Source organism: Bacteroides sp. MSK.20.12 (genome assembly GCF_019052435.1).
Lineage (GTDB): Bacteria > Bacteroidota > Bacteroidia > Bacteroidales > Bacteroidaceae > Bacteroides > Bacteroides xylanisolvens.
The window spans coordinates 57,672-115,342 of record NZ_JAHQVH010000006.1 but is presented as its reverse complement, the minus strand read 5'-3'; the positions used below and the strand labels follow the sequence as shown (position 1 = coordinate 115,342).

Sequence of the window (57,671 nt, the reverse complement as noted above, 5' to 3'; positions counted from 1 at the left end):
ATGGACACGAATGACCCCAGACGTGCAATTCAGCTACCGGCCAGTGTCATTACAGCAGGTATGCAACCAAATCCAAGAAATGACTAAATAACTTTAGGAGGAAAAAAATATGAAGAAATACATCATATACAGTTTAATCATGACATTGACCTGTGGACTGGGTGCTTGCAACAATGACGAAGACGTAGACAAAGCAAACAGCATTTTCTCCACAGAAGAAGTAAATCGTAACCCATTCGACAAGTGGATATTAGGCAATTATACCCATCCATACAACATTGCATTAAAATATCGCATGGAAGATAACGAGAGCGACATGACACACATATTAGCACCTGCCGAATACAAAAAGTCTGTGGTACTGGCTAAAATTATCAAACATGTGTGGCTGGAAGCATACGATGAAGCAACAGGTAATCCGAACTTCTTACGCCAATATATTCCTAAGACAATCCACTTTATCGGTTCCCCCGCCTATGAAGACAATGGAACTATGGTATTAGGAACAGCTGAAGGCGGCATGAAAATTACATTATACAATGTAAATGACATCAATCCCGACCAAATAGATATTAACCTGTTAAACGACTACTATTTCCAGACAATGCACCATGAGTTCGCACATATTCTGCATCAAACTAAAAACTATGATCCGGCCTTTGACCGTATTACGGAAAATGCCTACATCGGTAGCGACTGGTATATGGTGGGAGCCGACCGCAATGCATGGCAACAAGGATTTGTCACTCCTTATGCAATGAGTGAATCACGTGAAGATTTTGTGGAGAACATCGCAGTGTATGTCACAAATACCAAAGACTACTGGAATAACATGCTGCAAAATGCCGGTGAAAACGGTCGTACACTCATAAAGCAGAAATTCGAAATAGTCTATAGTTATATGGAACAAACCTGGGGAATCAATCTGGACGAATTACGCGAGATTGTTCTACGACGCCAAGATGACATAGCAAACGGCTATGTAGACTTAAGTATTATTGAATAAAATATGAAAATTATGAAGAAATATCTATCCATATACACACTTCTGGCATTGGCCTGCATTGTTTTGCAATCTTGTCTTTTCTCCGAAGAAGAAATATTCGACGAATCATCTGCCAATAGAGCCACAGCCGATGTAATCAAATGCCAGGAGATTCTTAAAGATGTGCCGAACGGCTGGAAACTGGAATATTACATAGGAAGCAACTATTCTGCAGGTGCAATCACTTTACTAATGAAATTTGACGGGAAGCAAGTAGAAATGGCTTCGGAAACAGGTGCAGAAAGCTACAAACCGGGAACTATAACAACCTCCCTTTATCAAGTAAAATCGGAACAAAGCACAATGCTCACTTTCGATTCGTACAACCCACTGATCCATATGTTTTCAGGTCCTCTAGGCCTGAACATGAACCTAGGAGGGGATTACGAGTTTATTATAATGAGCGCAACTCCCGACAAGGTAATTCTGCAAGGAAAAAAATACAAAAACATAATGGAGATGACGCCTATGCCCAAAGATATACCATGGCGTATTCAGATTGAAGATATTATTAACATTGAGAAAGATGCTTTTCTAAATACATACCGCATGGAGAAAGGCGGACAAGTACTGAATTACTTTATACGCAACAATGGCACAATGGCTACATTCTCCGCTTACAGCGCCGATTATAGTAGTGCAAGAAGTTTACCCTATATCTACACAGAAAAAGGATTAAAGTTACAATCCCCGTACAATGTCAACGGACTTGAAGTCCAAAACTTCAAATGGGATAGAAAGTCCAGACTATTTGTTTGTACCGACGCAGGAGCAACTGACATCGTACTTAAAGAATATTATCCCGAAAACTATCTACAATATGAAGACTATATCGGTACCTACACTGCAACGATTGACGATTATGACGAAGGGCCAACTTCGCAATCTGTAACCATCTCTCCTAAAGTCAGAGGAGAAAGTTATACACTGAAAAGTATTGGCGGATTCAACTTCACCCTCCAGTATGACAAAGCCAGCGGAAAACTAGTTTTAGATTCACAAAGTATAAGTTCGACTTCTTCATCGTCTTATTACTTTGCGTGCGCGGCAGGTGTGGAAGGCTATGCCCACACAGAATTAAGTCTGCCATCACGCCTACGCAACGGATTGATAAATGTGACGACAAACAGCAACCCTTTCACTTTTTACTTTGCGGATAAAGCAAGCCAGGAAATTACATCATTAATAATCTGGGCTTATTCATCTGATGAATATTCAACCTCCGGACTAATGGGTTACTGGAGCTGGTATAACTCAATCTTAATGGTAAAAGAAAACGAAAGTAATTAATACAATTATGAGAAAGTTTTTTAATATATTCTTATTTGTACTTTGCACCATAGCAATAGCGGGATGCAATGATACGGAAAGCAGCGAATCCAGGTTAGAGATCAAAGCTGTAAATACTAATTTCCAAGCGACTGGAGGAAAAGGCTATATACAACTTCAGGCAACAGGCAATATAACAGCAGATGTTAATGCCGACTGGTGTGTGCTGAAAGAAGTAAACCCCAATGAAGTAGTATTCGAAGTAAAAGAAAATACCGGGTACTCCGGTAGAAATGCTTTATTGACAATCAGTAACGGAGTAGAGACAGAAGCATTCAACATCAATCAATCCGGAGCTGTTTTCATCTTCGGCAAAGACGAATGGATGCTCCGTACCGACAATAAAGCAGCTACTCTGCCAATAAAACTACAAAGTTCTTTCGATTATACAATAGACATACCCGCAGAAGCTCAAGAATGGTTGTCATTTGAACAGAATGCGAAGGGAATAAATTTCAAGGTAAAAGAAAATACCTCCGGAAAAATGAGAGGAGCTATTGTCAATGTGGCAGCAAAAGACAGATCGGCTTCTTATCAGGTAATACAATATGATGTTGACGAGCTTACCGGAACATGGCAAGGTATGTTTTCAGACGGGCAAATGAATTACGGTTTGAAAGATGTCACCATTGAGAAACAGGAAGACGGAACATATCTGCTTTCAAACATTCTAACCGGATTGCCTTACAAACTGAAAGCAAAAGCCATAGACAATTGCCTGGCTTTTGGGGCCGGTCAAAACCTAGGAGTCTTCGAGGACAATTTATATCTCTCATTCGAAATTCTTAGCTCTGACCTATATTATGTAAAAGATCCTTCTGTAACAATCTCATTAGGCCCCGTAATGTTAACAGACGGAACATTCGTTTTCGCTTTTTCCGGAATAAAAGAAAGTGATCCTTTCGGTTTTGTTTTCCGGGTATATGAAGATGCAAAACTACAGAAAGTTATAGACAATCTGTCCATTTTTATTAATTGTATTCTATTTAAAGAAGACATAATCCAATAACATATGAAAAAGATACTATTAACTAGCTTTATCGTGGCATTAGGATTACTTGGTGCAAGCTGTAAAGATGACAACAGCACCGCAAGCGGAGGAGGAGAAATACTTCCGGACCAACAGGTAAGCTGTGAGATATTTATGCCGACTAACGGAGAAACCGTTATAATATCAGACAAACTGATTATCAGAGGAGAAGGAACGACTAACTATGGTAAAATTATCTCCGCTGAACTTAAAGTAGGAGGAGAAGTTATTACCGACATAAGTTCGGTTCCATTCTACTATGAATACACTTTCCCCAAGGAAGCTGAACCAGGAGAGTTGAAAATTGAATTAGCAGTCAAAGGAGATCATGAAGGCAGTGCTTTGGCAACTATTACTGTCACAACAGAACTCGGTGACAGACCTGCACCACCTCAAATCGGAGAAGACCTCACAGATACACGTGATGGAAATGTATACAAGACGGTACAACTTGCAGACCAGTTATGGATGGCAGAAAATTTACGCTATTTACCGGAACAGAATTTTGATATATCTTCAACAGCGCCCAAATATTATGTCATGTTCGACAGTGATATCAAAACAGACTTGGGAAAAGCTTATTTAAAAGCTTATGGAGCCTACTATAACTTACCTGCAGCACTTCAAGGTGAAACAGCATTAGGAGAAGATGAAACACGAAATATAAAAGGTGTTTGTCCTGACGGATGGCATATTCCGTCGCAAAAAGAATGGCAGACATTATCTAAATATGTTTTAGACTCCGGCATGGCCGCTATCATGAGTGATGGTCAAGTAGACGAAACAGCCATAGCAAAAGCTTTAGCTTCAACAACAATGTGGATGCTGCCAGAATATACAGAAATAGAACCTCAACCAACTTGGGTTGGCGTAGAAATGGAAAAGAATAATGCAACCTTGTTCAACGGTTTACCCATCGGATTCCGTGCATGTGCAGGTGACGAAGATTGGATGCATACCTGCTACAGTGCCGGCTGGTGGAGTTCGACAGCCGGAGTACAAATGGGACCTGAATTCGGTATCACCGTACGTTTATGGTCAGACCTCCACACATTTGTAACCAATGCAGAATTCAATCCGGGAGTAGGTCTTCCTGTCCGTTGTATCAAAGACTAACGATTATATTATTACTCACTAAATATAAATACATTTATGAAAAAATTTGGATTCTTTTTATTCGCAGTCTTAGGACTAATTGCTTGTGGTGACGACAACAACGACCCTACTCCCGAGCAACATGTAACATGCTCCATATCTGCACCTGCTGAAGGAGCTACGGTAAACATTGCAGAAAAAATGACAATCAAAGGAGAAGCAACGATTGACTTTGGTGAAATCTCAAACGTCACATTAAAAGTAGGAGACAAAGCTATATCAGAAGTTACTGCTGTGCCTTTTAGCTATGATTATACATTTGAAGCTAACCAAGCCGAAGGAGCATTAAAAATTGAATTAACCGTCAAAGGTGATCAAGGCACTACGGCAACAAGTGAAGTTAATGTCACATTACAAAAAACAAAACCAACTCCTGAACCGGAAGAAGGAAAAATGATTGACCCACGAGACAATCATGAATACAAAATTGTTACGATTGGTGAACAAATATGGATGGCAGAGAACTTGGCCTATTTACCATCAGTTAGCAAACCGGAAGCTGCCGCTACTAGTGATGGAGATCCACTCTATTTTGTTTTCAACTATGATGGCGAAGATGTAAATGCAGCTAAAGCCACGAAAGAATATAAAACATACGGAGTCTTGTATAATTGGTATGCCGCTATGAACCAAAAGAATGCAACAGGTGGAGATGCAGAAGCCATACCAAGTGGTATCCAAGGAATCTGTCCTAGCGGATGGCACCTGCCAAGTAAAGCAGAATGGAAAAAGCTAGAAAGTTTTGTTGTTAGTGAATTAGCACCAGTTGAAGGTAACGTATGGACAGATGAGGATGGAAATAAGTACTCTGATAAAGATTGTAAAAACGTCTGGTCAGCATTAACAGGAAAACTTGATACTGACGGTTGGGGAGAATCTGGCATGATAGATGAAAATCCTGACCTTGCTAATGGCCCGCGTGATACCTATGGCTTTAATGTTATACCTGCTGGACAATGCTATCATAGTGGAGGTTTTGAAACACCTAAGTCAAAGAGTAGAACAGATTTTTGGAGTACAGACCAAGCTACTTATGGAGCAGGAACTGTATATTTCAGTAATATGAGCTATGGATTAGGTTATTCTTCTGATAAAGGAGGAATACAAGAAAAACGCGGTCTTTCGGTACGTTGCGTAAAAAATTAGTTATAAACAAGTATTCATCAATTAGTTCATTACAGAATTAATAAATTCTCTCTTAAAGATAAGGGAAGCGTGTCAAGAGATATACTTCCCTTTTTATGTGCCTCTCTACACAGGAAATAGTGAAAATGCAATATGTAATTATGACCATAACGAAGGTATTCTAATTTTATTCTCTCTCTCTTTATAAACCCGACCAGCCTCCTTTTCCGAATTGATTCAGAAAAGGAGGCTTTCTGTTTCAAAATCTATGAAATATCAAGTAACACAAAAAGTTTTGTCCTCATTCAGAACTATCAAGTCCAAAAATTTGTTTACTTTGTAGATTGAACTACTAATAAATTCCATATAATATGGCAAAAAAGAAAGAAAAGAAAGAGAAAAAGGCCGGCAAAAGAATGAGTAAGAAAGAGCTGGCAGCATTATTAATAGACTTTTTCCATGCCAAATCCAGCGAGACCTTGAGTATGAAATATATATTTTCAGAACTGCGTCTCACCACCCATCCGCAGAAAATGCTATGCGTCGATATATTACATGACCTTTTAGCTGACGATTATATTTCCGAAATAGAAAAAGGAAAATTCCGTCTCAACAATCATGGAACGGAGATGACAGGCACTTTCCAACGGAAAAGCAATGGTAAGAATTCATTTATTCCTGAAGGAGGAGGCGAACCGATATTTGTGGCCGAACGCAATTCGGCACATGCCATGAACAATGACAAAGTAAAAATTGCTTTTTATGCCAAACGGAAGAACAGAGAAGCAGAAGGAGAAGTAATAGAAATACTGGAACGTGCAAACGATACTTTCGTCGGCACACTGGAAGTAGCCAAGTCATACGCATTCCTGGTGACAGAGAACCGTACACTTGCCAATGATATTTTCATTCCGAAAGATAAGCTGAAAGGCGGTAAAACCGGAGATAAAGCCATTGTGAAAGTAACCGAATGGCCGGACAAGGCTAAGAATCCTATCGGACAAATAATAGATATATTAGGTCAGGCTGGTGACAATACCACAGAGATGCACGCTATTCTTGCGGAATTCGGTCTGCCGTATGTATATCCGAAAGCAGTAGAAACAGCAGCAGACAAGATTCCTGCCGAGATTTCAGCAGAAGAGATTGCCAAACGCGAAGATTTCCGTAAGGTAACAACTTTCACCATCGACCCGAAAGATGCCAAAGACTTTGACGACGCACTTTCCATCCGCAAACTGAAAGACGGATTATGGGAAGTGGGTGTACACATTGCCGACGTGACACATTACGTAAAAGAAGGAGGAATCATCGACAAGGAAGCAGAAAAACGAGCAACCTCCGTTTACCTGGTAGACCGTACCATTCCGATGCTTCCCGAACGGCTGTGTAACTTCATTTGTTCACTCCGCCCGAACGAAGAAAAACTAGCTTTCTCCGTTATCTTCGATATTACGGAAAAAGGAGAAATTAAAGACTCACGCATCGTACATACGGTTATCAACTCCGACCGTCGCTTCACCTATGAAGAGGCACAACAAATCATAGAAACAAAAGAAGGAGACTTCAAAGAAGAAGTGCTCACATTAGATACCATTGCCAAAGCACTGCGCGAAAAACGTTTCTCTGCAGGAGCCATCAACTTCGACCGCTACGAAGTGAAGTTCGAGATTGACGAAAAAGGAAAACCAATCAGCGTTTACTTCAAGGAGTCAAAAGATGCTAATAAACTGGTGGAAGAATTCATGTTGCTCGCTAACAGAACAGTGGCAGAGTTTGTAGGTAAAGTGCCCAAAAATAAAAAGCCCAAAGTGCTTCCCTACCGTATTCACGACCTGCCCGATCCGGAGAAGTTGGAGAACTTGTCACAGTTCATTGCCCGCTTCGGCTACAAAGTGCGCACAAGCGGAACGAAGACGGATATCTCCAAATCCATCAACCACTTATTGGATGACATTCATGGAAAGAAAGAAGAGAACCTGATTGAAACGGTATCTATCCGCGCCATGCAAAAAGCACGTTATTCAACTCATAACATCGGCCACTACGGACTGGCCTTCGAATATTACACTCACTTTACTTCTCCCATCCGCCGTTTCCCGGACATGATGGTACATCGTTTGGTGACAAAATATATGGACGGAGGGCGCAGCGTATCCGAAGCCAAGTACGAGGACCTCTGCGACCACAGCTCCAACATGGAACAAATCGCAGCCAATGCCGAGCGTGCTTCCATCAAATATAAACAGGTGGAATTTATGAGCGAACGTCTGGGACAGATTTACGACGGTGTAATCTCCGGCGTAACCGAGTGGGGACTTTATGTAGAACTGAACGAAAACAAATGTGAAGGTCTGGTTCCTGTTCGTGACTTGGATGATGACTATTACGAATTCGACGAGAAGAACTATTGTCTTCGCGGACGCCGCAAAAACAAAATATACAGTTTGGGAGACGCTATTACTGTTCGGGTAGCCCGTGCCAATTTGGAGAAGAAACAATTGGACTTCGAATTAATAGAAAAGTAAAAGTTTGAATATTCAAGCAAACTGAAAAGCTCATTCAACCCCTGATAACATTAGTACGGGAATACGATTGATTAGATAAATCTGTGAAAACAACGAGAAAAAAGTTTGCATAGATTTGTGTAATCAGTCGTAAGTCTGTACTTTAGCGTATCATTTTGATTATTCTTACTATTATAACATTCATATATCCATGAAGACTGTCATTATCGAAGACAAACAACGAATCGAGTCCATTATCCTGCATTGCGATGCCTGTTTTGTGGGCATTACAGATTTAGAAGGTAATCCCTATGTAGTTCCCATGAACTTCGGTTATGAAAATGGCACCATATATCTGCATTCAGGTCCCGAAGGCAGCAAGTTAGAGATGTTGGAACATAATAATAATGTATGTATCACTTTCAGCCTCGGACATAAACTTGTCTACCAACACGAAAAGGTAGCCTGCAGTTACAGTATGCGTTCCGAAAGCGCGATGTGTCGGGGGCAAGTGGAATTCATCGAAGAGATAGACGATAAACGCCGTGCACTGGATATCATCATGCGACATTATACAGACAACGCATTCAGCTATTCCGATCCTGCCGTACGTAACGTAAAAGTGTGGAAAGTAGCCGTCCGGCAGATGACAGGAAAAGTCTTCGGTCTGCGAGCCAACGAAAAGCCATAAAACAGTTTCCGGCTTTCGGCTAATGAATTTAACTTCATGCTCCACACCCGTTTAAGAAACGAATTCAGCATTCAAGAAACATGACGGAGCATCTCCAAGCAAATTTCTCCAAACAAAAGTTCAGGGCACTTTTACCCTCACACCCTCACCCTCTGCCTGTATCTCTTTATCCATCGGCATCACAGGTGTGAGGGTAAAGGTGATGGTAAGTGAGGGTAGGCTGTTACCCTCACCCTGTCTCATTGTAAGCGTCGTCCTGCTTCCCCGCATTACATAAGAAATGCAACCGGTATACATCTGTTATCCCTTCATTATCCATCCGTTAAACCACCGATATAGTTAATTCCCCACGGCCGTGGGGAGATCTTCCCACAGCCGTGGTAACTTCTCGTCACAGCCGTGGAGAGAATTCGTCACGGCCGTGGTAAACTAACCATATCGGTAGTCTGATGCAAGAAGAGCGGTAACTTAATACAATAATAAAGGGGAGATAAGGTATTCTTCCCTGCTTCATAATATCATTCTCCCTATACACCAGTACCAAGACAGCCGTTTATAACATGATTATAAAGACTATTCTATCCGCTCATTTCAAATTCTTTTTGTATACTTGCAGCATAAATAGATAAGTACTCTTACAAATAAATAAATTATGAAGAAATTACTATGTCTCGCCCTGTTAATATCTGCCGGAAGTATCTACACCGGCAATATCTCGGCAAGCAACAAACCTACCGGTAACAAATCCGGCAACAACTCAAAGGACATATACAAAAAGACTTGGATCGACTTCAATAAAAACGGTATAAAGGATGTATACGAGGATCCCTCCGCTCCTATCGAAGCCCGCATCGCGGATTTGCTTTCGCAAATGACACTGGAAGAGAAAACCTGTCAGATGGCTACTCTCTACGGTTCGGGACGGGTATTGAAAGATGCGTGTCCTACTGCCGGATGGTTAGCGGAAATTTGGAAGGACGGTATCGGAAACATTGATGAGCAGGCGAACGGACTGGGTAAGTTCGGTTCTGAGATCTCCTATCCGTATGCCAACAGCGTCAAGAACCGGCACAGCATTCAACGCTGGTTTGTAGAACAGACACGACTGGGCATTCCGGTGGACTTCACCAATGAAGGAATACGCGGATTATGTCACGACCGGGCTACCATGTTTCCCGCTCAATGCGGGCAAGGTGCCACGTGGAACAAGAAACTGATCCGGGAAATTGCGAAAGTCACTGCAAATGAGGCAAAAGCATTGGGATATACCAATATTTATTCTCCTATTCTGGATATTGCACAAGATCCTCGCTGGGGACGTGTGGTAGAAAGTTACGGAGAAGATCCGTATCTGGCGGGCGAATTGGGAAAACAGATGATCCTCGGTCTGCAAAGCGAAGGTATTGTTGCTACTCCCAAGCATTTCGCCGTGTATAGCATCCCGGTCGGTGGACGCGACGGAGGTACGCGTACTGATCCGCACGTGGCCCCGCGTGAGATGAAGACTCTTTATTTGGAACCTTTCCGCAAAGGTATTCAGGAAGCGGGTGCTCTAGGAGTGATGAGTTCGTATAATGATTATGACGGGGAGCCAGTTTCCGGAAGTTATCATTTCCTCACGGAGATTCTGCGTCAGCAATGGGGATTCAAAGGATATGTAGTATCGGATAGTGAGGCGGTAGAGTTTCTGCACACCAAACATCGTATCACCCCGACTGAAGAAGAGATGGCGGCACAAGTGGTCAATGCAGGATTGAATATCCGTACCAACTTTACTCCGCCACAAGATTTCATCCTCCCGTTGCGTCGTGCTATCGACGAAGGTAAAGTCTCTTTGCATACGCTCGATCAACGCGTCAGTGAGATTCTGCGTGTCAAGTTTATGATGGGGCTTTTTGATAATCCGTATCCCGGTGATGAGCGTCGTCCGGAGACAGTCGTACACAATGACGCTCATAAAGCAGTATCTATGGAAGCCGCTTTGGAGTCCGTCGTTCTTTTGAAGAATGAGAATCAGATGCTTCCGTTATCCAAGAACTTCAAAAAAATAGCTGTGATTGGTCCGAATGCGGAAGAAGTGAAGGAGCTGACTTGCAGATATGGTCCTGCCAATGCGTCTATTAAGACTGTATATCAGGGAATCAAAGAATATCTGCCTAACTCGGAAGTTCGCTATGCTAAAGGCTGTGATATTATTGATAAATATTTCCCGGAGAGCGAACTGTACAATGTTCCATTAGATACACAAGAGCAGGCGATGATTCAGGAAGCGGTAGAATTAGCAAAGGCTTCGGATGTCGCTATCCTTGTACTGGGTGGAAATGAGAAAACGGTTCGGGAAGAGTTTTCACGTACCAATCTTGACCTCTGCGGACGGCAGCAACAATTATTGGAAGCAGTTTATGCAACAGGTAAACCTGTCGTTCTAGTGATGGTGGACGGAAGGGCAGCAACCATCAACTGGGCAAACAAATACATTCCTGCCATTATTCATGCCTGGTTCCCCGGAGAATTTATGGGGGATGCCATCGCTAAAGTACTTTTCGGAGACTATAATCCGGGAGGACGTCTGGCTGTCACTTTCCCGAAATCTGTGGGACAGATTCCTTTTGCATTCCCATTCAAGCCGGGTTCTGACTCTAAAGGGAAAGTTCGTGTAGACGGTGTACTTTATCCTTTCGGATATGGTTTAAGCTATACGACCTTCGGATATTCAGACTTGAAAATATCTAAACCGGTGATCGGTCCGCAGGAAAATATCACTCTTTCATGTACTGTGAAGAATACAGGAAAGAAAGCAGGGGATGAAGTAGTCCAGCTTTATATCCGGGATGATTTCAGCAGCGTTACCACCTACGATAAAGTATTGCGTGGTTTTGAACGTATTCATTTGCAACCGGGTGAAGAACAAACCGTCAGCTTTACCCTTACTCCTCAAGACTTGGGATTATGGGACAAGAATAATCAGTTTACGGTAGAGCCGGGAAGTTTCTCGGTTATGGTGGGAGCTTCTTCACAGGATATACGGTTGAAAGGGAGTTTTGAAGTGCAATAAATAAATCCAAGACAGTCACTAAAAGCAATGTGAGGCAGCCTCTTACTATTTAGGCCACCTCACATTCTTTTTATTTCTCTTTCGTCAACTAGGATAGAGTTATAAGTTATGCTTAATAAAACTGACATATCTGTTTTGTATATCAACTATAACTATAAAAAGATGAAACTTATCAATAGCCCTATTTATACAGAGCGTATTCGGCGGTTCACTGTAAAAAGGGAAGGATGTCAGCTAAAGACATTGCGCAGTTCACCAATCTCACTATTCGTGGGGTAGAAACAGCCCGTTACCGAATAAGAAAGAAACTTGCCATTCCCGGAAATATTAATCTTGTTGATTTTCTAATTGACTTTACATAGGAACATTTACTGAATATTCCTTCTAATTTCACACCCCTATTCTGTTGGGATTTTCTAAAGAAACTTTATCTTTGTAATGTCAACAATTAAAAGAATATGGTTCGTTTTAATCTTGTTATCACCTTACTACTAATGATAAATATGGCTGTCAAAGCCGAACTGACCAACCGGATGTTCGATGTCAGGCATGTAGGCTATGCAGAAGGCCTTAGTAGTCAACGTGTTTTTTCGATTGTCGAGGATGGAGACGGTGCGATGTGGATTGCTACAAAAACCGGAATAGACAGATACAACGGTCATACGGTAAAGAACTATGATTTACCGGGCAGTTTCTATTATGGCGATCTTGCCGGACGCAGGCTTTACTTATTGTACGACGCACAACAAGGACTGTTCGCCTACGACCACACCGGACGAATCTACCGATATTCCACCATCCTGGATCATTTTGAACAAGTCCTCCACCTGGGACAATTGATTCAGGAAGAAGTCATCTTGAACAAACTCTGTTTGGATAGTGACGGAACCTGGTGGATGGGGGCGGATAAAGGACTATACAAGCAAGAAGCGGACCATCGTATAGTTGCCGTGTTGAAAGGACAATATGTCAACGACATCGCATTTGCCGGCGAGTCGCTTTTTGTGGGTACTTCTAACGGAGTCTGGCAACTGTCACACGCCCTGCCGGATAAGAAACGCCAGCTGCTGGAAGGGTGGAATGTACAAACATTGTTCTGCGACAAACCGAAAAAAGAACTCTGGATAGGCACATTTGGCAGCGGTTTGTCTGTGATGAACCTCGACACTTCCAAAGTGCTTGCGCTGGAGGGACAAGGGAGCACGTTCCTTCATCCGATACGGGCAATTACAGACTATGATGTACATACCATACTCATAGGCGTGGACGGTGGTGGCGTGTATGCGATAGACAAGGACACCAAGAAAGCCCGTTTACTGATGAATACCAGAGATGACACAGATACTTATCTGCGCGGAAACGGCGTATATGCCGTAACCAGAGACGACCAGGGCAACATCTGGATAGGTAGTTATACGGGAGGCGTATCCGTGGCTATCCTGCTGAAACATCCCATTTCGATATTAACACACGAAAAGGGAAATACCCATTCTCTCATCAGCAACAACGTGAATGATATCGAAGAAAACCCGGATGGCAACCAATGGTTCGCTACTGATGATGGAATCAGCATCCGAAACACCCTGTCAGGCACTTGGAAACACGTGCTGAAAGAAATCGTAACCATTTCTCTTTGCACATCCGGAAATGGGAACGTATGGGTAGGAACATACGGAGACGGAGTGTATCTACTGGATAACAACGGACGCGTGTTACGCCATCTCACCAAGCAACAAGGGCAATTGACCACCAATTATATTTTCTCCGTCAGACAAGACATGGAGGGAGACTTATGGATAGGAGGGCTGGACGGATGCCTGATCATGTTTGAAAAAGAAAAAGGCAGCAAACGGTCTTTCGACGTGAATTGGGTACAGTCCATTGAACCTATCGACCGAAACCGGGTAGCGGTGGCTACCGTCAACGGTTTCTTCCTGGTGGACAAACATACAGGGAATATACAGCACTATGCCAATTCCCAGGAATTTCACAATCAGAATGTCAGTGCTTATATCATCTCTATGCTATTCAATGACGACGAAACCGTGTGGCTGGGAACCGAAGGGGGAGGATTGAATCTATATGACATGAAAAACCGGACGGTAAAGACTTTCACTGTTCAAGAGGGATTGCCGTCCAATGATATATATAGTTTGCAGCAAGACGACAAGAAACGCTTGTGGGTCAGCACCGGAAAAGGAATTGCCTTGATAGACAGCCTGCGCGTGTCGAACCTCAACTATGCAGGCAATATAGACAAGGAATATAACAAATCCTCATTTGCCCGGTTGATGAACGGCGAGTTTGTGTATGGCAGCACGGATGGCGCTGTCTTTATCATGCCACTCGACATCTCAACCGTAGACTACTGGACGCTCCTGCGTTTCACGGGGCTGACGGTTGATTATCAAAACGTCCAGGAAGAAGAATCGTTGAGACCCGCCATCCATGATATGCTTGCCGACCGTGCGGTACGGCTCGGCTATAAATACAACTCGTTTACCGTTTCTTTTGAATCTATCAACTATCGTTTCCAGCGCGATATTGTCTATCAGCATATTTTAGAGGGGTATGACAATGACTGGAGCAAACCGTCTGCCGAGGGCAAGGCATCCTACACCAAGGTATCGCCGGGCACTTATCTTTTTAAGGTGCGCAGCCTGCGGCGCAGCGACGGAAAGACTATCTCCGAAAGCACCTTAGAAGTGAAAGTGAGCCAGCCATGGTGGAACTCGTGGTGGGCTTGGACTATTTACCTATTTATAATAGGCTTCGTTTTCTATTTCATCCTGCGCTATAAGAGCAACCAGCTCCAAAAGAAATACGACGAAGACAAAATACGTTTCTTCATCGACACGGCGCACGACATTCGCACGCCGGTAACGCTTATCATGGCACCTCTGGAGGATTTGAACCGGGAACAGGATCTCTCGGACAAAGCCCGTTATTACCTGAATCTGGCTCATGAAAGTACCCGAAAACTCCATTCGCTCATCACACAGTTGCTCGAATTTGAAAAGGTAGACGCCCACAAGCCATCCTCTTCATCGGTTCCGCTTTGTCTGAATGAAGTTTTGCTGAAAGAAGTCTCTGTCTTCCGGTCTTTTTGCGAGAAGAAGCAGTTGACACTGAATCTGACCCAACCCGACGAAGCCATTTTCGTTTCGGCCGACAAACACCTGATAGAGATGTTACTCGACAATCTTCTTTCCAATGCCTGCAAATACACCATGCCCCAGGGAGAAATCAGCCTGGATTTGAAAGCCACGAAACGCAAAGCCATCCTTTCGTTGAAAGATAACGGAATAGGCATACCGAAGAAAGCGAAAAAGCATATCTTCTCCGATATTTACAGAGCCGAAAATGCCCGGCAGTCACAGGAAGAAGGAACCGGATTCGGACTGTTGCAGGTGCAGCGCATTGTAAAGATGCTGCATGGAAAAATCACTTTCTGTTCCGAGGAGGGCAAGGGAACTACTTTCATCGTAACATTGCCGCGAACCACCACCGTAGCCGAACCCGTGTCGCACGAATCATCCCTCGAACACCTTGCCGGCACATCGGATAATAACAGCCCCGAAACGGATAAAATGAAAGATCCGGACGACCGGAATACATTGCTCATTGTAGAAGACCACGAAACTCTCCGTCACTACCTCCGCCAGACCTTTGAACACCTCTATCGGGTGATTGATGTTGCCGACGGACACGAAGCTATCGCCTGTCTCGCCAATGAATATCCGGATATCATCCTCTCCGACGTCATGATGCCCGGCATACGGGGTGACGAGCTTTGCAGAATGGTCAAGGAAAATCCTGACACATCAGGTATTCCGGTCGTTCTGCTGACGGCAAAGGCTAACCACGAAGCAATAGTGGAAGGATTGAAGAAAGGCGCGGATGATTATATCCCCAAACCATTCAGTACAGAGATACTGAAATTGAAAGTACAAGGATTGATTGACAATCGAAACAGGCAACGGCAGTTTTTCATGCGGCAAGCCATCGCTCAAGTAGAGGCGGGCGGCAAACGTGACGACAATGAAAGCAATGAAAACAATGAAAGTATCGACAACAAAAACGTAACGACAGCAAGCGAAACAATGGCCGAGGGTGACCGCCGGTTTATCATGCAAGCTACCCGGTTTGTTCTTGAACATTTGGATGAACCCGATTTCAACATCAATCTCTTGTGCCATGAAATGGCAATGAGCCGGACACTATTCTACAGTCGCCTTAAATCACTGACGGGAAAAGGGCCGCAAGAGTTTATCCGTATCATCCGGCTACAAAAAGCTGCCGAACTGCTGAAAGAAGGTAAAAGCGTAACCGATGTCGCCGCCGAAACCGGATTTGTCAACACGAAGTATTTCAGTTCATTGTTCAAGAAACAATTCGGGATGCAGCCAAGTAAATATAGTGGGAAGTAGACAAGCATTCATGTTCGGTTTTGAATTAGAATTAGCTCGTTTCCGGTACAGTAATGAACTGTTTCAGCCTATTCTGACAAGGGTATATTCTCACTGCAATGAGAAAAAGTTCTCATTATAATGAGTATTTCTTCTCATACCTATGAGTATTTTTTCTCATAGTGATAAGTATACTTGAGAATGTTTACGGAAGTTTTTTTGAATTATAATTGTATGAGTTTACCTCATTTCCGTACCGTTCTTAATTAAATGGGAATTTAGCGGTTAAATGAGAATTTAATACAGACAGAAGAACATAAGAACAAAAAATAAAATAGCAGTTCAATAAGCAACAGAAATAAGTTTCAAAGCGCAGCATTTATGTTCTTTTGTTCTTATGTCTAAAAATAAATGATCATTTAGTTCATTTCAGTACAGTTCTTAATTAAATGGAAATTTAGTGGTTAAATGAGAATTTATCGGTTAGGCTGAAAGCCTTACAATTATATATTTATTGGGGTGCCCTGAAAGGGCTTAATTATATAGCGTAGGGCAACGCCCTACGAAAAAAGCACACCAGCCACAAGCCCTGAAAGGGCGGAACCGTATACAATTATGCCCTTTCAGGGCGCAAATTCAGATTGTCGCTTTTACGTAGGGCGTTGCCCTACGCTATATAATTAAGCCCTTTCAGGGCACTCCGCAAAATTATCATTTACCTCATTCTTGTACAGCAACAATCTTCGAAAAAGAATGGGTAAGATAACGTCCGTTCGATAAAAATCAGCAGATTTGTCAGCAATCAAACCTAATATGTCAGCAATCTGACCATCGTTTCAGCCGGATATTAGCATCTTTGCACCAAGCTTTACAAGTATAAAGCACATATTACGTTTAACCTTTAAAATGCTAAAACGATGAAAAAAGTAGCACTATTCCTATTTTTATCCGTTTGCTTCGCGCAACAATCCTGTTCGTCGGATTCTGTTGGAACGGAACCGGAGGAAAATCCACAAGACATTCTTTTTAAAGACGATTTCAACTTTTTCGATGAAAAAGTATGGACGAAAGAAACTCATGAACCCGGTTGGACCAATCAAGAGCTACAGGCATACGATGCCGCTCATGTGTCCGTTGGAAAGGACGGGGATAAATCGGTTCTGATTCTTACCGCCGAACGCAAAGGGAATAAAATCTATTCAGGCAGGATCAATTCAAAAGGAAAAAAGAGTTTCAAGTATCGCAAGATAGAAGCAAGTATCAAGCTTCCCAAGACTAACGGCGGACTGTGGCCTGCGTTCTGGATGATGGGAGATAACGACAAAGAATGGCCGGCATGCGGGGAGATCGACATTATGGAAATGGGAGAACAGAGCGGAATGGCTGCGGGCGATTCGGAAAAACAAGTGAACACCGCCATTCACTATGGCCCTAGCGCAGCGGCTCACGAACAGCAATACTACAAAGCCAATGTTGCCAACAGCCTGCAAGACGGCAATTATCACACCTACTCTCTGGATTGGGATGAAAACAACCTGACAATATCCATCGACAACGTCAAGTTTCATACGTTCGACATTAGCTCGAACACCTACTTTCATGACAACTTCTACATCCTGTTCAACCTCGCCGTGGGAGGTGCGTTTACAGGGATTACCGACATTAATAAACTGACGGGCCTGAAAGACGGTCAGAAAGTGAAGATGTACATCGACTGGGTGAAAATATTATAGGAATCTTAAATATACATGCTATGAATATGGAAAAATGTAAGTATCTACTGTTTTGCGGAACACTCGCTCTTTGGATGGCGGGAGGTTTCCAGCAAGTGTATGCAGCAACGGAACCAAGTTCCCAGGCTATTCAACAACAAAGTAACAAGGTAACCGGAAAAGTGAGCGATGCCACAGGTCCTATCATTGGGGCTTCCGTAGTGGAGAAAGGAACTGCCAACGGAACGATTACCGATCTGGATGGAAATTTCAGTTTGAATGTAAAAGCGGGAGCTACGCTCGTTGTCAGCTACGTGGGTTATAAATCCGAAGAAGTAAAAGCGGGAAGAGGTCCTTTGAACATCACCTTGAAAGAGGATGCCAAAGCATTGGATGAAGTGGTAGTTACCGCTCTTGGCATCAAGAGAGAGCGCAAAGCGTTGGGCTATGGCATTGATGAAGTGAAAGGTGAAGCCTTGACCAAAGCGAAAGAAACGAATCTTATCAACTCCATGGCAGGACGTGTGCCGGGCTTGGTAGTCAGCCAGACCGCCGGTGGTCCTTCCGGTTCTACGCGCGTTATTCTACGAGGCAGTACCGAAATGACCGGCAATAACCAGCCTCTTTATGTAGTGGACGGTGTACCTTTGGACAACACTAATTTCGGCAGTGCCGGCACAAACGGAGGCTTCGACTTGGGCGACGGTATTTCGAGCATCAATGCCGATGACGTAGAAAATATGTCGGTATTGAAAGGCCCTGCGGCATCCGCACTTTATGGTAGCCGTGCCAGCCACGGTGTTATCTTGATTACAACCAAGCGAGCCAACAAGGATAAAATCAGCGTGGAATATAACGGAACGCTGACTTTCGACACCCAACTTGCCAAATGGGACGAAGTGCAACAGATATATGGTATGGGAAGCAACGGTACTTATAGCTATGATGCCATATCCAACACAAACAAAAGTTGGGGTCCCAAAGCGGACGGTTCAAACATGCTGAAGTATTTCGACGGCGTGGAACGCCCTTTCCTCATTGTCCCCGACAATACGTCCAACTTCTTCCGCACGGGTATCACCGCCACCAACTCCGCCATCATAGGGGTGAACAGCGGAAAAACCGGAATTCGCTTTACCTATACGGATATGCGCAATAAAGACATTGTTCCCCAGACACACATGAGCCGTGACATTTTCAACCTGCGCGCCAATACGTCTGCAGGAAAGGTAGACCTGGATTTCAGCGTCAACTATACACGGGAAGATGTGAAGAACCGTCCGGCACTGGGCGACAGCAAGTCCAATATCGGTAAAAACCTGATGACCCTTGCCACCACCTACGATCAGGAATGGTTGCAAACCTATCAGACTGCCGACGGCGAATATTCCAACTGGAACGGTATGGATCCCTACAACGTGAATCCGTATTGGGATATCTATAAGAACTTCAATAAATCCAAGAAAGACTTGTTCCGCATGAACGGCAAGGCCGTATGGAACATCGACCCACATCTGAAACTTCAAGCAACATTGGGCGCCGAACTCAACTGGTTCACGTTCGATGATTACAAAGCGCCTACCACTCCCGGATTCGAAGCCGGAAGACTTCAAAACAGTGCTTTCCGCAACCGCATGTACAACTTTGAAGTGTTGGCTCTCTACAACAACCATTGGGGTGATTTCGATTTCAACGCTACGTTAGGCGGCAATGTATATAAGGTGAACAACCAGACCACCGTTACCACCGCTCAAGACATGAAGATACGCGATGTCCCTTCATTGACGAGCTTCAACGAGATCAGTGTAGTGCCCGGCAGTTACCGCAAGCAGATTAATTCGGTTTACGGAGCAGTGAACGTGGGATGGAAACACATGCTTTACCTCGATGCTACGTTGCGTGGCGACCAATCGTCTACCCTACCCACTGGCAACAACATGTATATGTATCCTTCTTTCTCCGGTAGCTTTGTATTCTCCGAGCTGACAAAACTGGGCGACCTCCTGCCTTACGGAAAGGTGCGTATGTCATGGGCGCAAGTAGGTAGCGATACCGATCCTTATCAATTGGGACTCGTCTATACGAAATCCAAATATGCTTATCCCGGATATACCATCGGATATATCGATAACGGAACCATCCCCAACAAAGACTTGAAACCAACCAAAACAAACTCCGTGGAAATGGGATTGGAATTGAAATTCCTGAAGAACCGTATCGGACTGGATTTCACCTACTATTCTCAAATCAGTAAAAACCAGATTATGGGAATGGCAAGTTCCTGGACAACCGGTTACAACTATCGCTTGATTAATGCCGGCAAGATAGAAAACAAAGGTATTGAGATTGCCCTTAGCACACGACCGATTCAAACACGCGATTTTTCCTGGGACATTAATCTGAACTTCTCCAAAAACAGCAACAAGGTAAAAGAACTGGATGGCGAATCGGATATGTTTGAACTGGAAAAAGCATCTTGGCTCGACGTTCAGGTGGCCGCTAAGGTAGGCGAGAACTTTGGTTCTATTGTAGGCCCGGACTTCCAACGGAACGAAAAGGGAGATATTCTGATTGACCCGCAAACCGGTCTGCCGCAATATGACAAGAGCAACCACGTATTGGGTAATGCCTCTTGGGACTGGACAGGTGGATTGCTCACCAACTTTACCTACAAAAATCTTTCGCTGGTAGCGGTATTTGATGTGAAAGTAGGCGCCGACCTCTATTCTATGTCTGCCCGTGCTGCTTACGAATCGGGTAAAAGTCCGGAGACATTGGCAGGACGCGACGCCTGGTATCGCTCGGAAGAAGAAAGATTGGCAGCCGGCATTGCGAAAGGAGCCGATAACTGGAAGCCGACAGGCGGATTCGTTGCTCCAGGTGTCATCGACAACGGTGATGGAACGTATCGCCCCAACGACATCTACATCAATCCGGAAGACTACTGGATGAGCGTTTGCCGTAATGCACCTTCTATGTTTATTTACGACAACTCATACGTAAAATGCCGTGAGCTGACGTTGAGTTATAATGTACCCAAATCCTGGCTGAAGAATGTAGTAAGCGGACTGACCGTTTCGTTCGTTGCCCGCAATCCGTTCATCGTATGGAAGAATATCCCGAATATCGACCCGGATTCCAACTACAACAATACCACCGGTATGGGACTTGAATACGGTTCGTTGCCTTCACGCAGAAGCTATGGTTTTAATGTAAATGTGAAATTCTAAAAAGATATATCATGAGACAATCTAAATACATCACAATCATCACGATGGCATGTGCCCTGTTTTTCGCTTCTTGCAGCGATGAATACATGGAAAACATGAATACCGACCCTTCCAAGGCCGCTACCATCGACCCGAATGCGCAGCTCACCACTGCCCAACTGCAAACGTACGGAGACCTTAGTATGATGGAAATCTACCGTAACTACCATTATGCATTCACCCAACAACTGATGGGATGTTGGAACACCACCAACTACGGCGGACGCCATACGCTAGACAATAATGAAATGAGCCGTATCTGGACATCGTTCTACACTCAATCCCTGAAGAATATCATTGATGCTCAATATCGCACAGCCGAAGATGCAGAGAAAGTGAACATCAACTCTGTGCTCCGCATTTATCGGGTTTATCTTATGTCTATCATCACCGACACTTACGGAGACGCTCCTTTCAGTGAAGCCGGCCTGGGATTCCTCGAAGGAAAGTTCAATCCGAAGTATGACAAACAGGAAGATATTTACAACGCTTTCTTTCTGGAGCTGGAAGATGCCGTCAATAAAATCGATCCGACCAAAGATAAAGTGACAGGTGACCTCATCTATGCCGGTGACGTAACTAAATGGCAACAACTGGCAAACTCGCTTCGCCTACGTTTTGCCATGCGAATCTCCAATGTCAATCCTACAAAGGCACAAACGGAATTTGAAAATGCTTTGGTTGCCAATGGGGGTGTGATAACGGACGCCTCAAGCGATGCGCTCATCAAATACATGACAATCGCATTTAGTTTCGGACAAGAAGCTTACTCTGATTATCGCGGAAATTCATTGTCACAGTTATTGTTCGGCAACGACCCCGCTAATAATCCAAGTTACCTCTGCTCCACTTTCTTTAATCAGCTACGCCAATCCGGTGACCCTCGTACATTCAAAATTTCCCGTTGTTATTATGACGGGCTGATGAGTGCCACCAGTCCCGACAATCGTGTCGACATCACCCAGGAGATGATTGAAAAAGGGATTGATTTCAGTCCGCGCAACCCGGGTGCCTACTCGTGGGAGCCATGGCCTACAGGATACGACAGCGATATTTGTAAGGAATTAGCCGTTAACAACCCTTCTGTTACAGCAACCATGGCTCGTGAAGTGGAACCCAAACTTGCCAATAATTTCCTAAAAAGCGACAATCCGGGCGTAGTGATGACCTCTGCAGAAGTGAAGTTCCTGATGGCAGAAGCTACTGTGAAAAAATGGAATGTCGGCAGTGTGTCAGCAGAAGATCTTTACAAGCAAGGAGTGCGTGCAGCTATGGATTTCCTGACAGACAACTACGGTTGCACGGCTACTACTGATGCAGAGTTTGATGCATTCATTCAAGGTAGAGGGACGTTCGGACATACGGACAATCAGAAACTTGAAGCTATCAATACACAGGCCTGGATTCTTCACTTCACCAATCCTGCCGAATGTTGGGCAAACGTGCGTCGTTCCGGTTATCCGAAGTTGAAATCACCGGCAGAATATGGGTTCGGACAATATCTCACCGGTGGAACGGAAATTCCGGTACGTCTCTGCTATCCTGTATTGGAATCTTCCTATAATAAGAAAAGCTACAATGAAGCCATCGAGCGCATGGGAGGAACAGATAATTGGCACAGCCTTCTGTGGTGGGATACTGAAAACTAACTATTAAACAATCATCCATTATGAAAAAGATATATATTGCACTATTTGCCCTACTCGCTGTAGGCTCCACATTTACTGCATGCACCGAGGAAGAGCCGTTCGCTACGGTGACGGAAAATGATGATCCGCATATCCTTGCCCCGGTATTCCCTGACAGAACGAACGGCCAATTGGCTACATTCGCCAACATCAGCCGGGATGCGAACTTATCCATCGCGCTGACCGTGACTCCGAAAGATTACACCACAGTAACCTGGTTCATTGATGGGCAGGAAGTGGAATCGGGTACCGACTCCGACAAAGAAATCAACCGTAGTCTGAAAGCCGGTACGTATAATTTGAAAATAGAAGTAGAAACTGTGAAAGGGAAGAAGACTTCCCGTGAAGGATTAGTGGTGGTCAATCCGTTGGCTGATGACCCTCAATCTAAAGAAGTAGCCTTTGAGAGAATTGTATCTCCCGGTAAGACTGCCCGTTTATATGGCAGTAATTTACAGAACGTAACAGCCATCCTCTTGGGAGGAAACACAATCACCGATCCTACTTATGTTGAATCGGAAGACGAGAACTATCTGGAATACATCGTTCCGACAGGCGTAAGCGAAGGCGATTACCGTATCGTTCTGCAAGATGCCACCGGCAATGAATATGGAGCCGACATGGTGAAAGTGACCAATGCTTCCCTTGTCATTTCAGGTGCTAACCGGGCTACTGCCAACGTGGACTGGACCATTTCCGGTATCAATCTTGAAAACATCGCTTCTCTAACTATCGGCGGACAGACGGTGTCTCAATTCAGCAATCAATCTTCTACGGAAGTTACGCTGACTTGTCCGGATTTGTCTGATGGAAGCTATACGCTGACAGGCAAAACCCGTAGCGGAGAGGCTGTGCAGTTCTTAAACGATAATGCTACGACTACCGAACAGACTGTGACCGTATCTACCGAAATAACGCTTTGGTCAGGACACCATTACGTTTCGTGGGATAAGCCGGACGGTGACCCCAACAAGAGTTTCGGTCTGATTCCAAAAGATGTGTTTGCCGGTATCACAGCCGGATCAACACTGAAAGTAGTCTACTCCATAGAACCAACTGCCGAATATCATCAGATGCAACTTGCCACAGGTTGGTGGACTGGCCTGGCAGATAAGATAGAATTTACGGAAAACGGTGAATACACACTGGTACTGACACAAGAGATACTGAATAAGATTCAAACTGAAGACGGATTCTTATGTACGGGTCATGGCTATTATGTAGACCTGGTAACCGTGAAATAATGTTCCTAAGTAAGTTTAAAAATCATTCATACCATAAGTATCTGTCATTCTTCGGGTTAAATCCCTCTGAATGACAGATTACATAAACGATGCTACTTAAAAACAAATCATAATGAAACTAAGAAATATTATATTAATGACCGCATCTATCGCAATGACTGCCTGTTCCAAACAGGCAGTTCCCACTGCCATTCCTGAAGACGCAAAAATAGAACAACAAGTGGAAGAGCTTCTATCAAAGATGGACCTTGACGCCAAGATAGGGCAAATGACCGAGCTTGCTATTGATGTATTAGGAGAGACGATAAATGGAGAATTCCAATTGGACGAGGCAAAACTCCATAAAGCGATTGCTGAATATAAGGTAGGTTCGTTCCTCAATGCCCCCGGCCCGGTAGCACAAAGCCCTGAAAAGTGGAACGAGATTATCAGTCGAATACAAGAACTGTCGATGACGGAGATTGGTATTCCATGTATCTACGGCCTGGATCAGAATCATGGTACTACCTATACATTGGGCGGCACGCTCTTCCCTCAAAATATCAATATGGGTGCTGCCTTCAATCCGGATTTGACCTACGAAGCAGCACGTGTAACGGCTTATGAAACAAGGGCTAGCAATTGTCCCTGGACATACTCCCCCACCGTCGATATGGCACGTGATCCCCGTTGGCCGCGTGTATGGGAGAATTATGGAGAAGACTGTTTAGTCAATGCCATTATGGGCAGCACTGCCGTCCGAGGCTTCCAAGGAGATGATCCTAACCATATTCCCGCCGACCGAATCGCCACCTCCGTGAAACATTACATGGGATACAGCATGCCACGTACCGGTAAAGACCGCACACCGGCTTATATATCGGTTTCCGAACTGCGTGAGAAATGTTTTGCACCGTTCAAGGCTTGTGTGGAAGCTGGTGCACTGACTATAATGGTCAACAGTGGTTCCATCAACGGAAAGCCTGTGCACGCCGACCGCGAACTCCTTACACAATGGCTGAAAGAAGACTTGGGATGGGACGGAATGTTAATCACCGACTGGGCGGACATCAACAATCTTTATACCCGCGAACATGTGGCGGCAAACAAAAAAGAAGCCATCGAAATGGCAATCAATGCAGGTATAGACATGGCTATGGAACCGTATGATCTCAATTATTGTACACTACTAAAAGAGTTAGTGCAAGAGAAGAAAATACCCATGAGCCGTATTGACGATGCCGTCCGCCGGGTGCTTAGACTTAAATTCCGTTTGGGTCTGTTCGATCATCCGAACACTTTATTGAAAGATTATCCTCTCTTCGGCAGCAAGGAGCATGCACTTATCGCACTTCATGCAGCCGAAGAATCGGAAGTATTGCTAAAAAATAAAGATAATATTCTTCCGCTTCCTCAAGGGAAAAAGCTACTGGTAACCGGTCCGAACGCCAACTCTATGCGTTGCTTGAACGGCGGTTGGAGCTATTCGTGGCAAGGACATCTGACCGATAGATTTGCCGACAAATATAACACCATTTACGAAGCAATCTGCAACAAATTCGGAGCCGATCATGTCCGTCTGGAACAGGGCGTAACCTACAAACCCGAAGGTGCTTACATGGAAGAAAATGAACCGGAGATTGAGAAAGCTGTGGCCGCCGCCCGCAACGTGGATATCATTATCGCCTGCATCGGTGAAAATTCATATTGCGAAACACCCGGTAATCTTTCCGAGCTTACCATCTCTGCCAACCAAAGCAAACTGGTAAAGGCACTTGCCACGACAGGAAAACCGATCATCCTGATACTCAATGAGGGTCGTCCCCGCATTATCAACGACCTGGAGCCATTGGCTGATGCTGTTATTGACATTCTATTACCCGGAAACTATGGTGGCGATGCATTAGCGAACATTCTGGCAGGAGACGTGAACCCCAGTGCCAAGATGCCTTACACATATCCGCGACACGAAGCAGCACTGACTACCTACGATTATCGGGTGAGTGAAGAGATGGACAAAATGGAAGGAGCTTACGACTACAATGCAGTAGTCTCCGTTCAATGGCCTTTCGGATACGGATTGAGCTACACCACTTTCGAATACAGCAACTTCCAAACGGACAAATCTTCGTTTACCGCAGGAGATGATTTGCACTTTTCCATAGACGTAACCAATACCGGTAAATATGCCGGAAAAGAAGTTGTCATGCTATTCAGCAGTGATCTTGTGGCTTCGCTTACTCCCGAAAACCGTCGGTTACGAGCCTTCAAAAAGGTGGAACTACAACCGGGCGAAACCCAAACTGTCACTCTATCCATCAAAGGCAGCGACTTGGCTTTTGTCAATTCTGACGGGCAATGGGTACTGGAACAAGGGGATTTCCGTATGCAATGCGGAAATCAAGTAGTGACTATTACTTATAAGTAGGCATTTATAAGTAGGTATTTATAAGTAAATGTGCATTATTAATGTATACACTCCCGACAATAACTCTATGAGACACTGCGTTACTTTGTGGTGAACTCAAATTATCATCTAACCGGCTGAACAGCCTCAAACGGCTGTTCAACCAAATTTAAACAACCGCTCCTCTTGATCCAAACGACCGTATGTCTACAACAAAAAGACAATCGTTTGAGCCCAAAGGAGCGGTTGTTTTTATCTGAAGGAAAGCGGCATTATTACAAAGGATATTCCTCAAAAGCATACAAAATGGTAGACAAATAACGTTCACCTGTATCGGGTAATAATGCAACAATCATTTTCCCTGCATTTTCCGGTCGCTTCGCCAGTTCCGTAGCAGCATATACGGCTGCGCCTGAAGATATGCCTACCAACAAACCTTCCTGTTTGGCTAATTCACGACTCGTACGAATGGCATCGTCATTCTGCACCTGAATAATCTCATCTACGATAGAAGCCTTGTACGTTTTAGGAACAAACCCTGCACCGATTCCCTGAATCTTATGCGGACCTGGTTTTCCTCCCGAGAGTACCGGAGAATCAGAAGGTTCTACTGCCACGATCTTTATACTCGGATCACGCATCTTCAGCGCTTCCCCTACACCGCTAACTGTCCCGCCAGTACCTACTCCGGCCACAAAGATATCGACTTTCCCCTCGGTATCTCTCCATATTTCCAGACCGGTAGTCCGTAAATGCATGGCGGGGTTAGCAGGATTCTCAAATTGTTGTAAGATGACAGCTCCCGGAGTGACCGCTTTCAGTTCTTCAGCTTTGGCAATGGCTCCTTTCATACCATCTGCACCAGGAGTCAATACTAATTCCGCACCTAAAGCTTTCAGAAGATTACGCCGTTCGATGCTCATGGTATCGGGCATCGTCAAAATTAACTTATAGCCTTTAGCTGCCGAAACAAAAGCCAATCCCACGCCGGTATTCCCGCTGGTCGGTTCAATGATAGTTGCTCCGGGATGCAAAATTCCTTTCGTTTCTGCATCCTCAATCATAGCCAATGCTATGCGGTCCTTCACGCTTCCTGCCGGATTGAAAGATTCAATCTTTACAATCAGACGAGCTTTCAGGTCGTTACTTGTATTATAGTTACTAAGTTCCAATAACGGAGTGTTACCTACCAAATCCGTCAATTTTCTTGCTATCTTTTCCATATATATCTGTTTTAAATTTCTCTTGTTTTAATATATGACAAAGATAGTGCGGATTCTGTTCAGGGTAAATACCATATATGTGGTAAATTCATACCACATATATCTGACTTCTTGCCAGAACAATATATCATTTGAATCTCTTCACATAATCTGCAATCAGACAACATGCCGGGCCGAGTACCTGACCATGATCGAATCCTTGCATTTCATACAAAGTCACCTTCTTGTTACCTATACTTTTCAAGACAGCTTCTAACAACGCATTTTCTTCATATCTTGCCGCCATCTCCAAATGTTTATCTCCCGTAATCAACACGAGAGGAGCAGTTTCCTTGCGGGCCTTATTTACCGGAGCATACTCATCAACCACCGGAATACCGTCAGGCAAACCGCGTTCCTTACGAATAGTGAAATGTGTCACCGTCTGACCACTCACCGGAAGATAAGCAGCTACACTATCGGCATCTGCTCCGTATGCTGCCATGTACTTTTTATCCATTGCCAGAATCAACGAAAGATAGCCTCCCGCAGAATGACCGGAAACAAAAATGTGATCCTTACGACCACCATACTTCTCAATATTCTTGAAAACCCATGCCACAGCTTCAGCCGCATCTTCGATGTAAGCCGGATTCTTTGCTTTCGGACTCAAACGGTAATTCACCGCCACTACTGCAAACCCTTGTTCTCTCAATTCTTTGGGAATAAATTTATTTCCACCTTCCATACCACCACCGTGAAACCAGACAATAGTTGAGAAATCCTTCTTGTTTTCAGGATAATAAATATCCAGTTTACAACGTTCCAGACGATAGGTGTCCGTTTCGGAGCCAGAGACATAAGATATATCTTTGTTTGTGCGATAAGCATTTTGTGCTTGAGCAATGCAAGCACAAAGCAAAAAGAGAAGAAGGCAAATCTTTTTCATGATCTTATTTATTTCAGTATTTCTAATAAAATGCAATATTACGAAATCTTGATAAGAAATCTCACAATTTTTACTTATGTTTATAGCCTTACTTAGTGGAAAAAGCTACGTAAAAAGTCATATATAAATAAAATAATAGATTAATGACTATGAAGAAACTATTCATTTATCTTTTTATAATGACAGCGGGACTCCTGTCTGCCACACAAGTATCTGCCCAAAAAGAAATTGCTCCGGAAGTTATCAAACTGCAAAAGGGGGAGATTGAAAGCACTGGAACCTTACTCTGCCGAGGATTTCTTTCATCGCCTGCAGACGGTGATTCTTTCTCCGCAAGCAATGGTCAACGCATGGTACCTGCAATACGCCCCCTGACTACAATTTGACCGCGGCAAGAATGAACGAGGCGAGTTTCTGCCGGAAGCAAAGCAATATGAAGAGTATGTCCGCACGCTGATTAACCTTCATATGGAGCTGATTCCTTACCTTTATAAATGAACGCTTGCGCACTATCAGTGACCAATATATGATCGGGAGCGACCTGATGGTCACTCCCCTGTATGAGAATAAGAAATCACGGAAAGTTTATTTCCCGGAAGGGGTTTGGTACAACTTCAATACCAACGAAAAATACCGCGTGATGGTTACTTCATAAGAACCAACCTCACCGAAACGGGCTTTCTCTTCCACTTCTACCCAGTTGCCAAGAAAGTCAACAAGATCTGTGCTAGCATTTTCATCTTGTTTTATATTAAATTCAGGCTAAATTTACAGACTTATCACCAAACTCATATCATCAAAGATAGCTACAAGTATCATTTATCCAACTGATAAACTCTAAAATTTGCATACTTTGAATTACGAGTATACATTTGTCTTAAACCCACTCGCCCTTTATCTATCTTTGGAAAGGCAGAAGCATCAAAGTAAAAAGTCTTATCTTGGCCATCTCCCTTCACATTCATATACAAATTCGTTTCATATTTTATGAAAGTCAGATGATAAGTGACTCCAATCTTAAACAGACCCGTATTCAAATATTCAGGCTTCAGTTCCGTTCCTTCAAGTCCCTTCTCCCACTGAGGCATATACCGACGAGCACGAATATATTCAGGCTTATCTTCTGATGCAACTCCTGTTACTGCATAACTAATATGATAAGTATCCATATTATTGAAATACATACTCATCCGGGGAACCTTACGGAGTTCATTCCACTTGAATATATCTTTAACAAATGGTTTTCTTCCTGCCCCTTGCGCCTGAATATAGAGTATATTCACACAATAATACCCGGAAGAATCCAGCCTCGTAAAATCATATTCTATTTTCAAGTTCCCTTTGAATTCCTCTTTTGTCCACAATACCAAGTGATCGGCATCTACATAAGCTCTTCCGCCTGCATACATTTCCAGTCGCCCGTCTTTCTGGATTATCTTGGCATTTTCTCCATCCAGATGCCATTTCTCCGACCATGCATGTCGGAAATTATCTTCAAAAACCAGTTGTGCCGGTTTCTCTGATAATATATCGAATCGCTTTTGTTGCTCGTTTTGCTGCCCCCATACTATCCAACAGGGGCACAGCAAAAAGAACAAACCAAGAATCATCTTTTTCATCTTCCACTCCGTACTATAAGATTCCTATGGGTTCAGTACCAAACTCATATCATCTAAGAATGGCTGCTGATGTCCATTTCTTCTCCAGACAATATACACTTCTGTCTTTCCGACAGGCATAGTAAATGTATAAGATACTTTTTTATGCTCATCGGAACTACTCAAGACTCCATCAGAGGCGGCAACATATCCAAAAGTTACTTCCGGTGCCAATGGATTGGACAAATTCGATATATCAGCAGCATCAACAACGGCTCCCAACCTGATATTCCCAGTCTGTACCATATCTTTTTCCGGCGGAGTTTTATACCAGAAAGAGAATGTATACGATTTACCGGGTATCAATCCACTTAGTTTTCTCCATAACCAATTCAAGGAAGTTGCTTGCTCGTTATCGCGCATACGTAAGAATAAATATGACGCCCCGGTGCGAGGTGTAGGAGAACCTGCTGAAACCCTGATAGCGGTATTGTTAGCTCCAAATTTACCAATACCTTCCGTATTCGAGCCACCCCATTCTCCCAAAGCAGGCCAAAACTTGTTGGTAGTGATTCTTTCGAAGCTGTAATCTTCTTCCGGAGTGTCCAGTAAATTCACACCACCCATAGCTTCGGTCTGCTGTACGATTTCTACCGTTTTGATTAATCCTTGGGCTACAATGGTGATTATTCCTTCTCGAATTTCATCTCCTTCATTCGCGTCTACTACAAAATCCAGTGTGCCGTCTTCCAATCCAGAAGTCGCATTACTGAAAGAAATCCAGTCCACATCGACGGAAGCTTCCCATCTTACATTACAAACAAAGGATATAGCCTGGACACCTCCTTCGAAGCCTAATTTGACAGGATTCTTAGTAGTAATCTCCAATTGAGGAGTTGAAGTATCCCTATATTTCTGAGTGATACTTAACGTTTTCTTCAATTCACCGGCAACAAGGGTAATAGTTCCTGTCCTGTCTGCTCCTTCTTCATTCTTTGCAATCCGGGCATCTATCGTGGCGCTTTGGCTACCGCTTGTTTCATCCAATGTAATCCAGGATGCATCCGTAGATGCTTTCCAATCCAGATTACAAAGAAATTCTACTTGTACAGCTCCACCATACGTACTCAATCCGTCTATAGGCTCCGTTATTATATAAAGAGTCGGTTTGTTTTTCACTTCATCATTGTCATCACAAGACTGTAACAAACTGATGGCCAAAAGCAAAAGCCATATATACGTACCAGCTATCTTGAATGATTGGCTCAAATGGCATGAAATATGTTCTTTCATAATCTATCGCTTTTAAATTAGTTATCAATTACTACTGAAAGAAAGCGGGTGTATCCCAACAAATCCATATAAGATGATTCTCTGTTGAAGACACCAGAATTTATCAATTGCTTAACAGGTTCGCTATCCGGATAATACCGGAATCCCATTTCATACATACCCGGATTGTCCCCGGCTTTTGCAATACGCTCGGTTTCACCGCAATAGTATCCACCTTTGATGCACGAGTCCATCATCCTGTAATAATCGCTATAATATTCGAAAGAATAACGCAAGTTTTCTCCAGTCGGAGCTGTGTATGCAAATAAATCCAGACCATTATTATAACACATCCTCGCATTCACAGACAACAATGTCAGCGTTAAATGAGTATATTGCAGCCCTTTCAACGGTGCCGTATCATGACGATAGCGGTCGTAGATTTCACCTTTCACAGGGAGCGGAGCTCCTGCCTTTTCTCTTGGACAAGGAGTATCGCCATCCATAAATATACATCCGGCCAATAATTCATATACATCCCTCGGATTCGATGGATCATCTATGGCAAACTGAATCAATTCATCATTGTCTGTTACCAGCCCGAGCATCAAGAACCCCATCGTATGGGCTACGACATGATTCTGATAATACTGCTTATTAAAATAATCATTATTCTCCCATTTCTCCAGACTATTCATTCCCTCTTTATAGATTACTTGGAACCAATCGGTTATAATCTTCTTCGTCTCTTCATCCATGACATTCTCAGTCAACAACATATCATAAGCACAGAACATTGGATACATTCCTCTGGTGAGATACATGGCACTACCCGCATCCGCCACATAGGTGATGTTCCGGCATGCTTCAGCCCAAGCCTTTATAATCTCAATTGATTTTTGAGCGTACTTCTTATCTTGTGTGAACCAATAGGCCATAGCTAAATCCCGTGAGTTTGACCCGGGAGTATAAATAGCTGTAATAAACTGGGCGGGATCTTGTCCCGTATAAGGATTAGCTGTATAAGTAAGAGCTTTATTACAACGACTCATCAAGTTATTGTAAGTCCGGGTTATGTCCGCTGAACGATTTTCCTCAATCATACTTTTAATATTCAGCAATTCTTCTTTTGTATAAAGCAGAGAAGGATGCCTATGCTCAATATTAATCGTTTTTATAGATTGTACTACCTTTATTATTTCGGCATTACTTCCGCAAGTAATTGAAAGTTGGCCGATACGCTCCTTCTCTGATGTGTTTTTATCTACACTGATTCTGATAATAGCGTTCCCATTCCCTTCTGTCGGGCTCTCAAATTTTATCCATCCCACATCTGACGAGATAGTCCATTTATCATAGCAAATAAATTTAATCAATTCTTTCCCACCCACATATCCTATCTTGACAGAACTATCCGACACCATAGATATTTCCGTATTTTTTGCATCATCATTGCATGCTAAAAGCATCTGTGCCATTAGCAACAATGTCAGAATGATTGAATGCTTATATTCTATTTTCATAATCTATTTCATTTTGATTGTTTACATTCCTACTCCATATAAAATACTTCTTCCAATGAAATGCTTACCGGTGAATTGTCCGGATTGACTTCCATTATATCCGCCATATAATCCCACCATCGTTTCACAATCTCATTCTCTCCCATATCTTGTGAACCTGCACCGTTATTTTTTTGCACAGCATACAATATATTCGTTTCTTTATCCCAAAATATAGAATAGTCAGAGACACCGTTAGCTTTCAAAAGCTTTACTAACTCAGGCCATATTTCACTATGCCGTTTTTGATACTCTTTTTCAGATCCGGCTTTCAGATACATTTTAAATGCTTCTCTTTTCATCGTTTACTCAATTTGTTTGCAACTAAGACTAAATTCACCAACCCGGATTATTCGGTTTCAAAGCCGGATTTCGTTGAATCTCTTCACTGGGGATAGGCCATAAATAATCCCTGTCGGTAAACTTGCGTGTGAAACGAACTTCTCCAGTAAAATCTTTCTCTTGCCGATTGTTCAAGTATTGCACAGCTAGCCCCCAACGCCTCAAGTCACTGAAGCGATGCCCTTCACCGATAAGTTCTACCGCACGTTCCTTCATAATACGTTCGAACATTTCTTCCTTTTCGGTTACTTGTAACCATGCCGGACCACTATTCAGCCCCGGCATTTTGGTAGACTGTCTGTTTCGTACCTTATTCAATTCAACGATAGCCTTTTCCAGTTGATTATCCTCATTATAAGCCTCTGCCAACATTAACAATACATCTGCGAAACGAATGACGGGGAAATTAATAGGAGTATGATTACGATTCGTAATTGCTCCTCCCATGTCTTCAATAGGAACAAACTTACGGTAAAAATAAACATTCCATCCCCTGTCATTCTGTATAAAACCATTAGCTACGGTTGTTCCTGCTGCAATGGCATACAACTGTCTCTTAGCTCCCGTTCCTACAATATAGCCATTATAATAAGAATACGGAACTATCAGGGATTGCATCATTCTCGGATCCCTACCCCTATAGATATTACCTAATAATGCCGTATCCGGTATGGTTTCCAGTTTTTGCTTCGAGGAGTTCAACGTGGCCAGAAAAGCCTTTTTCTTCACTGCATCATTCTCATTATATCCCGGGATATGATTATTCCAATCGAACGGCTGACCATCCTTCTCCTCATATATATCTGCCAATGTTACAGATGGCATACAGGTGGCCCGACCTCCTCCATAAGAACCACGGGTTCCATATAAAGTGCACAATGCCATTCCATACAAATTATCAGTAGTACCCTTATTCTGAATGGCAAATATAGTTTCATTATCATTCGGAACCGGTCCTGCCGAAGTGAACAGGGCTGAATAATCCGGATACAATTTATAACCATACTGATTGGTTTTATTATAAACAATCTCCTCAAAATCTTCTATCGCCTTCTTCCAATCCTTCATATACAGATATGTCTTTCCACGCAAAGCATAAGCCGCGCCTTTTGTTGCCCTGCCATAATCAGACGCATCCCATTTGAGAGGAAGATTCGTTACGGCAAATGTCAGGTCTTTAATGATAAACGCCCATACTTCTTCTCTGGAACTACGAGGCAACAACATTTCATTGAATGACTCGGAAACTTCCCAACTTTCATCGTAAACAGGTACTCCCCCGAAAAAGTCTGCCAGATGGAAATAATACAATGCCCTCAAGAAACGGGCTTCACCTAGAATACGATTCTTTACCGTCTCGTCAATTGCCATGCCCGACACATTCTTGATAACCGTATTGGCACGTTGAATACCATCATATGTATCTTGCCAGTTTTGCACAAGAAAATCATAGGCACCGTTATAAGTCCCTTGCTCAACCGGGCCGCCAGGCCCCTGAGCAATATCAGAATAAGTATCAAATAACGGCATATATCCATATGCCCCATTATTCTTTAACTGGGCATATACTCCCATCACTCCCGACTTGGCATCAGCCTCGGTTTTCCAATAGTTGCCTTGAGCCACTTTATCGTAGGGAGCCACATCCAAATCATAACAGCTGCTCAACCCCAATATCAGGGAAAATGCTGCAACAATATATTTTGTTGTTTTCATAATAATAGTTTTTTAAAATACCACATTTACACCCACCGTCATTTGTTTCATCGTCGGATAAGTTGTTCCGTTTATTTCCGGATCGATACCTTTGTAAGAAGTAAACGTCAGCATATTCTCCAAGCTCGTATATATGCGAAGCTGTGATATATCCAGCCTCTGAAGGAGTTTCTTCGGAAGTTTATAACCAACCTGAACATTCTTCAAACGCAAATACGATTTATTATGCACCCAAAAATCGCTCGGCTGAGTATTCTTTGTATCCAAGTTCGTAAGTAATCTCGGATATTTGGCATCGGTTCTCCCTTCCCTCCAAGCACCTTCGGCGATTTCTTTGTTTATCACACTTCCGTAATCAATACATCCTCTATAGAACTTATCTTGCCAATATCTTTTTATCCCGGCATTGCCCTGAAACAAACAGGCAAAATCGAATCCATTCCACTCTGCTCCGAATGAGAATCCATAGGTGAAGCGGGGAGCGAGGCCATGTCCTACCGCATATTTATCATTGTCATCGATGATTCCGTCACCATTGATATCCTTATATAAGAAGTCTCCTTTTTGCGGAGTTCCATACGAGGCGAACGGATTGACACGTTGCCCGGTAGCAGGATCAATAGGCGCATCCTTAATCATCTTCTCGACAAATAACATATCTTCATCTGTTTGAAGAATACGGTCAACAGCCAGCACATATTGGATATTGATAGGATATCCTTCCTGAATCATGTTCGTTCCCGTTATCGACCTTTCTTCTCCCTTGAAACGCGTCACTTCATTGTCTATGAAGGTAAAATTACCTCCCACAAAATAATCGACCTTTCCAATCTTATGATTCCACTTCAAGTTCATCTCGATACCTTTGTTTCTGACTCTCGCAGCATTTTGTGTAGGAATGGACGCATTCCCGACAAGTAACGGTGCCGGAAGGTCGATAAGAATATCACGAGTATCTTTATTGAAGACATCAATCGTTCCATCCAGTTTCGAACCGAAGAGATTGAAATCAAGCCCGATATTAGTAACATAGGTCGTTTCCCAAGACACCATCGCATTGGCCAGTTGTGTTTGCGCCAATCCTTGCATGACAGCATTTCCCAAGATATAATTATCCTTGTTGTATACAGACTGGTATTCATAATTATCTACAGCATTATTACCCAACGCTCCCCACGAAAATCTCAACTTCATCATATTGATCCACTTGACAGACTTCAGGAAATTCTCCTCTGATATGCGCCAACCTAAAGAGAATGAAGGGAATGTCCCCCATCGGTGATTCTTATGGAAACGGGAAGAGCCGTCGCGACGTATGTTTCCTTCGAATAGATATTTATCCGCCCATGACAAATTGATTCGCCCAAAATAAGAACGCATCACCCAATCGGTTGCCGCCCCGCTAGTCTCCGAATCACCGGTAGCACCATTTATTACAGAGAGGTTATCAGCAAGAAGATCGTAGCGCTTAGCTTCAAACCATTTCACATTGTCTTTCTCCTGACTGGCGCCTGCCAACACTCCTACATCCAGCTTGTCAAAGAATGTTTTTTGAAAACGCGCAACTACATCCGCCACATGATGCGTGTTTGTCCAGTTCTTATTCCTCACATACGTTTTGCCAGCAGCCAGTTGCGTTATCGTATTAGTCTGAAAACTCCAACGGTCAGCATAATCAGGGGTTTCTTCTTCTTGTGTGTTATTGCGACGGTAGGTATAGGATGCTTCTATATTTAACCCTTTGAAAACTTTTATATTTCCCCAAAACCGGGAAGTGATATTATTAACTTCTATATTTCCCTGATACATGTTCAAATGATAAAGAGGGCTCTGCACCTGCTGGTTCTCTTCCGGATTTTCAACAGCCCCATACCTGCCGTCGGGATGACGATAAACAATACCCGGATTAGCTATCTTGTCAAATAATGAACTCATATATTTAGACCCCATCTCAGCATCCGACTTGAGCCCGCTGATATTCATACCTAACGTTATCCAAGGTTTCAATTCTGCATTCACATTAAGACGGGCTGAAAATCTCTCATAGGCCGAATTCTCCACAATACCCGGATTGTTCAGGTAGGCAACAGAACCGAAAGCTTTCAACTTCCGGTTTCCAACCGAGAATGACAAATTATGGTTAGTAGATACCCCGGTTGAGAATATTTCATCTGCCCAATTTGTGTTTGGATATAGATAAGGCTCATTGGGATGTACACGCCATTCTGCTATTTTCCGTTCCGAATATACAGGCATTGCAGTGGGGTCAACATTATATGCCGCCTCATTGTAATATTCCATATAATCCGCATAGTTATTCACAGTCTTAATTGTATTAGAAGGCTTTTGAAATGAAACATATCCATTGTAAGAAATAGATGCCTTACCCTCCGAACCTTTCTTGGTAGTTATAAGAATAACTCCATTAGCTGCCCTTGAACCGTAAATAGCTGATGAGGAAGCGTCTTTCAACACGGAAATAGATTCCACATCCTGCGGATTGACTTCGTTGATATTGCCTTCCGCCCCATCAATTATAACGAGCGGAGAAGAGTTGTTCAGTGTTCCCTGCCCCCTGACAAGCAATGTTGCTCCATCATTATTAGGACGGGCCGAACCCTGATTGACATATAATCCGGAGCTCAATCCTGCCAAACCGGTCGATAGGCTTGTCATCGGACGGCTTTCGGCCTGTTCTATCAGATTCACAGTAGATACCGAACCAGTTAGATTCACCTTTTTTTGGGTGGCGTAGCCCACCACCACAACTTCCTCCAATGCCTTGCCGTCTTCTGTCAAAATAATGGTTGCACCATTAGCCTTTGATGCTTCCATTTCCTGTCGGGCATATCCTATATACGAAAATAGGAGTACATCTTTCTCTTGAGCCCTTATGGAGAACAAACCGTCCATATCAGTGATAGTACCAGTCTGTTGTCCTTTAATCCGAACCGTAGCTCCAATCATGGGCTCGTTGTTTCCATCCACCACTTTCCCGCTTATATTCAATGGTGACTGCGCCCAAATACCATATATAGGTATCATGAGCATGAATATAATCATATAAAATGAACATATTCGTTTACTGATGTCTTTCTGTTTCATAGATATTGATTATTAAAGATAATTTTATTCAATACAACGCCCGTGAGTAAGCAATACCGGCCCTAACAAATGTAGTTTTCGAGAAGCACGTTCATTTTTACGTAAAACCTCATTAAAGATTTTCTCTTCAGGATAACGCGCATGTGCCACTTCCCATAAAGTGAAAACAGCCTGGTCATTATGATTAATCCAGGAATCCTCCCCCTCATAAAACCCTCCTTTTATAGAAGCATCTTTTGTAATATAGAAATCGGCATAAAATAACAGAGGAAGCTTAATATTCTCACCTGCTGGTGCTACGTAATTATAAAGGTCGAATCCGTTCAGTCGCCCCATTTCTGCTGTTATCATCATCAAATTGGTTGATAATCCGACATATTGCAATGCCCTGTTCGGTTTTGTGGTATATCCGTGGTGAGTCAGAACGAAATGCCTGTACCTGTCCATTATTTCTCCATCATGAGTGGCCCAACTACCTGGCTCACCAACGTAAGGGGGTTGTCCATTCATCAGAATCATGCCTTCAATCACATTCTTTGCATTACGCGGATTATTTTTTCCATCGTATGCATAGTTCACCAGCTCATTGTCGCGCAGAATGATACCGATAGACATAAGACCTACCACTTCTGCAACAATGTGATTCTGATAGTACTGTTTTCCAAAATAGTCGTTCTCATGCCATCGTCTGGCTCCCTCCTTTATATGAGGAAGTAATATTCTAAGCCAGTCTTTAAATTGCTTTTGCTTATCTTTATCAATCAGATTGTCCGCACAAAGCAAATCATAAGCATACAAAAAAGCAAATATTCCGCGGGATACTAACATTCCGGTATTAGGATAGGATTTATCGGGATCAAAATAAGCGCCTGCCACATCCTTAGGTGAGGACCATTCATCAATGATTCTAATAGCCTTGCCTGCATAACGCCTATCCTTGGTTATCTGATAACCAATCGCTAAATCACGAGCCGCTGATCCATCACGTATTGCAGCATTATAAAATGACATGCTGACATCCCCCCGATAAACTTTCGTTTTCCATTTTTCATCCGCATAACCATCGATCTCATTTTTCAGATTCTCCCAAGCTGTTTTCCAAGGCTCAATACCGGAAAGGGCATTTCCACGCATTAAATCAATATCCGCATTCGATAAAATCAGGCGGGGATGTTCCTTGTTTATCTTTATAGAATTGCTTTGGGCAAAAGATTGCACTACAACGACGGTCGTCAGTAACAATAGAAACTGCATCTTCATCAACTTGTTTTTCATATAGTAATGATTTTAATTAAGAACTCTATTCTTTCAAACACATAGCCCTGTATCTCATTAGTGCTTCCACAAAATAATAATCGGCATAAGTCAAGGGTACATCTACTTCACTGTTTTGAGGTAAGAAACCTACACTATGTTTAAGTATAAAATTAGCATTCTCTCCCGGCTTTGCCAGATATTCGTCCGAAGCCAACGTTTTAAGTTGTGTTTCAGCAACAGCGATATAGTCTTGCCCGGTTGCTTTGTCCACATAGCCCGACAACTCCAACAAGGCAGACGCCATGATAGCAGCAGCCGAAGCATCTCTCAAGACATTCGGAACGCCAGGGTCGTCAAAGTCCCAGTAAGGAATCTTATCCTGCGGCATCTTCGGGTGGTTAATCAGGAACCGGGCGATATGCCTGGCTTGTTCCAGATAGCGTGGTTGTTTCGTCTCCCTATACATCATCGTATATCCGTATAATGCCCAGGATTGTCCCCTGCTCCATACCGACTCATCAGCGTATCCTTGCCATGTACATTTCTGGAGTGCATTTCCACTTATCGTGTCATAGTTCACCACATGATAGCAGCTATAATCCGGTCTGAAATGATTCGCCATTGTTTTGTCAGCATGAGAGATTGCCATATCGTAGAAACTCTTGTCACCTGAGAACTCTGTCGCACGGCAGAGCAGTTCAAGATTCATCATATTATCAATGATTACGGGAAACTGCCAATGCAAAGTTCCCGGATGACTCCATGAACGCGTGCATCCTACGGCTGAACGATAGCGCGTAGATAACGACCGGGCGGTCGTAGTAATTATATCAATACAGGAAGTATCACCCAATAACCGGTATTTATTCCCGAAAGAACAGTTAATCATAAAGCCGACATCATGATTGTCCTTATTATACTTCTGAATCTCCACTCTGTCACTCATCCTGGAAGCCATGTCCTTTAGTTGCTCGTCTCCGGTATATTCATATAAGTACCAAAGAGTTCCGGGATAAAAGCCGCTCGTCCAGAAATAAGAGTCCGAGGTTTCAAGCCCCCCGTTTTTATCCACCGAACGGGGTAACATCTCCGGAATAGAATCCATGACAGCGTACATATGCTTATATTGTTCTACCGCCCGATTCAAGGCATAATCGACAACGTGTTCCATAGAAGGTTCCGGAGTTGTTACACATCCTGATACCATAAATGAGAGCAGGCATATCACCACATAATTTTTCATATTTTCTTTGCTTATAATTTGGGGTATATTAAAAATTAAAAGATTCATCCAAAGGCTTTCGCTTGACAACAAGAGCAAAAGTAGGAGATTACGGGAAGCAGTATTGGATAAAAAAGTACCAAAGGTTCTACAATTTTGTTCATATCCCTGTTACAAACCGCTTTTTGTTTCATTATCTCAAAAAATAACGATACATTTGTAATTATCGAACCTGCCATCAGATATAAGATGTATAATAAATAGTCCCCCACTATATAAATCCCTAAGATGAATTTCAAAACTAAATATAGGAAGTTCCAAAAACAATAGAAACTTAATTAACGCTTTTAATATATGGCTGAACATAACAGACTGGTTGCTATTATATTTATGCTGGTTGCGTGCATTTCATCCGCCGTTGCGTCCGAAACGGTAAACTTTCAGCATTTGTCACTTAATTCAATGTTTCCCCAGATAACCATCAACGGACTTTATCAGGATGAGTCCGGTGTCTTGTGGATCGGAACTAAAGACGGCGTGAAGAAGTATAACGGAAATTATATCGAGTCTGTCAACTTCATGGGAATAAATAACTGGATACAGTCCAACCTTGTTCCGACAATTTGTGGAGACAAGAAAGGGCATTTATACGTCAATACGGATTACAGCATCATTGAATATGACCTGATAAAAGAGGAAAGCCGTATCATATTCAGCCAGCCGAACACACAGATATTGCCGTCCATCGCTTTCAACTACGGCATCAACTCTCTATGGATCGGTTTACTGGACAGTGTCTATAATTATAAGGAAGGAATATGCCAGGCCAAATACAAAATTGACAGTAATAACCTGAGTATTTCGTCATTGAAAGAAGCATCTGACAAAATGCTATATATCGGAACCAAACATGACGGTGTATTTTCCATCGACCCATCAGGCAGGCAGCAGAAAGTACTGACCACCCGCAGCGAAATTATATCAATAAACGAAGACAGCCGGAACAACATCTGGGTGGGCACTCTGAATGAGGGGTTATTCAAATTAACTCCGTCGGGAGATATCGTCCAATATACGGAACCTACCTTAGCCAGTAACTATGTAAGGACAGTATGCGAAGATAACAATGGAAATATCTGGGTAGGAACCATGTTGGGATTGAACGTCATAAACCCGAAAACAGGTGATATCAGTTTTTATGGTCTGGAGAAAGAAGGCAGTGCGGGATTGAGTAACCTCTCTGTCTGGATTATAATGAAGGACGACCAAGGCACGATGTGGTTCGGCACTTACTACGGTGGGCTGGACTACTACAATCCGCACACCGACATTTTCGAATACAATAATCTGAAACTGGGACACGCCGGAATCGGGCCTGTAATCAGCAAAATTATAGAAGACAGGACAGGGCGTCTATGGATAAGCACAGAAGGGGGCGGCCTGGTGTCTTACCTGCCCGCAACCAATGACTATGCATATTACACGAAAGAGAATCATACAATATCTCACAATAATGTCAAGACTCTGTATTATGATGATGCGTCCAATACCATATGGATAGGAACTCATCTCGGCGGACTTTGCAGCTACTCAATTGACAAAAAAGAATTCAAACATTTCACTATTGATCCGTCCGACCACACAAAACGCTCAGAAATCGTTCAAGCTATCATCCGCCACAAAAATATCTTATATCTGGGTACGCTCTCAGGTGTATATTATATGAATCTGGAAGATTACAGCATCAAGAAAATATCTCTTCTAGACAAATACATCTATGCCGTAAATTCATTGATGATAGACAACCAGGACAACCTGTGGATTGGGGGAAATAATCTGTGTTACTACAGCATCAAACAAAACTATGTACGTAGCCTCGACAAATATCTAGCCCAAATCACCGCTTCTTCAAAGAATACCATAACATCTCTTATCCAAGACAACGACAATCGTATCATAGCTACAACATTAGGCGCAGGTATTCTTATTTATTATCCGGCTCAGGACAGGCTCGAACAGATAAACAGCAAGAATAGTAATCTCGACAGCGATTATCTGAGTGCTGTTTATCCCTTATCCGACCACCAGCTTCTAGTCACCAGCGCAAACGGCTTGTCCTATATCGACCTCAACACAAAGAGAAGCTACAATTATAAATCGCAGAACAAGTTCGTCCTTCCGTCAATGATTCCGGGCGACATTATGAAAACCAGTGATAACCGCATCGTCATGGGGGGAATAAACGGTCTTGCTATAATTTCCGAAAGTAACCTGTTTCCGGAAAGTCTGCCTACTAAGATGTTTTTCTCCAAACTATTCGTTAACAACAAGGAAGTAGCGGCAAACGATTCTTCACGGATATTACCCCAATCTCTTTTCGCAACGGACCACATCAAACTGAAACATCACGAAAATAACATATCCGTCGAAATCGGAACCAATGACTTCGTTAATCTCGGACAGTCCAAATATCAATATAAACTGGATGGGTATAGCCATACCTGGATTGAACTTCATCCCCAGAAATCAATCAACTACATGAACTTACCTTATGGAGATTATAAGTTAAAAGTAAGAAACATCTCTTTTAAGGATGAAGCCGAACTTAATGAAATCAGTCTCGGGATTACGATTATCCCCCCGGTTTATGCCACCTGGTACGCTTATCTCTTATATACATTACTGATATTATCCGTCATCGTCAGCATCGCCTATTTCTACCGTTCCAAGTTATTGCTAAGAAACTCACTGGAACTTGAAAGACGGGACAAACTGCAAAAAGATGCGATAAACGAATCCAAGATGCGTTTTCTCGGGAACATATCACATGAGTTAAAAACACCTATTGCGCTGATATCCGGGCAACTGGAGCTTATCCTTATGTCCAATTATTCATTGCCAACCATTCAGAATAGTTTGCGTGAAGTACACAACAGGGCTGCCAAAATGGGAGCTTTGATAAACGAACTTCTCGATTTCCTGAAATACAACAAGGAGAATTTCTCATTAAGAATCAAGCAGCAGGATATAGTGCTATTCACACAAGAGATATATGATTCTTTCGTCAGTTATGCCGAATTAAAGAATATACATTTCAATTTTGTGTTCGACCAAAAGAGCCGGTACGCGTGGTTTGACGAAGTTCAGCTACAAAAGGTATTCAATAATATCCTGTCGAATGCTTTCAAGTTCACTCCGGAAAACGGAACGGTCGAGATAAAAATAACCTCATCGGATTCTTCTGTAATTATAACTTTCACCGATTCCGGCATCGGAATCCCCAAAGATATGACCGGACGAATCTTTGAACGTTTCTTCCAGGTGAATAACTCCGTAAACAGAGAATTATCCAATACCGGAACCGGCATAGGATTATCGCTGTCACTCAACATCGTAAAAGCCCATCACGGACAAATAACAGTGGAAAGTGAAGAACACAAAGGAAGTTCGTTCATCGTTGAACTACCCGTCGGCAAGGAGCACTTCAAGGAAGACAAAAATGTCACTATTATAGAAGATGAAGGGAACAAGGAAATTATCAACAACGCTATAAGCATAGAAAGCGAAAAAGAAAACCTGGAAGATTTCATCGCACAGCAAAAAAAGGACTTCGACCATTCATCTACCTTGCTTATCGTTGAAGATGATGATGAATTGCGGAAACTGCTTATAGAGATATTTGAACCTATTTTTGAAATCTTTGAGGCCAAGAATGGTGAAGAGGCATTTAAGATTGCACAGTTAAACTCACCGGATCTTATTTTATCAGACGTCATGATGCCCGGTATTTCCGGCATAAATCTCTGCGCAAGAATAAAATCTCACTTTGATACCAGTCACATACCGGTCATCCTGCTCACTGCACTAAGCAGTGTGGAACATAATATTAAAGGTCTGAATTGCGGGGCTGATGATTATATCACTAAACCTTTTAATATCAGAATCCTAATCGCCAAATGTATTAACCTACTAAATAACAGACGAAAATTACAAGAACGATACAGAGCATTAGAAAACAGCAGTGCGGAACAACTGACTGATAACAAACTCGACCAAGATTTTATCGACCAGATAATAAGAATTGTACAAACCAGACTGGAAAAAGGAAGCGGAGATATTAACGTCACACTGCTATGTGCTGAGTTAGGGCTGAGCCGGACAAAGTTATTCCTAAAAATGAAGAAGGTTACAGGTGAATCCCCTCATTCCTTTATCCAAAATATAAAGCTGAAAACTGCCGCTAAAATGCTTCGGAAAAATGAAGAATACAACATTAGCGATATTAGTTTTCAGCTAGGTTTCAGTTCATTGAACTATTTCGGGAAAAGCTTCAAGGAGTATTTCGGGATGTCTCCTACTGCTTATCGAAAGGTTCATCAAGAACAAAAAGAATAATGCTGCTTTACAAGAATTCGGTTTATATAAAAAGAATCATAAGCATGTCAGAACACCCTCTTATTTGATAAGATAAGTAGCCACTACCGGATAATGGTCTGATTCCTTATCCGCCCAATAACAAACATTATACGCCTTCACCGTAAAAGCCTCGTTTGGCGCATAAATCAACCAGTCACATGCGTAAGCCGGACTTGGAACGGGTACTGTCCATGGAGCACCATCACTCAAACAATTTACGGTGAAATACTTTTGAAAAGCAGCCATGGTAGCAGAACCACGGCGGGAATTCAAATCTCCCCCCAAGATAACAGGTTTATCCAGTTGCTCCACACACGCAAGAATTTCATCAACCTGTTTCAGACGGGCAGCATCTTCGTATTTATGGTCCAGATGTGTCGTAGCGAAATAGAATTCTTTGCCTTCCTTCGCAACTTTCACATAGCCGAAAGAACGGACATAATCGCCTTCTTTCAGTACACTCAACTTAAAACTCTTTTCCTCGGAAACCGGATATTTGGAAAGAATCACATTTCCGTAATCTCCGCCAGTCGGAATATCGAGCGCATGGGCAAAATAATAATATTTCATCCCCGTCAGTTCCGACAGTTTTTTCGGAGTATCCCAAGGGTTAATCTCCGTGTTTCTTTCTATTTCCTGGAGTGAAACGATATCCGGGTTCTCTTTTTTAATGACTTCGGCTATCTTATCAATTCCTTGTTTACGACCGCTATACGTGTTGTAAGTCATAGCTTTTACTGTGACCTCTTTCGGTTTTGTCACAGGTTTCTGTGCCGTTGAGGGTTGTAACAAACAACACAATAGAAACAATGAAATGCATATTCTAAAATTCATATACGACCAATTAATAAGTGAATGTTATCCTGAAAAACAATCTTTTCTACCTGATACAAAATTAATCCTTTTCTATCTTACGAATCTTATGATTCCAATAATCTGAAATATACAATGCTCCGTCCGGACCGAACTGTACACCTTCCGGATGGTTGAATTGCGCTTTATCCAACGGACCGTCCGTCGTACCGGAAGTGCCCGTACCTGTGTAATTTGTCAACATGCCGTCAGGGGTGATTTTCGCTATACGATGCTTTTTGCGGACTGCTACATAAATATTTCCCTCTTCATCCAAATCCATCTGGCAAGGCTCTTCCAGTTTGGCTTCATTTCCCTGACCTTCTGTAAAACCTGCTTTCTCATACTGCCCTACCCAAATATGGAGATTAGAGAATTCGCCTGTCAACATGTCGTAATCCCCTTTATAAATCACATCTTTTTCCTGTGAACTCATATACACGGTAGTTCCTGCCTTGTCAAAAAGAATACAGCGGATTTTTACTTTCGCCGCATTTTTATCTTCTGCATCGGGAAGTTGCACACCGGTTGCCACCATCGTATTCTGCTCCGGGTCATATTTGTAAATCATGGCATTTCCATGAGCTACGGAGAAAACCTCTCCCGTGACAGGATGCACACCTACATTAGTAACTCCATTTCCCAAAGAGGGAGTGACTGACCATATTGCAGACAGATTAGCAGCATCATACTGATGCGTATCATTGCTCCATGGCATTGTTGCAATATGCGCATTGCCCGAAGCGTTGGCATCATTGGACAAGAATAAAGTATTGCCATCCGATGAGAAAGCGATATTCATCATTCTGAATACAGTTCCACCGGTTCCATCTCCGCGTAAGAAAGTAGCGACCTGATTATTTTTCGCGATACGGATATCACGGTCATCATCTTCCACGATATACAAAGCACCTTCCTTATCGAAAGCGATAGAACCCGGTTTCCAAAGAACCGCTTCCATGAGGGCCCCCTCTTTCTTCTCCGTTTTTGCGGAAGGAACATAACTGCCGATATAAGTACTTACAATAGGAGACTGAGAATACTCAAACTCCGTTTTATATGTCAGTTCTTGCGCAGCTTCTCCCTGACCGATATACACTTTCACCGGACCGGAGCCGGAACCTCTCTGTACATTGGCAGTAATAATATTCCCCAACGCACCCGTCACTTCGGCGTCCACCCCGTTGACTGTCACGCGGATATTATCCAAATCCGTGCCGAAATGCGTACCGTATAAAGTCAGGCTTGTAGACTTCCCACCGGCTGTCGGTGTGTACATAGTGATTTTGGGAGTGGCCTCGCCCTCACCTATTTCAGGCGTCATATCCTGCCGGTTCTCATCCTCGCAAGCGGCAAAACCGACTGACGCAAACATCAGGGAATAGATAGAAAACCGTTTCAAATGAAGTATCAATGTTTTCATGTTTCTGTCTTTTTAGGTTAATCGTTTATACTAAACGTAGCTACCACCGGAAAGTGGTCTGATTCTACATAAGCATCATAATGCACATCATAGGCTTTCGGAGACATTCCTTCATCCGGAGTGTACAATACGAAATCAATCGCTTTCACCGGAACGGGCGTTCCCGTTGTCAGTCCATAGTTCCCGTTCAAGCAACCGATTTCAAAACGTTCATACAATATCTTCATCGGGCCGGAGTCGGCTAAAGCATTGAAATCACCAGTCAATATCATTGGCTCATCCAAGCCCTTTGTCTTTTCGATAATCGTTGTAGTCTGGTTGATACGGTTAGTTTCGTTGCCCACATGAGACAGGTGCGTCACTCCGAAATAGAAATCCTTTCCATCTTTTTCTGTTTTCACTACGCCCATCGAACGCGGGTAGACATCTTCCACTGTCTCTATTCTCGGCAAATCATAATTCACTTCATCACTTATCGGATATTTCGAGAGAATCAGGTTTCCATACTCGCCGCCGTCCACATCACGGGTTTTGACAAAGAAAGCATAAGGCATTCCGGTCACTTCTTTCATCAGGGCGATAATATCCGCTTTCTCCACCTTGTTAGTCTTCGTCTCAAACTCCTGCAAACCTGCCAAGTCCGGATTTATCTTTTTAATCACTTGGGCAATCGCTTCCATTCCCTTTTTCCCGGAATAAGCTTTCTGCCCGCTATATATATTGTAAGACATGACTTTTACCAATACCCCGTCCTTTTCGTCCGGCGGGGTCACACCGTCATCGTCCGAACTGCAACCGGCAAACAAACCGCCCGCCAACAGTAGCAGTAATAAATAGAATTTATATTTCATTGTTACCTTCTTTTTTATCGTTTATCTTATATCATTCACAATTACTTCCACTACCCGGCTGTAATTCACATACGGTTTGCTTTCTGCTGTCACCGTAGCCGCAACACGTACATACACCCTATTCTTGTTGGAAACAATCTTATAATGATTCTCTATAAATTCAGTATCACTCATCAGGTCGATGACGTGCGTGCCACTGGCCTTTGTCCCCAGTGAAGAGAGGGTGGCATGGTTTGCATTGTTCACATCCACTCCCGGAGCATAATTCCATATAACGGAAACATCCGTCAGTTGCAATGTCTCGTTCGATGTTTTCGCATCATAGGTCAGTGTCAACTTATTATCTGCCGATACAGACACATCAAGGCTAATACGCGAGAACGGGATTGTGTACAAATCAACCTGCGTTTGTCCGTTTACGGTGACATATCCCTCACATACCCCGACAAAAGGGCCATCCTTTGCCTGAATACGATAGCTGCCATTGAACACCTTCGTATGCTCAAACGTTCCATCCTGGCGGGCACGGAAATCAACAGAGGCGGTAGCCCCCGTATTCTGCTCGTACAAACTCATCATCACACCGCTACTTCCCGGCACAGGCATAGGAACCGGTTCATTCGTTTCCTTATCATAGATAGTGCCATACACGCCACCGTTCGGTGCATCATAATTATCGATGTCATTTTCGCATGCCGCCACGAAACAGGCGAATAATGCAGTCAATCCTATGTTTATTATTTTATTCATATCGTTTCTTCTTTAAACTTACAATTGGACGTATCAATTACCGTAACCCGGATTCTGTACCATCAACGGATTCGTACTCAAGTCCTCGGCACGGAACACCGTATAGTAGTTCTTTTCAAGGAAAAGACGCTTTCTCTTTTCGGGCACACCGGTTTCAAAGGTGTACTTGCCGCTCTTGACATTGTAATACGGACAGAGAGCCGTGCCGCGGAAATTGGTCAAACCACCTTTGCTTACATCCAGATGAGCCAGGCGCCAACGTTTCAAATCCCAGTAACGATGCTTCTCAAAAGCAAGTTCCACTTTCCGTTCATGGCGCACTTTATCCAGCGTCAGGTTACCGGCAGTCAATAGTTTGATGCCTGCCCTGCCGCGAATCTCATTGATATCTTTCAATGCCACGTCTAGGTGCTGATTCAATTCCATGCAAGCCTCTGCACGATTCAGATAGATTTCTGCCAGACGGAAAACCACCCAGGGAGTAGAAGAACGTTTTGCGTCGATGTCCGTATAGTCCGTCAGACTTTCATCCAGGAATTTACGCTGATAGAAACCCGTCTTGCTGGCGTCGCCTACACTTAACGAGCCACCGTCTTTTCCCGAAGTATTATAAGTCTGTCCGTCTATTACGACCTTGTTCTCCTTATCCGGTTGGGCGGAAGCTTCATACTTGGTTCCTATCCCATCCTGTCCGTTGATGACACCGCGTATCCATTCGATTTTACCGCCGCCGTATCCTTTATAATCAGCACCGGGCAGGTAAACCGAACCTAATAAGCGAGGGTCTTTATTCTTAAAGATGTCATACGGGCTATCATAGCTGATAGCTTTTCCACCGCTGTCTTTCATCTTCAGCTTCCCTTCCGTACCGTCAATATATTCAAATTCCTCTACCATTTCCAGTACCGGTGACATGCCGCATCCCCAACCGTCGCCACGATAAGAGAAAGGAACATTCAGCTTATCCCACATATGCCCTTTACCGGCAGCCACATTATACTGTTTCTGGAAAATATATTCTCCGTTATCCCCATTCACTGCTTTGGAAAAGAGATTGTAAAAGTTCTGCGCCAGCTCTTCCGCTTCCGTACCGGTCGATTTATACAAGCTATACACACGGGGAACCATTTCATCCAGAATCTTCGATGAAGCAGTGTAACATTCGTCAAAGTAACGTTCCGCTTCTGTCTCGGGAATATACACATATCCTTTGGAAACAGCCTCGCCTGTCAGAGTCAGCGTTTTGGAATACTTAGCGATAGTACCGGCATACAGTGCGGCACGTGACCACAAGGCAAGCACCGTTCCACGATTTGCGCGGTATTTGGCATCACTGCTGCGTACTTCCGGCAATGATTCATAGATAGCTTTACATTCATTGATAATGAAATCATAGGTCGCGGCTTCCGTATCACGAGCCTGGTAAAGAGCTTCCGTATTTCCTGCGGTATATTCTTGCGGAACAGTCTGCAAAGGAACGCCCCCATAACGTTTCACCAGTCCAAAGTACTGCATAGCACGGATGAAGCGGGCTTCTGCACCGAGTTCTTCTTTCTCATCCTCACTCAATACGGAAGTTTTCTCAATATTCAGCAGGAAGTTATTCACAATACGGATTTGCTTGTAGCGGGTCACCATGTCGTCGTTGAATACATAGTCGCCATAAGAATAAGTAGAGTTCGACTTGTCGAATGCGCTCTCCTTCTGATAACTGGCGGTAGCCTCATCCGAGAGGCTGGTCTGATTCGCCAGGTTCGCTTTCTTGCTTCCATACCAGTCATCAAACTCATCCAGTTTCAGTCCCGAGTCATACATATCCGCCAATACGGCTGTGATTGCTTTCGGATTTTGCCAAATCAAATCCGGTGTGTTAACACCGCTGGTACTCTCACGGTTCAGATAATCATCGCATCCCGTCCATACGAAGATGGATGCCCCGCCTATCAATATATATTTCAGATAATTCCTATTCATTGTCTTTACTGGTTTTAGAAGGTTACATTTACGCCAAAGTTATACGTCTTCATCTGCGGATAATAGCGTATTCCACTGGAATTGCTTTCGGGGTCGACGTTCTTCATCAGTCCGTCACGCTTGGTGAAAGTCAGCAGGTTATTGCAATTGATATAGAAACGCACCCGGTCGATAGCCGCCTTTTTTGTCAAGACTTTAGGAAGCGTGTATCCCAGTTCCAAGGTTTTCAGGCGCAGGTAACTTGCGTTGTGCAATGACCACGAGTTACTGGAACGGTTATCGGCGACACCTGCCACGCGTGCGGCAGGCATATATCCCGGAATCCATTTGCTATAAGGGTCGGTCGGGTCTTCCCGGTGCCAGCGGTCGGTCATGATAGCCAGCCCATTACCCAAACCTTGCTGGATAAACGGGTCGAGAATATCCCCGCTAACATAAATATCGTGTCCGGCAGCTCCCTGGAAGAAGACAGTCAGGTCGAACCCTTTGTATTCTCCGGACATATTCAGCCCGTAGTACATACGAGGAGTGGCACCGTGTCCGAGGGGTTGCGTATCGTTATCATCGATAATACCGTCGCCATTGTAGTCTTCGAATTTCAAATCACCCGGCATCAGCGAACGGTTACCGTCCTTATCCTGAACCGGTGAGTTCAAAATTTCCTCGAAAGAAGTAAACTGCCCGATTACTTTCTTTCCCCAGCGGATATCCTTGTAACGCCCGTTGGTGTTATTACGCCAATCGTCATACATATTGGTGGAAGCCGCCCGCTCCACATAATCATACTTAATCCGGGTAGTAGAGAAGTTGGCCGACACATTATAATTGAAATTGCCAATCCGGTTCTTATGCCCGACTACAATCTCGAATCCGGTGTTAATATCAGAATTCAGGTTCTCCTGCGGCATTGATTCTCCGAAGATAGTAGGCAATGAGCCTACACGGGTGGCAGGCAGACCGGAACGGTTTCTGCGGAACCAGTCGAACTCCACAGAAATCAGTCCCCTGTGGTAAGACGCCTCAAAGCCGATGTTCATTATCTTCGATTCATACCAGGTCAGCCACGGGTTTGCCATACCTACCGTAGTCATGCCCGAAGTCACTCCGTTGCTGCCCATGATATAGCTTCCGTGAGACGTATATCCATCCAGATACTGGAACGCGTCGAAATCTCCTTCATCTCCCACTTTGGCGTACGAAGCACGGATTTTCAGATTATCCATATCGGGCAACAGTTTCTTGAAAAAAGCTTCTTCGGAAACACGCCATCCCAATGAAACACCCGGAAAGAATCCCCAACGATTACCTGCACGGAATTTATAGGTTCCGTCATAGCGGAAATTGAATTCCACCAGATAACGGTTAGAGAAATCATAGTTCAGACGTCCCACCAAGCCGGCATGAGCTGTTTCCTGTGTCTTACCGGAAGCTTCCTGGTTCGTCTTATCCCCATAGTCCAGGTCAGGAATCAGCCCGATTGCAAAGTCACGTGTCCCGGTCACCCAGTTCTTCTTGTCATTATACATTTCCCATACGAGCATGGCACCGATATTATGCTTTTTAGCAAACGTATTGTTGTAATTCATAGAGAACTGATAGGTCGGTTTGTCATAGTTTTCCAGTTTCGATTCCAGATGCGCGGTATTAACCACTTTCTCTATATACTCTTCATTCGCATAATCATACGTATATTCCGAGAGGTCTTTCCGCCACGTTTTCCATTCCTTGTTCGTATAGTCGTAGGCAACCAATGCTTTTGCCATCAGTCCTTTCACCCAGGGAAGTTGCCAGGTGATAGCCAACGAGCTGTTAAATTCGCGACGCAGGCGGTCTTCATAACCACTGTCGTCCGAATCGGAAACATGCACGGGATTCGCCATATCTCCTACGGCTCCCCAATAATCCGGGTTATCATTGGCATACATGGAGTAAGTCGGGATGGCCATTTGTGCCGAACGGAACAGGTTATCGCCATTGTAAGGCTTTTTGCGGTTGTCGAAGCGCCCGCTCAAACGCAGTTCCACGTTCAGTCCCTTAGCCACTTCCACGCTCAGGTTGGAACGGACGTTGTAACGTTGGTAATTCCAGTCGCCCGAACGGATGATACCGCCCTGGTCCATATATCCGATAGACATGTAATATTTCACTTTCTCCGTACCGCCTGTCAGGCTCAAGTTATGTGAAGTCTGGGGAGCGGTGCTACGCATCGTCTCACTCCACCAGTCCGTACCTGCCGTACCATTCCGGTAAGCTTCCAGTTGTTCTTGCGAGTAAGCGGAAGCTCCGCGCCACGGGTTGGCATTGTGAATCGCTTCATTGTAAAGAGAGGCATACTCATAAGCATTCATCATCTCCGGATAGCGGGTCACTTTCTGAAAGCCTACATAGCCGTTATATTCTATCTTTACCTTCTGTTCCGTCCCTTTCTTGGTAGTAACCAGCAGAACACCGTTTGAACCTTTAAAACCGTAGACCGCTGCGGCGGCATCTTTCAGGATAGAGATGGACTCGATATCATTCGGGTCGAGCTGTGTATAATCACGCTCGATACCGTCTACAATCACCAGCATGCTTCCATATCCGCGAATATCGACGGAAGCTCCATCATCACCGGGGCTACCGCTACGCTGTACGGCACGCAAACCCGGCAAACGTCCGGCGAGCATATTCGTCACACTGGGAGCTTTTACTTCCATCAACTTGTCCGAAGAGATGGCAGCTACCGAACCGGTCACGGAAGCTTTTTTCTGAATACCGTAACCTACCACCACTACCTCGTCCAGTGTCTCGGTATCTTCCTGCAAAGTTACTTTCAGTCCGGCTTGTCCGTTCACCCGCACTTCTGCTGTTTTGTATCCGATATAGGAAATCTGTAACACTCCATTAGCGGGAACCGGCAAGGTAAACTTACCGTCCACATCGGTAATCGTCCCCACACCGGCAGCACCTTTCAGTTGCACCGAAGCCCCGATAACCGGTTCTCCGCCGGCATCAACAACCACACCTTTCACCGTGATATTCCGAACGGTCTGTTCGATACCCGATACCGAAGGGCTTTCCGCATATACCGTAAACGGTACACACAGGAAAGTCCCTGCCATTAAAGCTGAAACAGTAGCTATCTTCAGCCGGTCATTGAACGACTTTAAGACAACCGTGTTCATTTTACAAACATGTTTCATAGATTAAATTAGTTATGTGTTTTAAGTTTCGAATCTATATTATCATCACATATCGCTACTGCAACCTGCGAATCGGCACAGCCATAATAGAGATATAATTTGTTTTTAAAGTAAGCCAGCCCTTCGATAAACACTGTTCCGTCCTTGTATTGACCGCTCTTTTCAAAAGCGGCTTCGGGCACAAAGAAGGGTTTATCCAGGCGGTCGAGTACTTTATAAGGGTCGTTGGAGTCAAACAGGAACTGCCCTGCACAATAAGCGCCTGCGGGGTATGCCGAGTCCCTTTCTTCCTTGTATCCGTTCTTGCCATTGTATAATAATACAATACCGTTCACTGTCTTGATAGCCGGCGGCCCGCACTCAGTCAGGCGGCTGTCGAAATATCCGTTGCGGGGTTTGGCTATCTCCCTTAGTTCGTTGTTTTCGTTCAGTACCGGAGCCCAGTCGGTCAGGTTATCGGAAGTTGCGGCACATACCGCATTCTCTCCCCAGTACATAAAGTATTTGCCAGCCACTTTCTCAATGACCAGTCTGCCGTCTTTCACTCCGGTGACAATAGAAGCCGATTTGCTTGCTATATTGGCAAAACGCCCGTTGTACGCTTTCGCAAAAGCGAGTCCGTGTTTCGTCCAGTTTTTCAAGTCTCTGGAAGTAGCCACCGCCAAGCGGGGAAGATTGCGGTTCCAGGCTGTATAAAGCATGACGTACAATCCGTCTTCCGTCATTGCCACACGCGGGTCTTCGCAACCACCTTCCCATTCTATTTCTTTAAAATCGTCTTCGGAAGGAAAGAGTACCGGTGCGTCCGCTTGGCTCATCGTCACTCCGTCCGTACTTTCCGCATAGCCAATGCGGGATGTCCTCTTTCCGATGCCTTGCGCCGAGTTGTCTTCCGCGCGGTAGAGTACCACAATCTTCCCGTCCTTGACGGTTGCCGCCGGATTGAAAGTGTCACTCTCTTCCCATCTTACCGGCTGCTTGCGCATCGGGCATTGGAAAGTAGTCGGTTGCGGGGAAATCACCGGATTCACCCCTTCCGGGCGGACAAAAGGGCCGAGTATCCATTGTCCGCTCTGTTCTTCGACAGCTACGGATGCCTGTTTTTGTCCGGAGCATCCGGCTAGTGTCATCATACTGATTAAATAGATTACAGATTTTAGTTTTATCATACGTCGTTTTTTTAGTTTTCCCAAATCGGTCGTTCATCGTTTTTCTGCCGGCAAAACTATCGTACCCCGCAAAAAATAGAGTGTACTATATTCTCAAAAGAGTATATAGGTGCTGTACAACATAATAATTCATTCGTTTGCAACGACGATTTAACGATTTTGAAATATTAGCGAATAGCTTGATTCTGTCTGATGATGTTCCGGGCTAATGGATAGGCAATCAACTGCAAAGCTCCCACCAGGATCAATGCATACTTCAATGCAAAATCCTGTGATATGACAAATGCGAGTACCATAAAAAGTATTAGTCCAAAAGCACGTCCCAGAAATAGTCCGAACTCATGGCTTAAAATATAGGTATATTCATTTCTTTTTTCGATTTTTACTACTGCATCGATGGTTTGCATCATAATAGGGTAATAAGGTAAGTCAAACAATGGCTGAAAGATCACCTTACAGAGGACAAAGATAATCACTCCGGTGACTGAAAACAAGATTCCGTTGAACAGAGTACCGATAAAAAAGACAAGTAGCCCGGCTATAAATACTTTCGATCGGTCTTCAGGTTTGGTTATTCGTCCCAATACATAAACCAAAACAGCTGTCAGTGTACCACTGATTCCCTGTATTAAACCCAGTACATCTTCATCACCTACTAACTTCAGAACCAGAATAGCAGGAGCAGTCACCAGAAATCCCTGTACCATTCCTTTCAGGGAAGCCAGCAACAACATTTTTTTCCAAAGTGTGCAAAACCGGAAATACAGAAAATTCTTCTGCACCGGATTGGCGAACTTACCACGCCATAAAACGGCTACAGCAAACAAAGTCACTATGATTACTCCAACCGTCACCAACCGATAGGCTCCATTAATATCAATCAGGCATCCCATTATTTCTCTGCCATCTATCTGACTGATAAATGCTCCAATCAATAAAGGTACAGTAATCGAAGTAATGGAAAAGAAAAAAGACTCCAGCCCGAAGAAGTAGTTACGACTATCATCTGTCGTGTTATTCAGAGTCAGCAGATAGCGATTGGTCCAGAAGAAGCCCGATGCAGCTCCAAGTACAAATCCGGCTATACTCAATTCCACAAAGCCTAATGACTTTACCAACATCATGGCAAACATCGACAATCCACTAACTAATATCCCTCCTGCATACAGAATCTTCACACTCACATGTCGCAACAAGAAACCATTCACAAATGAGGTAGTGATGATACCAATGTATATGAAAAGCTGATAAAAAGCCACCGAAACCGGTTCACTGGTATGGCGCATCACATAAGCGCCCACGAAAATCTCAACTACAGGAAGCACCAGCGCATAAAGAAGATTAGTCATCAGCAAGACCCGTACATTAGAAGTTTGCTGTTTGAAGAACTGATACTCTCTTTTTAGTTTATTCATTATCTATCTTATTTATATTACGACTTTAATGAACAGAGAATCTCTGCAATAGACAACTCCGCCCCACAGATTACTTCATCACTGGCACCATAATAAAGCCTTATCTTATCTCCCTCTACCAAATGTCCGTTGGTGAAAACTACATTCCCGAAAAATCCGGTTTGTTCGTAAGGAGCAACAGGCTCCATGATAGGTTCTTTACTTCGGGCAATTACCTTTGAAGGATCATTTAAATCAAGTAGAAGAGCTCCCAGACAATAACGGTTTTGATAGTCCGCACCATGATAAATTTCCAACCACCCTTCCTCTGTACGAATAGGTGCCGCTCCTGCACCCACGCGGGCACAGTCCCAACTATCAGGACGGGTAGTTGCAATGCAACAGTGGTTGCCCCAATGCAGCCGGTCGGGTGATTCGGCAAGCCAAATATAGTTGCCACCCAACTCTGGGCTACTCGGACGATGCAGTGCAAGATATTTTCCGTTCACTTTCTCTTCAAACAGCGCGCAATCTTTATTATGAGGAGGGAAAATCATGCCATAACGAGCATAGTTTTTCCAGTCATAAGTATGAATCAGCCCTACACCAACAGCTACAGAAGAGACTTCCGTAAACGTAAGATAATAACCATCGGCAGTAGTGGCCACCCGGCAATCTTCAATGCCAAAAGCCTCTAATGCTCCTTTACCAAAAATAGGAGGATAATCCGGTTCTTCCTTGAAGTGAATTCCGTCTTCACTCGACACCAGTCGGAGATAAGACATAGTAG

38 protein-coding genes and 1 pseudogene (2 of these 39 cut by a window edge) are annotated in these 57,671 nt (G+C 43.6%); 19 read left to right on the top strand and 20 right to left on the bottom strand.

Annotated elements, in window-relative coordinates; all coding sequences use genetic code 11:
* The 8 genes from KTR06_RS05280 to KTR06_RS05245 all read left to right on the top strand — a co-directional run.
* Positions 1–87 carry the final stretch of a RagB/SusD family nutrient uptake outer membrane protein gene (locus KTR06_RS05280; RefSeq protein ID WP_217290033.1) on the top strand. It extends 1,482 nt beyond the left edge of the window, so the window shows 87 of its 1,569 coding nt (coding positions 1,483–1,569); its start codon lies off the left edge, out of view; it ends in the stop codon at positions 85–87.
* A 22-nt stretch (positions 88–109) separates the two neighbouring features.
* On the top strand, positions 110–1,006 hold the full coding sequence (locus tag KTR06_RS05275) for a putative zinc-binding metallopeptidase (protein ID WP_178285809.1): 897 nt from the start codon (positions 110–112) through the stop codon (positions 1,004–1,006).
* 12 nt (positions 1,007–1,018) lie between these two features.
* Entirely contained in the window at positions 1,019–2,335 is a 1,317-nt protein-coding gene (locus tag KTR06_RS05270; RefSeq protein ID WP_178285807.1) for a DUF4302 domain-containing protein, read from the top strand.
* Between the two features lie 7 nt (positions 2,336–2,342).
* Entirely contained in the window at positions 2,343–3,383 is a 1,041-nt protein-coding gene (locus KTR06_RS05265) for a BACON domain-containing protein (protein ID WP_055234497.1), read from the top strand.
* A 3-nt stretch (positions 3,384–3,386) separates the two neighbouring features.
* Positions 3,387–4,520: a fibrobacter succinogenes major paralogous domain-containing protein gene (locus KTR06_RS05260; RefSeq protein WP_008770520.1), complete on the top strand. Its 1,134-nt coding sequence runs from the start codon at positions 3,387–3,389 to the stop codon at positions 4,518–4,520.
* 36 nt (positions 4,521–4,556) lie between these two features.
* Positions 4,557–5,705: an FISUMP domain-containing protein gene (locus KTR06_RS05255; RefSeq protein ID WP_004317012.1), complete on the top strand. Its 1,149-nt coding sequence runs from the start codon at positions 4,557–4,559 to the stop codon at positions 5,703–5,705.
* A 350-nt stretch (positions 5,706–6,055) separates the two neighbouring features.
* Complete coding sequence (gene rnr, locus KTR06_RS05250) at positions 6,056–8,212, top strand: ribonuclease R (protein WP_008023447.1); 2,157 nt, start codon at positions 6,056–6,058, stop codon at positions 8,210–8,212.
* 190 nt (positions 8,213–8,402) lie between these two features.
* Positions 8,403–8,882, top strand: a complete 480-nt coding sequence (locus KTR06_RS05245; protein ID WP_008023449.1) for a pyridoxamine 5'-phosphate oxidase family protein — start codon at positions 8,403–8,405, stop codon at positions 8,880–8,882.
* A 120-nt stretch (positions 8,883–9,002) separates the two neighbouring features.
* On the opposite strand, the gene KTR06_RS24650 is transcribed toward KTR06_RS05245, so the two are convergent.
* Positions 9,003–9,125: a hypothetical protein gene (locus KTR06_RS24650; protein WP_256331113.1), complete on the bottom strand. Its 123-nt coding sequence runs from the start codon at positions 9,123–9,125 to the stop codon at positions 9,003–9,005.
* Positions 9,126–9,534: 409 nt separating this feature from the next.
* On the opposite strand from KTR06_RS24650, the gene KTR06_RS05240 reads away from it, so the two are divergent.
* The 8 genes and pseudogenes from KTR06_RS05240 (at position 9,535) to KTR06_RS05205 (ending at position 26,666) form a co-directional block, all read left to right on the top strand.
* The gene (locus KTR06_RS05240; protein ID WP_217290028.1) at positions 9,535–11,937 is read left to right on the top strand and encodes a glycoside hydrolase family 3 N-terminal domain-containing protein; all 2,403 of its coding nucleotides are present in this window, start codon (positions 9,535–9,537) and stop codon (positions 11,935–11,937) included.
* A 227-nt stretch (positions 11,938–12,164) separates the two neighbouring features.
* A pseudogene (locus KTR06_RS05235) lies at positions 12,165–12,299 on the top strand (helix-turn-helix transcriptional regulator); the annotation flags it as partial.
* Positions 12,300–12,395: 96 nt separating this feature from the next.
* Positions 12,396–16,367: a hybrid sensor histidine kinase/response regulator transcription factor gene (locus KTR06_RS05230; RefSeq protein ID WP_217290027.1), complete on the top strand. Its 3,972-nt coding sequence runs from the start codon at positions 12,396–12,398 to the stop codon at positions 16,365–16,367.
* Positions 16,368–17,263: 896 nt separating this feature from the next.
* Complete coding sequence (locus KTR06_RS05225; protein WP_044135378.1) at positions 17,264–18,079, top strand: family 16 glycosylhydrolase; 816 nt, start codon at positions 17,264–17,266, stop codon at positions 18,077–18,079.
* A 20-nt stretch (positions 18,080–18,099) separates the two neighbouring features.
* Positions 18,100–21,288: a SusC/RagA family TonB-linked outer membrane protein gene (locus KTR06_RS05220; protein ID WP_008023459.1), complete on the top strand. Its 3,189-nt coding sequence runs from the start codon at positions 18,100–18,102 to the stop codon at positions 21,286–21,288.
* Between the two features lie 11 nt (positions 21,289–21,299).
* Positions 21,300–22,976, top strand: coding sequence for a SusD/RagB family nutrient-binding outer membrane lipoprotein (locus KTR06_RS05215; protein WP_049701395.1), 1,677 nt, complete (start codon positions 21,300–21,302; stop codon positions 22,974–22,976).
* Between the two features lie 20 nt (positions 22,977–22,996).
* Positions 22,997–24,259: a hypothetical protein gene (locus KTR06_RS05210; protein ID WP_217290026.1), complete on the top strand. Its 1,263-nt coding sequence runs from the start codon at positions 22,997–22,999 to the stop codon at positions 24,257–24,259.
* A 112-nt stretch (positions 24,260–24,371) separates the two neighbouring features.
* Positions 24,372–26,666: a glycoside hydrolase family 3 N-terminal domain-containing protein gene (locus KTR06_RS05205; RefSeq protein ID WP_120067749.1), complete on the top strand. Its 2,295-nt coding sequence runs from the start codon at positions 24,372–24,374 to the stop codon at positions 26,664–26,666.
* Between the two features lie 254 nt (positions 26,667–26,920).
* Here KTR06_RS05205 and cysK read toward each other — a convergent pair whose 3' ends face one another.
* Complete coding sequence (gene cysK / locus KTR06_RS05200) at positions 26,921–27,868, bottom strand: cysteine synthase A (RefSeq protein WP_004317446.1); 948 nt, start codon at positions 27,866–27,868, stop codon at positions 26,921–26,923.
* A gap of 127 nt (positions 27,869–27,995) precedes the next feature.
* Positions 27,996–28,796: an alpha/beta hydrolase gene (locus KTR06_RS05195; RefSeq protein ID WP_117809020.1), complete on the bottom strand. Its 801-nt coding sequence runs from the start codon at positions 28,794–28,796 to the stop codon at positions 27,996–27,998.
* A 149-nt stretch (positions 28,797–28,945) separates the two neighbouring features.
* Here KTR06_RS05195 and KTR06_RS05190 point away from each other — a divergent pair, with 149 nt between their 5' ends.
* Complete coding sequence (locus KTR06_RS05190; protein ID WP_165861897.1) at positions 28,946–29,182, top strand: hypothetical protein; 237 nt, start codon at positions 28,946–28,948, stop codon at positions 29,180–29,182.
* Between the two features lie 116 nt (positions 29,183–29,298).
* Complete coding sequence (locus KTR06_RS24450) at positions 29,299–29,451, top strand: glycoside hydrolase family 31 protein (RefSeq protein ID WP_233562197.1); 153 nt, start codon at positions 29,299–29,301, stop codon at positions 29,449–29,451.
* Between the two features lie 160 nt (positions 29,452–29,611).
* Here the strand turns inward: KTR06_RS24450 and KTR06_RS05180 are convergent, their stop codons facing one another.
* Genes KTR06_RS05180 through KTR06_RS05145 form a run of 8 tightly spaced genes read right to left on the bottom strand, consistent with a single transcriptional unit; the run spans position 29,612 to position 40,891 of the window.
* Entirely contained in the window at positions 29,612–30,415 is an 804-nt protein-coding gene (locus tag KTR06_RS05180; RefSeq protein WP_117809021.1) for a DUF1961 family protein, read from the bottom strand.
* A 24-nt stretch (positions 30,416–30,439) separates the two neighbouring features.
* A complete protein-coding gene (locus KTR06_RS05175) occupies positions 30,440–31,687 on the bottom strand; it encodes a BACON domain-containing protein (protein WP_117809022.1) in 1,248 nt (415 codons plus the stop codon).
* 17 nt (positions 31,688–31,704) lie between these two features.
* Positions 31,705–33,189 (bottom strand): alginate lyase family protein, encoded by a 1,485-nt coding sequence (locus tag KTR06_RS05170; RefSeq protein ID WP_117809023.1) that lies wholly within the window; start codon positions 33,187–33,189, stop codon positions 31,705–31,707.
* Positions 33,190–33,218: 29 nt separating this feature from the next.
* Complete coding sequence (gene rhaM / locus KTR06_RS05165; RefSeq protein WP_117809024.1) at positions 33,219–33,530, bottom strand: L-rhamnose mutarotase; 312 nt, start codon at positions 33,528–33,530, stop codon at positions 33,219–33,221.
* Between the two features lie 34 nt (positions 33,531–33,564).
* The gene (locus tag KTR06_RS05160; RefSeq protein ID WP_117809025.1) at positions 33,565–35,286 is read right to left on the bottom strand and encodes a RagB/SusD family nutrient uptake outer membrane protein; all 1,722 of its coding nucleotides are present in this window, start codon (positions 35,284–35,286) and stop codon (positions 33,565–33,567) included.
* Positions 35,287–35,298: 12 nt separating this feature from the next.
* Complete coding sequence (locus KTR06_RS05155) at positions 35,299–38,391, bottom strand: TonB-dependent receptor (RefSeq protein WP_120067743.1); 3,093 nt, start codon at positions 38,389–38,391, stop codon at positions 35,299–35,301.
* A gap of 24 nt (positions 38,392–38,415) precedes the next feature.
* Positions 38,416–39,666, bottom strand: coding sequence for an alginate lyase family protein (locus KTR06_RS05150; protein ID WP_120067741.1), 1,251 nt, complete (start codon positions 39,664–39,666; stop codon positions 38,416–38,418).
* A gap of 25 nt (positions 39,667–39,691) precedes the next feature.
* Positions 39,692–40,891, bottom strand: a complete 1,200-nt coding sequence (locus KTR06_RS05145) for a glycoside hydrolase family 88 protein (protein ID WP_120067738.1) — start codon at positions 40,889–40,891, stop codon at positions 39,692–39,694.
* Positions 40,892–41,224: 333 nt separating this feature from the next.
* Between KTR06_RS05145 and KTR06_RS05140 the strand changes: the two genes are divergently transcribed.
* Entirely contained in the window at positions 41,225–45,265 is a 4,041-nt protein-coding gene (locus KTR06_RS05140) for a two-component regulator propeller domain-containing protein (protein ID WP_243636458.1), read from the top strand.
* A gap of 60 nt (positions 45,266–45,325) precedes the next feature.
* Here KTR06_RS05140 and KTR06_RS05135 read toward each other — a convergent pair whose 3' ends face one another.
* The 9 genes from KTR06_RS05135 to KTR06_RS05095 form a co-directional block, all read right to left on the bottom strand.
* Positions 45,326–46,048 (bottom strand): endonuclease/exonuclease/phosphatase family protein, encoded by a 723-nt coding sequence (locus tag KTR06_RS05135; RefSeq protein ID WP_371745212.1) that lies wholly within the window; start codon positions 46,046–46,048, stop codon positions 45,326–45,328.
* Between the two features lie 133 nt (positions 46,049–46,181).
* On the bottom strand, positions 46,182–47,561 hold the full coding sequence (locus tag KTR06_RS05130) for an SMP-30/gluconolactonase/LRE family protein (RefSeq protein ID WP_117809031.1): 1,380 nt from the start codon (positions 47,559–47,561) through the stop codon (positions 46,182–46,184).
* Positions 47,562–47,578: 17 nt separating this feature from the next.
* Positions 47,579–48,412: an endonuclease/exonuclease/phosphatase family protein gene (locus tag KTR06_RS05125; protein ID WP_120067733.1), complete on the bottom strand. Its 834-nt coding sequence runs from the start codon at positions 48,410–48,412 to the stop codon at positions 47,579–47,581.
* Positions 48,413–48,433: 21 nt separating this feature from the next.
* Positions 48,434–49,162, bottom strand: coding sequence for a DUF3823 domain-containing protein (locus KTR06_RS05120; RefSeq protein ID WP_117809033.1), 729 nt, complete (start codon positions 49,160–49,162; stop codon positions 48,434–48,436).
* A 33-nt stretch (positions 49,163–49,195) separates the two neighbouring features.
* Positions 49,196–51,136, bottom strand: a complete 1,941-nt coding sequence (locus KTR06_RS05115) for a RagB/SusD family nutrient uptake outer membrane protein (RefSeq protein ID WP_117809034.1) — start codon at positions 51,134–51,136, stop codon at positions 49,196–49,198.
* 14 nt (positions 51,137–51,150) lie between these two features.
* The gene (locus KTR06_RS05110) at positions 51,151–54,318 is read right to left on the bottom strand and encodes a TonB-dependent receptor (protein WP_120067730.1); all 3,168 of its coding nucleotides are present in this window, start codon (positions 54,316–54,318) and stop codon (positions 51,151–51,153) included.
* A gap of 8 nt (positions 54,319–54,326) precedes the next feature.
* Complete coding sequence (locus KTR06_RS05105) at positions 54,327–55,487, bottom strand: glycoside hydrolase family 130 protein (RefSeq protein WP_182019479.1); 1,161 nt, start codon at positions 55,485–55,487, stop codon at positions 54,327–54,329.
* A 167-nt stretch (positions 55,488–55,654) separates the two neighbouring features.
* Positions 55,655–56,902 carry an MFS transporter gene (locus KTR06_RS05100; RefSeq protein WP_117809036.1) on the bottom strand — a complete coding sequence of 416 codons (1,248 nt, stop codon included), beginning with the start codon at positions 56,900–56,902 and terminating at the stop codon, positions 55,655–55,657.
* Between the two features lie 17 nt (positions 56,903–56,919).
* Positions 56,920–57,671, bottom strand: partial view of a glycoside hydrolase family 130 protein gene (locus KTR06_RS05095; protein WP_117809037.1) — the 3' portion only. 295 nt of this gene lie beyond the right edge of the window; the window shows 752 of its 1,047 coding nt (coding positions 296–1,047); the start codon falls outside the window, past its right edge — the gene reads right to left on this strand; its stop codon occupies positions 56,920–56,922.

Excerpts from the sequence above, each read along its gene's own strand:
- KTR06_RS05245 (WP_008023449.1), top strand. The coding sequence starts at position 8,403 with ATGAAGACTGTCATTATCGAAGACAAACAACGAATCGAGTCCATTATC.
- KTR06_RS05190 (WP_165861897.1), top strand. The coding sequence starts at position 28,946 with ATGAAGAAACTATTCATTTATCTTTTTATAATGACAGCGGGACTCCTG.
- KTR06_RS05225 (WP_044135378.1), top strand. The coding sequence starts at position 17,264 with ATGAAAAAAGTAGCACTATTCCTATTTTTATCCGTTTGCTTCGCGCAA.
- KTR06_RS05105 (WP_182019479.1), bottom strand. The coding sequence starts at position 55,487 with ATGATAAAACTAAAATCTGTAATCTATTTAATCAGTATGATGACACTA.
- KTR06_RS05100 (WP_117809036.1), bottom strand. The coding sequence starts at position 56,902 with ATGAATAAACTAAAAAGAGAGTATCAGTTCTTCAAACAGCAAACTTCT.
- KTR06_RS05205 (WP_120067749.1), top strand. The coding sequence starts at position 24,372 with ATGAAACTAAGAAATATTATATTAATGACCGCATCTATCGCAATGACT.
- KTR06_RS05115 (WP_117809034.1), bottom strand. The coding sequence starts at position 51,136 with ATGAATAGGAATTATCTGAAATATATATTGATAGGCGGGGCATCCATC.
- KTR06_RS05150 (WP_120067741.1), bottom strand. The coding sequence starts at position 39,666 with ATGAAAAACAAGTTGATGAAGATGCAGTTTCTATTGTTACTGACGACC.
- KTR06_RS05160 (WP_117809025.1), bottom strand. The coding sequence starts at position 35,286 with ATGAAAACAACAAAATATATTGTTGCAGCATTTTCCCTGATATTGGGG.
- KTR06_RS05120 (WP_117809033.1), bottom strand. The coding sequence starts at position 49,162 with ATGAATAAAATAATAAACATAGGATTGACTGCATTATTCGCCTGTTTC.
- KTR06_RS05240 (WP_217290028.1), top strand. The coding sequence starts at position 9,535 with ATGAAGAAATTACTATGTCTCGCCCTGTTAATATCTGCCGGAAGTATC.
- KTR06_RS05210 (WP_217290026.1), top strand. The coding sequence starts at position 22,997 with ATGAAAAAGATATATATTGCACTATTTGCCCTACTCGCTGTAGGCTCC.
- KTR06_RS05175 (WP_117809022.1), bottom strand. The coding sequence starts at position 31,687 with ATGAAAGAACATATTTCATGCCATTTGAGCCAATCATTCAAGATAGCT.
- KTR06_RS05275 (WP_178285809.1), top strand. The coding sequence starts at position 110 with ATGAAGAAATACATCATATACAGTTTAATCATGACATTGACCTGTGGA.
- rhaM (WP_117809024.1), bottom strand. The coding sequence starts at position 33,530 with ATGAAAAGAGAAGCATTTAAAATGTATCTGAAAGCCGGATCTGAAAAA.
- KTR06_RS05140 (WP_243636458.1), top strand. The coding sequence starts at position 41,225 with ATGGCTGAACATAACAGACTGGTTGCTATTATATTTATGCTGGTTGCG.
- KTR06_RS05195 (WP_117809020.1), bottom strand. The coding sequence starts at position 28,796 with ATGAAAAAGATTTGCCTTCTTCTCTTTTTGCTTTGTGCTTGCATTGCT.
- KTR06_RS24650 (WP_256331113.1), bottom strand. The coding sequence starts at position 9,125 with ATGAGACAGGGTGAGGGTAACAGCCTACCCTCACTTACCATCACCTTT.
- KTR06_RS05260 (WP_008770520.1), top strand. The coding sequence starts at position 3,387 with ATGAAAAAGATACTATTAACTAGCTTTATCGTGGCATTAGGATTACTT.
- KTR06_RS05145 (WP_120067738.1), bottom strand. The coding sequence starts at position 40,891 with ATGAAAAATTATGTGGTGATATGCCTGCTCTCATTTATGGTATCAGGA.
- KTR06_RS05110 (WP_120067730.1), bottom strand. The coding sequence starts at position 54,318 with ATGAAACATGTTTGTAAAATGAACACGGTTGTCTTAAAGTCGTTCAAT.
- KTR06_RS05265 (WP_055234497.1), top strand. The coding sequence starts at position 2,343 with ATGAGAAAGTTTTTTAATATATTCTTATTTGTACTTTGCACCATAGCA.
- KTR06_RS05155 (WP_120067743.1), bottom strand. The coding sequence starts at position 38,391 with ATGAAACAGAAAGACATCAGTAAACGAATATGTTCATTTTATATGATT.
- rnr (WP_008023447.1), top strand. The coding sequence starts at position 6,056 with ATGGCAAAAAAGAAAGAAAAGAAAGAGAAAAAGGCCGGCAAAAGAATG.
- KTR06_RS05230 (WP_217290027.1), top strand. The coding sequence starts at position 12,396 with ATGGTTCGTTTTAATCTTGTTATCACCTTACTACTAATGATAAATATG.
- KTR06_RS05170 (WP_117809023.1), bottom strand. The coding sequence starts at position 33,189 with ATGAAAATAGAATATAAGCATTCAATCATTCTGACATTGTTGCTAATG.
- cysK (WP_004317446.1), bottom strand. The coding sequence starts at position 27,868 with ATGGAAAAGATAGCAAGAAAATTGACGGATTTGGTAGGTAACACTCCG.
- KTR06_RS05270 (WP_178285807.1), top strand. The coding sequence starts at position 1,019 with ATGAAGAAATATCTATCCATATACACACTTCTGGCATTGGCCTGCATT.
- KTR06_RS05215 (WP_049701395.1), top strand. The coding sequence starts at position 21,300 with ATGAGACAATCTAAATACATCACAATCATCACGATGGCATGTGCCCTG.
- KTR06_RS05255 (WP_004317012.1), top strand. The coding sequence starts at position 4,557 with ATGAAAAAATTTGGATTCTTTTTATTCGCAGTCTTAGGACTAATTGCT.
- KTR06_RS05125 (WP_120067733.1), bottom strand. The coding sequence starts at position 48,412 with ATGAAATATAAATTCTATTTATTACTGCTACTGTTGGCGGGCGGTTTG.
- KTR06_RS05180 (WP_117809021.1), bottom strand. The coding sequence starts at position 30,415 with ATGAAAAAGATGATTCTTGGTTTGTTCTTTTTGCTGTGCCCCTGTTGG.
- KTR06_RS05130 (WP_117809031.1), bottom strand. The coding sequence starts at position 47,561 with ATGAAAACATTGATACTTCATTTGAAACGGTTTTCTATCTATTCCCTG.
- KTR06_RS05220 (WP_008023459.1), top strand. The coding sequence starts at position 18,100 with ATGAATATGGAAAAATGTAAGTATCTACTGTTTTGCGGAACACTCGCT.